The sequence below is a fragment of the Streptomyces sp. NPDC014676 genome (assembly GCF_043084105.1).
Classification (GTDB): domain Bacteria; phylum Actinomycetota; class Actinomycetes; order Streptomycetales; family Streptomycetaceae; genus Streptomyces.
On record NZ_JBIBZI010000006.1, the window covers coordinates 226,868 to 282,506 of the forward strand.

The window sequence follows — 55,639 nt, forward strand, 5'->3', positions numbered from 1 at the left end:
CAGGCCCCGCTGTGGGTGCCGGTCGACTTGCGGGACGGCAACCAGGCGCTGGCCGAGCCGATGGACACCGAGCGCAAGCGCCGGATGTTCGACCTCCTGGTCACCATGGGCTTCAAGGAGATCGAGGTGGGATACCCCTCCGCCAGCCAGACCGACTTCGACTTCGTGCGTCACCTGGCCCACAGCGGCGCTGTCCCCGATGACGTGACCGTCTCCGTGTTCACCGCGGCCCGCCGGGACCTGATCGACCGGACCGTCGCCTCCGTCGAAGGACTCCCCCGCACCCTCGTGCACCTCTACGCCGCGACCGCGCCCACGTGGCGGGACGTGGTCCTGGGCCGCTCCCGCGCCGAAGTCCACGAGCTGATCCGGGACGCCGCCACCTACCTGATGCACCGCGCCGAAGAACGGCCGGGTGCCGACATCCGCTTCGAGTTCTCCCCGGAGGTCTTCAACCTCACGGAGCCGGACTTCGTCCTGGACGTGTGCAACAGCCTGACCGAGCTGTGGGAAGCGAGCCCGGACCGGCCGGTGGTGCACAACCTGCCCGCGACGGTGGAGATCGCCACTCCCAACGTCTACGCGGACCAGATCGAGTACATGAACCGCCACCTGGCGCGCCGCGAGTCCGTGATCCTGTCGGTCCACCCGCACAACGACCGCGGCACCGGCGTCGCCTGTGCTGAACTCGCCGTCCTGGCAGGGGCGCAGCGCGTGGAGGGCTGCCTGTTCGGCAACGGCGAGCGCACCGGGAACGTCGACCTGGTGACCCTGGCCCTGAACCTGTACGCGCAGGGCGTGAACCCGATGATCGACTTCTCGGACATCGACGCGGTGCGCGAGACCGTGGAGTACTGCAACCGGCTGCCGGTCCACCCCCGTCACCCCTACGGGGGCGACCTCGTTCACACGGCCTTCTCCGGCACCCACCAGGACGCCATCGCCAAGGGAATGGCCCACCACGCCAAGCAGGCCGCCGAGAACGGCCGACCCGTCGAGGAAGCCCCGTGGGCCGTGCCGTATCTGCCCATCGACCCGGGCGACATCGGTCGCACGTACGAGGAAGTCATCCGCATCAACTCCCAGTCCGGCAAGGGGGGCATCGCCCACCTCCTCCACACCCACCACGGCCTGGACCTGCCCCGGACCATGCGCCCGGACTTCTCCCGCGCGGTCCAGCGCGTCACCGACGCCACCGGCCAGGAGCTGTCGCACAAGGAGCTGTGGGAACTCTTCCGCACCACCTACATCACTCCGGCGCTGGACGGCCCCGTCACACTGACGTCCTGGAGCGCCACGGAACCAGCTCCCGGCGAGCACCGGTTCACCTGCGCACTGCACATCAGCGGACAGGAGCACGCCTGCCAGGGCACCGGAAACGGGCCGCTGTCCGCCCTCGCCGATGCGCTCCGGAGCGCCGGAATCACGGTCGACATCCTCAGCTACACCGAGCACTCCACCAGCACGGGTCCGGGCAGCCCCGCCGTCGCCTACGCCGAGTGCCGCGTGAACGAGGTCACCTGCTGGGGGGCCGGCTGGGACACCTCGGTTCTGACCGCGTCGGTCCACGCCGTCATGTCCGCCGTCAACCGCTCCGGCCGGGCCTCCTCGTGAGCGCGGCCCCGGTACTCCACGTGGAAGACGTGGATGTCGTCCGCGACGGCAATCCGATTCTGCGCGAGGTGTCACTGACCGTACGAGCCGGTGAACACTGGGCGCTGCTCGGCGCCAACGGGGCGGGCAAGAGCACCCTGCTCAGTCTCCTCGGGGCGCTCGCGCACCCCACTCGCGGCGTCGTGGAGGTGCTGGGCCACCGGCTGGGACGGGTCGACATGAGACAACTGCGCTCCTACGTGGGCCATGTGAACCCGCGGCACGATCTGCGCTCACCCCTCAAGGTCGAGGACGTCGTCCTGACCGGGCTGACCAACACCATCGAGCGCGTTCCCCGCTGGCACCCGACACCTGAGCAAGTCGCCGATGCCGGCCGTCTCATCGGCTTGCTCGGTCTCAGCGATCGCCGCAGCGCACACTGGCCGACCCTGTCCCAGGGGGAGCGGGGCCGTGCGTTGATCGCTCGAGCCCTCATGCCCAGTCCGCGACTGCTGCTGCTCGATGAGCCCGCGACCGGCCTGGACGTCGCCGGCCGCGAACAGCTCATCGAGCGGATCGACACGCTTCAACACACCTACCCGGATCTCGCATCGATCCTGGTCACCCACCACCTGGAGGAGCTGCCTCCCGGGACGACCCATGTGATGCTGCTGCGTGACGGGCGTTGTCTGGCCTCCGGTCCCGCCGACCAGGTCCTGACCAGCGACCAGGTCAGCAAGTGCTTCGATCACCCTGTTCGCCTCACGCGCGTTGACGGACGTTGGAGTGTGAGGGCCGACCGCCCGGCCGGACCACAAGTCGGCTGAGAAGGTCGTCGCGGCGGTGCGCTCCCACCCGGGCAGGCTGCCACGTGCGCTCTCTCAGGACGTCGCAGGTCCGCATCCTGCCGGGGACACGTGCGGAAGGGCCGGCTCAGGAGGTTCTTCCTCCCGGTCGGCCCTTCGCTTGTCCGGCGCCGTGTCACGCGCGTGCCGTTACGTCCGCATGGAGTCCACAGCCGTCGAGCATCGTTTCTGGGGGCTCAGCCGCCCTGGCCGAGCGGCGGGCGGCACGGGCGGTCCTTCGTGCTCTTTCCTGCGGAGCGTCTTGCCCGGGGACCGGCGCACCACGATGACGATGTCGTGGTCGTCCAGGCCGGCGAGCGCCCGGATCGGCGTGTCGTCCCCGCCGAGGAAGCCGCCGCGGTAGCGGCCGCTGCCCGGCGCCGTGTCCACCACCTCTTCCTCGGGCAGTGCGTTCGGTTCGCACCCTGTGCGGACGGAATCCCCTCCAGCGGCGCGGAATGTGCCATGCGGTCCGTGCGGTCCGTGGCCGGAAAAAGGGCCCTTCGGGGATAGTCCTTGTACTGACCGTGCCTCGCGCTTCCCGGAACGTTGTGCTCCTGGTGAATCAATAGCTGTGCCCGCGAGCTGAGGTTTCCACGGGACATGCGGACAGATTCCCTGCTGCGATGAACAGCGTGGGATTCTTCACCGCACACAGGCTGCCGCGGCGTGCTACCTTCGATCTCAGTTGCAGTTGTGGTTCCCGAAACTTCACGTGCTCTCCGGTCGGTTTCCGTACCGCTGGAAGCGCTTGTGTGTCCGGCTTTTTCCGGGTGGGTGATCATCGCGGCGACACGGGTTCCGCACGGTGCGGACCCCGACGCACTGCCCCGAAGGAGAAATGACATGGCTACCGGTACCGTGAAGTGGTTCAACGCGGAAAAGGGCTTCGGCTTCATCGAGCAGGACGGTGGCGGCGCCGACGTGTTCGCCCACTACTCGAACATCGCCGCCCAGGGCTTCCGTGAGCTGCTCGAGGGCCAGAAGGTGTCCTTCGACATCGCGCAGGGCCAGAAGGGCCCGACGGCCGAGAACATCGTTCCCGCCTGACACTGACGCGCACTTTGTAGCTGGGGCCCGCATCCTTCGGGGTGCGGGCCCCAGCTGCTTGCATTTTCCGCAGTGGTTTCCCCTGTGGACGACGACCAGGAAATCCGTAGGCGCACCGCACACGGATCGCCCTCCAGGGGTGCGGACGCATCCCCGCACAACCGCATCGCCGTGGACGCCCGAACACCGCGTCCGCATCGCGCCACTCATTTCGACGCCCGCGCCCGCGCCCGCACGGATTTTCCGTCATCCGGATTCGCTGTCGCGTTCCACCGGCTCATTCTTGCAATTCTCCATGCCGCTCATCGCTGCGGGAATTCCTTGATATGTGCCGCATCGAGGAAGGTTCCGCATGAACCGCACACGCACGAACGACCGCTTCGCCCGCACCCGTAACGGCGGTGCCGACTCCGGAAGGGGTGGCAGCCGATTCGGTTCGTCGGCCCCGCGCCGGTCCGGTGGACCGAGCCGCTCCGGCCGTTACGGCCGCCGGCCCGCCGCGGTCCAGGGAGAGTTCGCCCTCCCCGAGACGATCACCCCCGCGCTTCCCGCCGTGGAGGGCTTCACCGATCTCGACATGCCCCGGGAGCTGCTGGCCGCGCTCGGCTCGCAGGGTGTGACCGTACCGTTCCCGATCCAGGCCGCGACCCTCCCGAACTCCCTCGCCGGCCGGGACGTCCTCGGCCGTGGCCGCACCGGTTCCGGCAAGACCCTCGCCTTCGGGCTGGCGCTGCTGGCCCGTACGGCCGGGCAGCGCGCCGAGGCCGGGCAGCCGCTGGGGCTGATCCTCGTACCGACGCGTGAGCTGGCGCAGCAGGTGACCGACGCACTCGCCCCGTACGCCCGCTCCGTGAAGCTGCGGCTGGCCACTGTGGTGGGCGGGATGTCGATCGGCAGGCAGGTGAGCGCGCTGCGCGGTGGCGCCGAGGTCGTCGTCGCCACACCGGGACGCCTCAAGGACCTCATCGACCGCGGCGCCTGCCGGCTGGACCGGGTCTCCGTCACCGTCCTCGACGAGGCCGACCAGATGGCCGACATGGGCTTCATGCCGCAGGTCACCGCCCTGCTCGACCAGGTCCGCCCCGAGGGTCAGCGCATGCTGTTCTCCGCCACCCTCGACCGCAACGTCGACCTGCTCGTGCGCCGTTACCTCAGCGACCCGGTCGTGCACTCCGTCGACCCCTCGGCCGGCGCGGTCACGACGATGGAGCACCACGTGCTGCACGTCCACGGCGCCGACAAGCACACGACCACCACCCGGATCGCCGCCCGCGACGGCCGCGTGATCATGTTCCTCGACACCAAGCACGCCGTCGACGGCCTCACCGCGCATCTCCTGAACAGCGGGATCCGGGCCGCCGCCCTGCACGGCGGGAAGTCGCAGCCGCAGCGCACCCGCACGCTGGCGCAGTTCAGGACCGGGCACGTCAACGTGCTGGTGGCGACCAACGTCGCGGCGCGCGGCATCCACGTCGACAACCTCGACCTCGTCGTCAACGTCGATCCGCCGACCGACCACAAGGACTACCTCCACCGAGGCGGCCGTACGGCCCGCGCCGGGGAGTCCGGCAGCGTCGTCACCCTGGTCACCCCGAACCAGCGCCGCGGCATGACCCGCCTCATGGCAGCGGCCGGCATCGTCCCGCGGACCACTGAGGTCCGCGTCGGCGAAGAGGCCCTGCACCGCATCACCGGAGCCCAGGACCCCTCCGGCATCCCGGTCGTCATCACCGCACCGGCGGCCGAACGCCCCAAGAAGCGCGGCGGCACGTCACGCGGCCGGCGCCGCCCCGCTCCGGCGGCCCGGCGCGTGCCCGTACCGCGGTCCTCCGCCGGTGCGGCCGCGTAGAACCCTCGTGTTCAGGAAACCGACCCGACTCCGCAGGAGGCACCCTTTGACGCCGGCCCAGACGCAGTCCCGCCCTGCGAGTGCCCGCCCCGCGCACGGTACGGCGGCCGATGCCATGGACGCGGCCGGACCGCAGGTCTGGGAGGACATGACCGTGGAGGTGGCACTGTCCTTGATGACCGCCGCCCGTACGGATCATCTGATCGTCTGCGACGAGGACGGTCTGTACACCGGCCTGGTCACACGGGCCGGGCTCACGGCCGCTCGTGACGGTTCCGGATACACGGACCGGATCCGGCTGCGTGACATCGCCGACGTCATCGGGCCCTTCCCGCGCCGCTGACCACAAGGGCCGAAGCAGAGCGTGCGATGCGCGCTGCCGCGGACCCGGCTTCACCTGTCGCCCCCGTCCCGAGGCCGCACCGGCGCGCCTCGAAGGCCCGTCGCGGCGGGCTTCCGCGATGCCCGGCACCCCCTGTCCGTCCGACCGACGGGACGGGCGCGAGCCGAACAGAGCAATGAGGGCCCTACCGGCGTGTGCCGGTAGGGCCCTCACCGCGTGCCACGCCGCTCCCGGCGTGGCGACGGGTCAGTGGTCGGAGTAACTGAAGTCGCCCACGGTCCAGGCACTGACGTCCTCGATCGCGACGCGGTACATCCCGCCCGTCTCCGGGATCCCCACCGCGCCCTGGAGGATCCGGGCGACATGGAAGTGCAGATGCGTGGGCGGCCCCTCCCGCTTCGCGGGGGTGTCGAAGACGGCGGAGAACTCGCCCAGGCGGGCGGAGTCCGTCAGCACCTCCGACACCCTCCGCCTCCACACGGCTTCGGGGGCCAGGCGACCGGTGATGACAGCACCACCGGTGACCACGGTCAGGGACATCTGGTTGCTCTGCCCGGACTCCACACGGGCGGCGATGTCAACGATCAGCTCGTCAGGCTTCGGCATGAGATCGGATTCTATGCACCTGCCCGCCCGGGCGGCCCGGGTGGTGAAACCGACGGGCGGGACGAGCGCACTCGGCTCCCCCGGGTGCCGCGGTACGGGCCAGGAGCGCGCATGCGGGGCGGCCGCGAGGCGGGGTGGTCGACGGCCGCTCGGTGGTGACCGGGCGAGCCGCCCGCCGATCCGCCCGCCATCCCGCCGATCCCTCCGCCATCCCGCCGATCCGTCCGGGCCGCCGTACTCGCCGGAGGGGCCTCGCGTCACAGTCGAGGCGCCGGGCCGGTCGGCGGCGTCACGGAAAGCCCGGTGGGCGGCTCCCGGCCCCACCCGTACGCCGGACCTGTGCCGCGGGCGGTCCCCAGCACGCGCAGACCGGCCCAAGGGGACACCTCGCCGTCGAGCACAGTAAATCTATGTTCGCCAGAGTAGACATCCACAGATCCTGTGGTTACGATTTCTTTTGTAGCCGAGATCAATCAGGGCCCGGCAGACACGAACTGCCGGGCAGCAGTACAAGCAGTACGCAGTCCCCCTTCGCAAGTGGTTGATCCAGAGGGAAGAACGGAGGAGTCGAGCGCCATCAGGATCGCCCGGGCGGAAGACGCGAGCCCGGGTACCGCAGGACATCGATAGGCAGGTGGTCTCCGGTCACGCATCCGCGATCCCCGCACCCCCGTCGGAGTACCGGACGGCCGTGCGGAAACAGAAGGCCGACGCAGTACTAGGGTCGGCAGATGGTGTTGTAGTTCCTTCGGGGCCCTGGTGCCGTACGGCACCAGGGCCCCTCCACGCGTTCCACAGAGAGGTGAGATGACAGCAGACGAGTCGCTAGGCCGTCTCGACGACGACGACTACCCCGCCTACACGATGGGCCGGGCCGCCGAGTTGCTCGGTACCACTCCCGGCTTTCTCCGCGCCATCGGCGAAGCACGACTGATCACACCACTGCGCTCCGGGGGCGGGCACCGCCGCTACTCCCGCTACCAGCTGCGTATCGCGGCACGCGCGCGTGAACTCGTCGACCAGGGCACCCCGATCGAGGCCGCATGCCGGATCATCATCCTCGAAGACCAGCTCGAGGAAGCCCAGCGCATCAACGCCGAATACCGGCGCGCCGGCGGATCGCCCACTCCACCGGCCGGAACCTGAGGTGAACGGGCCCGCCGGTATCGACGGGCCCCCACCCACACCCATGGCCGGAATGTGACGCGCGGGAGCGGTCCCCGTGTCCGAGTGTCCGAGACCGGTCGGGCCCCCGTCCGTGCAGGCGGGGCCCGCACGAGCCCCGTGCCACGCTCACACCGTGAAGTCCGATGCACCCCCACCGACCCGATCCGCCCCGGAAGCCCGCAAGGGTGGGTGGTGGGCTGCGGCGAGAGCTGTTCCGGGCGGAACCGCCCACCGCGGTCGTGTCACCGGCGGGTCGCCACGTGGAGAAGTCCTGGTCCAGGTCAGGCATGGCCTTCGGGACGAAGAGACTCAGGCGGAAGGCGGCCGGTTGCGTCAGGCGTCCGCAGAGTCCGTCCACTCGCGTCGCCGTCCGGTCGGTCCGTGTGTCCGACGCTCGGGGGCGGCGGATGTGAGCGCGCCGTTCCGACTCGTCCCGGGTTTCGGAAAGCACCTCCCAGCAACCCGCGTCGGGCGCGAGGCGGGCAGCGGTCCGCCGTACCTCGTCCTGTTGCCGACGTCTTCTTCCGCGCTGCCCCGGCATCGGCCCGGTATCTCCGGCCTCCGCCCCCGGCGGCCGCGGTACGGGCCGTCCCGGTGGCGGGGCCGTCGGCATGGGAGTGCCCGGAAGGGGCATTCGGAGCGAGTAAGTCAAGAGTGAGGAAACTACGGCCCGTTCGGTCCGTGCAACCGACAACCGGGAGTATCCAATGACGAGTTACGGCAGCTCATCCGCCGCGTCCTCCGGCTCGCGCACCAATGGCCTGGCGGTGGCGAGCCTGTGCTGCGGCATCGTCGGACTGTTCGTCCTGAACATCGTCCTCGGTCCTTTGGCCATCGTCTTCGGTGCCGTCGCCCGCCGTCAGGCGGGCGTCAGGAACGGTGCCGGGATGGCGAAGGCCGGCATCGTCCTCGGTGTCGTCGACATCGTCCTGTGGCTGGTGCTGCTGGCCTTCGCCGCCAGCAACGGCGGGTTCAGCTGGTACGTGGGCGGCTGACGGCCCCACGGGAACACGAGCGAGGCGTGCGGGTGGGTACCGGGTACCCACCCGCACCGCTTGTGTCAGCCGAGGCGTGGGAAGGCGACGTCGAAGGGGGCCAGGCGGGCGGAATCGCGGGCCAGTTCCCGGAGGAACACCAGGTGGGGGCGGCGGGGCCGCACGAGGCGCAGTACGTGCGCCGCGCTGTTCCCGAGCAGGTCGGCGTGGAGCTCGCCCCCGTCGGCGACGAGGGCGGTCTCCCGGAAGAAGCCGCCGTTCGCGCGGCTGACGCCGTACAGCTCGGGCCGGTCGACGTAGGTGTCCCTGCTGGAATTGTCGACGGTGAAACCCTCGAGGAGGACGACGGCCTCCAGGACGTCCATCAGCGAGCGCAGATCGACGACGGAGGGCGGCGCGGAATCCGCTCCGTGGGCCCTGCGGGCCCCGAAGACCGTGGTGTTGTCCATCAGGACGAATCCGTCGTCCGGCTCCACATCGGCCCCCGTCCCCCGTCGTCCGACGCCCGCCCGTCGACCTACGCAGCCGTGGTCACGGACACCAGCGGGCCGGCCGGTCCGGGCGCGCTCAGCCGTGCAGCGAGCGGTACGCCGAGACCGCGCCGGGGTGCAGGGGGACGCTGCCGGTGCCGATGAGGGTGCGGACGTCGAGGAACTGGGCGCCGACCGCGTGGGCGGGGACGAGGGCGCTCGCGCGCAGGACGAGGAGGCGGGTGACCGCGTCGGCGACGGCGGGGGCCAGACCGGGGCGGCACACCAGCAGGTTGGACACGCCGATGGTGGCGACGCCGCCCGCGCCGCGGTAGGCGCCCTGCGGGAACGGCACCTCCTCCAGGCCCGAGCCGGCCAGTCCGTCGTGGCCGCCGAGCCGGGGCAGCAGTCCGGCCAGCGGCAGGAACCGCAGGCCGGGGTCGGCGTCGAGGCCGGTGAGGGTGGGCAGCGGTACGCCGCCCGCCACGAGCAGGCCCTCGACGGCGCCCGTCCGTACGGCGTCGGCCGCCTCGGCCAGCCGCAGATGGAGCACGGGGACGTCGGTGCCGGGCGACAGTCCCGCGGCGTCGAGGACGCGTTCGCCGAGGAGGGCCGCGCCCGATCCGAGGGCGCCGAGCGACACCTTGTGTCCGGCCAGGTCGGAGACGGTGCGCACGGGTGAGTCGGCGCGGACGGCGAACTGGAGGTAGGTCTCGTAGAGCCTGCCGAGCGCGCGCAGGGGCACCGGGCGCTCGAAGAGGCCGCCGTCCCGGGCGGCGCGCGCGGTGTCGGTGAGGACGAGCGCGAGGTCGGCGCGGCCGTCGCGGAGCAGCTCGATGTTGGCGATGCTGCCCGCCGTGGTGCGGATACGGCAGCTCAGCCGGGGGTGCGCCCGTTCGATCTCGGCGGCGAGGAGCCGGCCGAAGGCCGCGTAGAAGGCCGTGGGCTCACCGGTCGCCAGGCGCAGGACGCCGCCCGGCCCGGGGCCCTGCCGTGAGGCGTCACCGGCGAGCACGCCCCCGAGGGCGACGCCGGCCGCCGATCCGGCGGCCGCGCGCAGCACGGTACGGCGGCCGGGGAACGGGGTCATGACGGCCCCCCTCGGCTCAGGCGCGCGGTACGGCGATCGGGGAACGGGGTCATGGCGTACCGCCCTCGGCGGTGGCGCGCGGGACGAGTGCGCGGGCCCGCAGTCCCCGGGGCCGCGCGGGGCCGAGTTCCAGCCTGCCGCCCCGGCCGGTCAGGAGCTGTTCGGCGATCGCCAGCCCCAGGCCCGTACCGGTCGTCGTGCCGGTCCGGCGGGTCGAGCGCCAGAACCGGGTCGTGGCCTGGGCCAGCTCGTCCGCGTCCAGACCGGGGCCGTCGTCCGTCACCGTGAGGACCGCGAAGGGGCCCTCGACTCCGCAGGTGAGCGTGATCCGGGCGCCGGGGCCGCCCGCGTACTTGATGGCGTTGTCCAGGAGGATGTCCGTGATCTGGGCGAGTTCGTGGTCGGTGCAGGCGGCCGGGACCGGGGTGGCGGGGGCGTCGGTGGTGAGGCCGGTTCCGGCGCGGCGGGCGACCGGCTCCCACCGCCGGTGCTGGCCCAGCGCGACCTCGGCGGCGTCGCACCGGGCGTCCGCGCCGCCGGTCACCGTCAGTTCCCCGGCCCGGTGCTCCGCGGTGGCCAGGGCCAGCATGTCGTCGAGGAGGTTCTCCAGCCGGTCGAGCTCGCCGGTGACGCCGTTGTACGTGCGGTCGGCGGAGGCGGGCAGGTGGGTGCGCAGGGCGTCCACGCGGAGCCGGAGCGCGGCCATGGGGTTGCGCATCTGGTGGGAGGTGTCGGCGACGAGCCGGCGCTGCTGCTCCAGGGCCGCCGTGACGGTGCTCGCCATCCGGTTGAAGCCGGTGGCCAGCTGACGCAGTTCCGGCGGGCCGCCGCCGCTGGTCTGCTCGGGCGGCAGTCCCGCGGCGAGCTGGCCCACGGCACGGTCGAGCCGGCGCAGCGGGCTGACCACCCAGCGGGTGGCGGCCCGCGCGAGGGCCGTGCAGGCGAGGGCGACCAGGGCCGTTCCGGCCAGTACGGCCGCCCAGCGCCGGGTGATGTCCCGCGCGGCGGTCTCCACCGACGCCCGCATGACGACGGCCCCGGTGACCCGGGTGCCGGTGCCGGCCGGTTCGGCGAACGTGCGGTGGCCGCGGGACCACGGGCGCAGGGGGCCCTTGGGGTGGGCGGTCTGGTTGCGCAGGGCCGCGTCGACCAGCGGGGCGACGGCCGGGTCGGCGGCCCGCATGCCGCCGGTCTGGACGACGGGGACCCGGCGGACGTCGGTGACGACGAGCGGTTCGCCGTAGAGCTCGGTGTAGCGCCGGGCCTCGGCGACGACCGCGGAGGTGTCGCCGGTCGCCGCCGCCTGGTCCATCAGGGACGCGAAGCGGTCGAGGGCGGAGCTGCGGGCGAGCACCAGCTGCTGGGTGCGGTCGGAGGCGGTGAACAGCAGCAGGGGCACGGCGAACGCGGCGACCACGAGGATGCCGAACACCAGCAGCACGGCCTGGACCCGGGTACGCACGCGCCGGCCCCTCAGTCCCCGAAGCGGTAGCCGAAGCCGCGGATCGTGGTGAGCAGGCCGGGGCGGCGCAGCTTGGCGCGCAACTGGGTGAGGTGGACGTCGAGGGAGCGGGAGACGGCGTGGTGGGCGTCGCCCCACACCTCGTCCAGGAGCTGCTCCCGGCTGACCGCCGTACCGGCCCGTGCGGCCAGGGCGGCCAGGACGTCGAACTCCTTCGCGGTCAGGTCGATCTCCGTGCCGTCCACCCGGACGCGGCGCGCGTCGAGGTCGACCTCGACGTCACCGGCGCGGACCGTGCGCGCGGCGGGGGCGGCCGGTGCGGCGGGGCGGGACGCGGTGCGCCGGGTGACGGCCTCGATCCGGGCGAGCAGTTCGGTGAGCCGTACCGGCTTGACCAGGTAGTCGTCGGCGCCGAGCCGCAGGCCGCGCACCACGGAGCGCTCGTCGCCGCGCGCCGTGAGGATCAGTACGGAGACGTCGCTGACCGCCCGCAGTCCGCGCAGCACCTCCAGGCCGTCGACGTCGGGCAGACCGAGGTCGAGGAGGAGCAGGTCGGCGCTGCGGTGGTAGGTCAGGACGTCCCTGCCGTTGCGGACCCGCCGGGTGTCGTGGCCGTGGTCGTAGAGGACCTCGACGAGGGCCGCGGCCACCCCGTCGTCGTCCTCGGCCAGCAGGATCTGCATCCCGCCCACCTCCCTCCGGCCGTGTTACGGAGTCTCCGGTTCCGAAGTCGTGGAGTCTCCGGTTCCGAATGTAGACCACGGCCGGGAGTGCGCTCGGGGCGCGGCCGGGCGCCCCGGGCCCGCAATGTTAAGGGGAGGTTAGTTCTGTGCCCGGTCGTCTCCTCCGCCGTGGCGGGCGGGGCCAGGCTGCAGCGGTCGAGGACGACGCACCGGAGCCAGAGGAACCAGCCATGATCATCGACTGCCACGGCCACTACACGACCGCCCCGCCGGCCCTGGCGGCCTGGCGGGACCGGCAGATCGCCGGGCTCGCCGACCCCGCGCTGGCCCCGGCCCGCGCGGACCTGCGGATCAGTGACGACGAGCTGCGCGAGACCATCGAGGCGAACCAGCTGCGGCTGATGGACGAACGCGGCATCGACCTGACGGTCTTCTCGCCGCGCGCCTCCTTCATGGCGCACCACGTCGGGGACTTCCGGACCTCCGCCGAGTGGGCCGCGATCTGCAACGAGCTCTGTCACCGCGTGAGCCGGCTGTACCCGGAGCGCTTCGCGCCCGCCGCGATGCTGCCGCAGTCACCCGGCGTCGACCCCGCCACCTGCCTTCCCGAGCTGGTCCGCTGCGTGGAGGAGTACGGCGCCGTCGCGCTGAACCTGAACCCCGACCCGTCCGGCGGCCACTGGACCGCCCCGCCGCTCACCGACCGCTCCTGGTACCCCGTCTACGAGAAGATGGTCGAGTACGACATCCCGGCGATGATCCACGTCAGCACCAGCGTGAACCCCGCCTTCCACACCACCGGCGCGCACTACCTCAACGCCGACACCACGGCGTTCATGCAGCTCGTCCAGGGTGACCTGTTCGCCGACTTCCCGGACCTGCGCCTGGTCATCCCGCACGGCGGCGGCGCGGTGCCCTACCACTGGGGCCGGTTCCGGGGCCTGGCGATGGCGCTCGGCAAGCCGCCGCTGGAGGAGCACGTCCTGGGGAACGTCTTCTTCGACACCTGCGTGTACCACCAGCCGGGCGCGGACCTGCTGTTCGACGTCGTACCGACCAGGAACATCCTCTTCGCCTCGGAGATGATCGGCGCCGTCCGCGACGTCGACCCGTGCAGCGGTCACCACTTCGACGACACCCGCCGCTACGCCGAGGCGGCCGCGCTGCCCGCCGCCGACCTGGCCGCGATCCAGGAGCACAACGCCCGCGCCGTGTACCCGCGCCTGGACGCGCTGCTCAGGCGCCAGGGCCGCTGACCGGCCCGAAGACCCTCCGTCCCCACCCCGTTCCCCCTTCCCCGAAAGCCCTCCGTCCCCGCCCCCGTTCCCCCTTCCCGAGGAGACCCATGCCCACCGCCGCCCCCAAAACCCCGGGCTGGCTCGACTGGCACCCGAGCCCTTCCGTGCCCGCCTTCAAGCTCCCGCCGGGCACCGTCGACACCCACTGCCACGTCTTCGGCCCGCAGGCCGCGTTCCCCTTCGCGCCGCAGCGCAAGTACACGCCCTGCGACGCCGGCAAGGACCAACTGTTCGCCTTGCGCGACCACTTGGGCGTCGACCGCACCGTCGTCGTGCAGGCCACCTGCCACGGCACCGACAACTCCGCCATGGTGGACGCCGTACGGTCGGCCGGTGACCGGGCGCGCGGTGTCGCGTCCGTCCGCCCGGACGTCACCGAGGACGAGCTGCTCGCACTGCACGCGGCGGGCGTGCGCGGGGTGCGGTTCAACTTCGTACGGCGTCTGGTCGACGCCTCGCCCCAGGACGACCTTCGGGTGATCGCGGACAAGGTCGCCCCGCTGGGCTGGCACGTCGTTCTCTACTTCGAGAGCGCCGACCTGCCGGACCTGGAGGGCTTCTTCGCCTCGCTGCCCACCCCGCTGGTGGTGGACCACATGGGCCGCCCCGACGTGACCCGGCCGGTGGACGGACCGGAGTTCTCCCGGTTCCTGCGCTTCGTCGACGCCGGCGACGTCTGGGTCAAGGTGACGTGCCCCGAACGCCTCAGCGTCACCGGGCCCGCCGCCCTCGACGGCGCACCGCTCCCGTACGCCGACGTCGTGCCCTTCGGCCGCCGCGTCGTGGCGGAGTTCCCCGACCGGGTGCTGTGGGGCACCGACTGGCCCCACCCCAACCTCACCGACCACATGCCCGACGACGGCCTCCTGGTCGACTACGTGCCGCGCGTCGCGGTCACGGCCGAGCAGCGGCGCAAGTTGCTCGTCGACAACCCCATGAACCTGTACTGGCCCGGCGAGGAGAGCTGACCCATGCAGCAGTCACCCGTACCGCACGCCAACGCGCTGAACCGGCTGAACCGGCTGCCGATCGGCCGGTTCCACAAGGTCACGCTGGTGGCCATCTCCTTCGCGTACTTCTTCGAGTTCGCGGACATCAACACGTTCGCGACGACCGCGCCCAAGCTGATCAAGCTGTGGGGCGTGACCATCGACCAGGTCGCCTACGTGACCTCGCTGTCCTTCGTCGGCATGTTCCTCGGATCGATCGTCGCCGGGGCGATGGCCGACCGGTGGGGCCGCAAACGGACCCTGATGCTGACCACCGTGTGGTTCGGCGCCTTCTCGTTCGTCTCGGTGTTCTCCTGGGACATCGTGTCGCTGGGCGCGTTCCGCGTGCTCACCTCGGCGGGCCTGGCGGCGATGACCGTCGTCGCCGTCATCTACGTCAACGAGATGTACCCGGCCGCCGTGCGCGGCAAGTTCCAGGCGTACGCCATCGTCATCGGCATCTGCGGCACCCCGGCCACCAACCTCATCGCCAGCGCGGTCGTGCCCCTCAACGACTGGTCGTGGCGGCTGGTCTACCTCTGGGGCTCGCTGGGCATCCTGCTCGTGTTCTTCACCAAGCGGCTGAAGGAGTCGCCGCGCTGGTACGAGAGCCGGGGCGAGCACGCCAAGGCGGACGAGGTGCTGCGGGAGATCGAGGCGAGCGTCGCCGCGGAGAAGGGCCCGCTGCCCGAGCCGGCGCCCCCGGTGGAGGAGACCCCGTCGACCCGGACCCCGGTGCGCCTGCTGCTGCGGAAGAAGTACCTCTTCCCGACACTGCTGCTCACGGTGTTGTGGGTGACGCAGACCATCGGCTTCTTCGGCTTCTCCAGCTGGGCGCCCACGCTGCTCGCCAAGGAGGGCTTCAGCGTCGAGAAGTCCGTCTTCTACGTGGCGCTCACCACCGTCGGCGCGCCGCTGGGCTCGTATCTCGCGTCCCTGGTCACCGACCGCTTCGAACGCAAGTGGAGCCTGGCCGCCTTCGGCACGGTCATCGCGCTGTGCGGCCTGCTGTACGGGCTGACCTTCAACCCGGTGCTGATCATCGTCTTCGGCTTCCTGGTCAACATGTTCGAGCGCGGCTACACGGCACTCGCCTACGCCTACTCCCCCGAGCTCTTCGACACCCGCGGCCGCTCGCTGGGCACCGGCGTCTCCTACGGGCTCGGCCGGCTGTCGAACGCCGCGGGGCCGCTGATCGTCGCGGCGCTCTACCAGAGCAGCGGCTACCAGAGCGTCTTCTACTTCATCGCCGGGACCTGGCTGGTCGGGGCCGTCGCCCTGGCCGTCTTCGGACCGCGCACCCGGCAGGCCCGCACGGCCGCCCTGCAGAAGGAACCGGAGGCCGTGGCGGCGCGGTGACGTCGAGTCCCTCAACTCCCAGCGTTCGATGGCCGGTTCGCCTAGGTTGAAGGCGACCGGCCATCGACCGTTCCCAGGAGGATCGCCCGTGTCCGAGGACATCGCCCAGGACAGTTCCGGTTTCGCGACCCGTGCCCGGATCGACACGACCACGCCGCACTCGGCGCGGTTCTGGAACTACTTCGTCGGCGGGAAGGACCACTACGAGGTCGACCGGGAGATAGGCGACCAGATCAAGGGGATCTTCCCCGGGCTGGTCGACGTGGCGCACACCAGCCGGCGGTTCCTGGGGCGGGCCGTCCGGTACCTCGCCGGTGAGCAGGGCGTACGGCAGTTCCTGGACGTGGGTACGGGGCTGCCGACCGCCGACAACACGCACGAGGTGGCCCAGCGTGTCGCCCCGGACTCCCGGATCGTGTACGTCGACAACGACCCGATCGTCCTCGCCCACGCGAACGCCCTGCTCACCAGCACACCCGAGGGGAGGACGGCGTACCTCGACGCCGACCTGTACGACCCGGAGGCCGTGCTGCGGGCCGCCGCCGGGACGCTCGACCTGTCCCGGCCGGTCGCCCTGATGATCCTCAACACGCTCGGCCACGTCTCCGACTACGAGCAGGCCCGTGACCTGGTGCGCCGGCTCATGGCGGGGCTCCCCTCGGGCAGCCACCTGGTGATCAGCGACAGTACGGCCACCAGCGAGGGCATGATCGCGGCCTCGAACGCGTACAACTCGAGCGGCGCCGTGCCGTACCACGTGCGGAGCGTCGAGGAGATCGCCGGGTTCTTCGACGGGCTGGACCTGGTGAAGCCGGGCGTCGTACGGGTGCCTCAGTGGCGGCCGGACGAGGACGGCGGTGACGCGGCGGCCGTGGACGCCTACTGCGGTGTGGGCCGCAAGCCCTGACCGCCGACGGCACGACGACCGGGGCGTGCCGCCGAGGAGGCACGCCCCTGATCCGCCCCGCCACGAACCGGGTCCTCACACCCGGACCGGGCGGCTCCTGCCGGGCCCGGGGCTGCACGACGGCATCGGCAGGGTGGTTCCCCCGGCCCGCCGGTCCCGCCCGCCCGTCCGGCCCCGTGCCATGGGGTTAGGCTCGCGCTCATGACGACTGCGAAGAACAACGGCACCTCTCCTCTCGATGTCGAGATCGGCGCGCTGAACGGCGGCTCCGCCTCGCTCGCCCAGTACGCGGGGCGGGCCGTGCTCGTCGTGAACGTGGCCTCCAAGTGCGGGCTGACCCCGCAGTACGCCGGTCTGGAGCGGCTGCACGAGCGGTACGCGGAGCGGGGCTTCACCGTGCTCGGCGTGCCCTGCAACCAGTTCCTCGGGCAGGAGCCGGGGAGCGCGGAGGAGATCGCCGAGTTCTGCTCGGCTACGTACGGCGTGACCTTCCCGATGACCGAGAAGGTCGAGGTCAACGGCGACGGGCGGCACGCCCTGTACGAACGGCTGACCGGGTTCGCCGACGCCGAGGGGCACAGCGGGGACATCCGCTGGAACTTCGAGAAGTTCCTGATCGGGCGGGACGGCGAGGTCGTCGCCCGGTTCTCGCCGCAGACCGAGCCGGAGTCGGCTGAGGTCGTGGCGGCGGTGGAGAAGGCGATCGGCTGACCGTGGGCCTTGCCCCTGGGGCAGGGGTCAGCGTGTCCGCTTTCGAGGCGGTCGAGGAGTGGATGGCGGCGGAGGGGCCGACGCCGCCGGGCTGAGCCGAGAGGGCACGGGCCGAGCCCTCTCGGCTAGGACGGCGAACTGGTCGAGAGGGCCCTGTCGGTGGTGCTCGTGCCGGTCCGGTGTCGCCCGGTGGCCGGTCGCCGGACCGGTCAGCTCTTGACCGAGGCCACGAAGGCGCTCCACGCGTCCGCGGGGAAGGCCAGCTTCGGACCCTCGGGGACCTTGGTGTCCCCGAGTTCCAGCGCCGCCTCGGTGGTCGACCTGACCATCACGCACGCGCCGTTGTTGTTGGTGTAGGAGGACGTCGTCCACGTTTCCGTGGCGCCCAGACGAATTGCCATGTTCGCTCCGTAGCCAGATGCTGAGTCGCTGTCACCCGCCTGTGCGCTCCGACGTGAACCCACAGAACGGATTTCGCCAACCCTCGCTGGTGGTTGGCGTGATCGACGCTACTCGCCAACATCGTCTTTCGGAGCAGTCGTTCACTCGACCGGGTGGCATATACCAGGTGACACTTCCAACCTGACATGTCAGCGGTGTATCATCCCGCCGCCTCCCGGTCGATGCTCAGCGCGCGTACTCCTTCGCGAGGCGCTCGACGCGCTGCCGGGACGCCTCCACGTTCAGCGACTGGGCCCGCAGGTGCTCGTACATCACCGTGTACTTCTGCACGTCGTGCGGCTTCTCCAGGTACAGGTCGCTGGTGACGCCCTCGATGTAGACGACGCTGGAGTCGGCCGCGTCGGCGAACTCCAGGATCGAGTACTGCCCGTTGATACCGGCGTGCGCGCCGACCTCGAACGGCAGCACCTGCACGGTGATGTGCGGGAGCTGGGACAGCTCCATGACGTGCTCGAGCTGTTCCCGCATCACCTGCCGGCTCCCGACGACCCGGTGCAGCGACGCCTCGTCCAGCACCACCCACAGCCGCAGCGGGTCCTTCTCCGCGGTGATCCGGCTCTGCCGGCGCAGCCGCACCTCGACCCGCTTGTCGTTGTCCCGCTCGGACGACTCCGGCGAACCGCCCTGCACGATCGCCTCGGCGTACGCGCGGGTCTGCAGCAGACCGGTGATGATCTGCGGCTCGTAGACCCGGAGCGACTCCGCGTCCGTCTCCAGACCGATGTAGACGCTGTACGGGATGTCGCCGAAGGCGTGCCACCAGCCCTGCTGGCGCGAGTCCTTGGCCATCTGCATCAGCGACTCGACGATCCGCTGGTCCTCCACCTCGTAGACCCCGCACAGATCGCGGACGTCACGCTGGCTGATGCTGCGCCTGCCGTTCTCCAGGCGGCTGATCTTCGACTGCGACACCAGCAGTCGCTCCGCCACCTCCTCGGCGGTCATGCCCTTGACCTCGCGGAGCCGGCGCAGCTCCTGGCCCAGCCGGCGCCGCCTGACGGTGGGATTGACATTGGACGCCACGGGACGTGCACCTCCGGCTGCGTGCCTCGTACTACTTGCCACTTTGCGTGTCTGCTGTTGAGCAGACTGCCACCAAGGCGCTTCCCGCCGCTGGGAAACGGCGGATATACGACGGGTACACGCCACTTCGCGGTGCGATGGCGGGAGTTGGCGTGCGCCGAAGCCGGCCGTGGGTGCGCCGAGCGGGGCGAGGGAGAACCCGTGCGCTCTCCTTCGCCCCGCTCGGACCGCGGCTCCCGTGACCGGGTCTGCCGGCCGTGGATCCGTCGGCCGTTCCGTTGCCTGTCGCCCGTGCCGTCGAGCCCTGGGGACGTACGGGCTCCCTGGGGACGTACGGGCTCAGTGGGCCACGGCGCGTGCCATGGATCCGCGATGCGGTTGCGCCGGAACGCCTCGGGCGGGTTCCGGTGCACTCCGGCCGCCGGCGGGGGCCTGCCGGCCCGCCGGGGCGGAGTTGCGGCGCGGCTGGGCCGCCACGCCGTTCTGGACGTCCATCACGGCGTGCGCGACGAGTCCGCCCATCGGGTCGTGCCGGATCAGATCCCGCAACCGGGAACGCGAGGAGCGTCCCTCGTTCCCCGGGTACAGGTGCTTGCCGAGGCCGACCGCGTGCGCCAGTGCGGCGAGCGCCGCGGTCCGCGGGTCCGGCGGGACGCCGGTGCGGATCGCGGAGTCCAGCCGGGTTCTGATCTCCCGGCTGATCTCGGTGTCCGTCGCCTGGTAGCGAGTCGTCGGCAGCACCCCGCACATCTGTCCGGCCACGGCGTGCACCATGCCGCACCGCTCCAGATGCGAGAGATAGGTCTGGCGCAGCCCGAGACGCGGCCCGCCGATCCAGTGGACCGCCCGTACCGGAGCGCCGCGCCTTCGCAGCAACTCCAACGCGCAGTCCAGTGTTGGGTCTCCAGTCGGCCGTGGCACCACCACGGCGATACGATCCCCGTCTGGGGCTATCCGTCCAGCCAGCGCCAGCTCCACTAGCTGCGCTCCGGCCAGACCGAGGTCGAGCGACTGCGGCTGCGCAGTGGTACCCGTGGTCGGGTCCAATGCCAGCAGCAGAAGCTCCTCCGGAAGTGTTCTGCGGCTCCTGCCCATCCATGCCTCCCCGCGTGGATGAATGACAGGGTGACCCCTCTCACATTGGTCTGTCGAGGGTGCGTGACCGGTTCGTAGTGGAACCAGTAGCTATGTCGTTCTCGTCTACCACGTGGGAGAAGTCCGCACACAGGACACTGGTACATGGTTCGGACAGCGCTGCGGAGTGCTGTCGCGGGCGGGCGGTTCACGGTTCGGTTGGCGCACGCGGGGCGTGCGGCACATGGAGGAGGCATCGGTGGCGGGCGAGTCCCCCGACAGGTCGAAGCAGCGCGAGTCGTCGGAAGAAACGACGTCGGGGAGCGGGGGCCCGGTTCCCGGGAAGCGGGATCCCCGACTGGCGGTGAGCCGCGAGGCCGAGTCCTCGGAGAGCCGCGGGACCGTCGACACGGCCACCCGTGTGCTGTCGGTGCGCGAGGAGACGCCCTCCGGCACGGGCGAGGAGTCCGGCCGCCTGCGCGAGGCGGTGGCCACGTGGGTCCGCTCGGCGGATCCGGACGAGTCCGGGACCGGGGACGGCACCGGGGGCGCCGCTGACGAGGCGTCGGACGCTTCCGAGCGGGAGGACGCCTCCGAGGCCGGTACGACCGCGAGCGCCACCGCCGCCGATGCCGAGGGCACCTCGGACCGGACGGCTGCCGCAGAGGACCGCGAGGACACCTCCGAGGCCGGTACGACCGCGAGCGCCACCGACGGCCAGGGCGAGCGCGAGACCGAGAACGAGCCGGAGCCCGGCCGCACGGACGACGCGAGCGGCAAGGCCGAGGACACCTCCGCACGGGCGGCCGACGCCACGAAGCCGAAGGGTGGGGCCGAGGACGCGGCGGACGGGTCCGAGGCGCCCCGCGCCGAGGACGAGCCCGGGAGCGCCGCCGGGACCGGCACGGACACGGACGCGGAGTCCACGGCCGTCGCCTCCCGCGATCAGGACGAGCCCGGGAGCGCCGGGACGGACGCCGCCGTGCCGAAGTCCGCCGTCTCCGCGCAGGACGCGCCCCGCGCCGGGAAGAAACCCGAGAACGCCGGGGCGGACCTGGACGCGCCCGAGGCCGTCGCCTCCGCGGGTGACGAGGACACCGGGAAGGCCGCGGGTGACGCGCCCCGCGGCCAGGACGGGTCCGAGGACACCGAGCAGGACGTGCCGGGCGCCGGTGCGGCCAAGGCCGCCGCCCTCGCGGGCTCGGGCGAGGGGGACTCCGAGGCGGGTTCGTCCGGGGGTGGTGACGGGAAGCCGGCCGCGAAGGCCCCGGGGGCGGTCGACGACGCCTCCGACGAGGACGGCGAGGACGACCGGCGCGGTGAGGACGGGCCCGGGGACGGGCCGGCGGCGGCTGACACCCCCAAGGCCGGTGCCGCGGGTGAGGACGGGCGGCCGAAGGCCGGGGGGCCCGTCGATCAGCCCACCGCCGTGTTCCGGACCGGGCGGCCCTCCGCGCCCGCCGTCGACCAGCCCACCACCATGCTCAAGCTGGGCGGCGCGGGCCGTGAGGCCGCCGCCGAGGCCGAGCGGACCAGCAAGTTCGTCGCGCTCAAGCGGGACGAGGACCTCGGCGGACGCAAGCCGCCCGCCTCCCCCGCCGCTCCCGCCGGGGCCACCTCCTCCCTCCCGCAGGTCGGCCCCGAGCGGACCACCCAGCAGCCGCTGCCGCCCCGGCCGCCGCTGGACCTGCTGGCCGAGCTGACCAACACCCCGCCGCCCCCGCAGACCCCGCTGCGGACGGCCGTGCGGCGGGTCAAGATCTGGGCGCCGCTGGTCGTACTCCTCGCGATCGTCTTTGCGATCGTGCAGGCCGTACGCCCGCTGCCGACTCCCACCCTGGCGCTCACCGCGGAGGACACCCACACCTTCGACGGCGACCCGGTGAAGCTGCCCTGGCCGGGCGAGGGCCAGGGCTGGATGAGCGGCGACGGCATCGGCACGATGGACCACTTCGGTGAGCAGAAGCCGGTCGCCATCGGCTCGGTCGCCAAGACCATGACGGCGTACATCATCCTGCGCGAGCACCCGCTGAAGCCCGGCGAGGAAGGCCCGAAGATCGAGGTCGACGCGAAGGCGGAGAAGGAGGGCGGCTACGACAAGGCCGGCGAGTCCACGCTCAACACGGTCAAGGCCGGTGACTTCCTCACCGAGAAGCAGGCGCTGTCGGCCGTCATGATCCCCTCCGCGAACAACATCGCGCGTCTGCTGGCGCGTTGGGACGCGGGCTCCGAGGAGGCGTTCGTCAAGAAGATGAACGACACCGCCAAGGAGCTCGGGATGACCGACACGACGTACACCGACCCCTCGGGGCTGAAGGAGACCACCGTCTCCACCGCCGAGGACCAGACGAAGCTCGGCATCGCGGCCATGAGGAACCCGGCCATGGTGGCCATCACCAGCGCGGCCAGCTGGACGGACCCGAGCGGGCAGTACTGGAGCAACTACAACGAGCTGCCCTTCACCATGGGCGCGATCGGCATCAAGACCGGCTCCACCACCAAGGCCGGCGGCAACCTGCTCTTCGCCGCCCGCAAGGAGGTGGGCGGTCGGGCGGTCATCGTCGTCGGCGCGATCCTCGGCCAGCACAAGGGCCCGTCGATCCTGGATACGGTCAACGACGTCAGCAAGCCCGCGCTGCGCGCCGCCCAGGAGGCGCTGACCTCGACGGAGATCCTGAAGAAGGGCACCGTCGTCGGGTACGCGGACGACGGTCTCGGCGGCCGTACTCCCGTCGCCGTCACCGAGGACGTCAAGGCGGTCGGCTGGGCGGGCCTCAAGGTGAAGCTGACGTTCGCCGGGGACGACCTGCCGCACACCGCGAAGGCCGGCACGAAGGTGGGCACGCTCACCGTCGGCGACGGATCGAGCGGTGCCGTCAAGGTGCCGGTCGCCCTGCAGGAAGACCTCGTGGAGCCCGGCTTCATGACCAAGCTGACGCGTCTCTCCTGACCCGGGGACGTACGAGCCGGAGGGCCGTCGCCCACCCGGGCGACGGCCCTCCGGCTGCGTGCTAGCGTCACGAAACGGGCAGGGAACAGGCAAGGAACGGGACACGGGGAGTGCCTTCAGGTGGCCACAGCGGAGCCGACACGCGCCGACGACGCCGATCCGGACCCGGAATCCGGCCCGCGAATACCGCCGACCGGGACACAGCGGACACCCGAGGGCACTGACGGCGCCCCAGGCACCCCCGGCACCTCCGGTACCCCCGGCGCGTTCATGACCGCCGTCCTCGCCGTGCGCGCCCGCATGCTGCGGCACCCGGTGCTCTCCGTCACCGCTCTCGCCGGCCTGCTGCACGTCGTCTGGTTCTTCACGTTCGCCAACAGCGGCGGCGACCTCGCCGCGCAGGACGCGTGGGCCGAGTTCGTCGGCCGGCACCCGGACTCGGCGTACAACCTCGCCTGGTACGGCGGGATGCACCCGGTGTCGTACAGCGTGGTGTCGCCGTATCTGATGTCGGTCCTCGGGGTGCGGACCACGATGATGATCGCGGGCACCGTGTCGGCGGGGCTGCTGACGCTGGTGCTGATGCGCGGCCGGGTCGTGCGCAACCCCCTGTGGGCGGCGCTCGCCGGGGTGTTCGCGCTGCTGTGCAACGCGGCCTCGGGGCGGGTGACGTACGGGCTCGGCACGATGTTCGCGCTCGGCGCGGTCGCCGTCGTCTTCTGCTGGCCGTACCGCTGGCGCTACAAGCGGTGGGCGAAGGCCCTGTGCGCGGCCCCGCTGGCGGCGCTGGCCACCATGGCCTCGCCGGTCGCCGGGCTGTTCGTGGGCCTGGTGGCGGTGGCGCTGTTCCTGCAGAAGCGGCGGCCGGGGGCGTGGGCGCTGGGTCTCGCGCCGAGTGCGGTGGTGGCGGTGTCGGCGTGGCTGTTCCCGTTCTCGGGGACCCAGCCGATGGGCATCGGCTCGGTGATCCTGCCGCTGCTGTACTCGGTCCTGGTGTACGTCCTGGTCCCCGCGGAGTGGAGGACCGTACGGATCACGGCCGCGGTGTACGGGCTGGGGATCGTGCTGGTCTGGCTGGTCAGCTCGCAGATCGGGTCGAACATGACCCGGCTGGCGATGCTGTTCGGCGGGGTGGTGCTGGTGGCGGCGCTGCCGTTCGCGGTGCCGAAGTCCCGCAAGTGGTACGCGATCGTCGTCGCGATCACCGGCTTCACCGGCTGGATCGGTTTCAAGTCGGTCGACGACGTGGTGCACACCACGCCGCGCGCGTCCTGGGCGCGCGAGCTGGCGCCGCTGGTGAACGAGCTCCAGGAGGCCGGTGCCGGACGGGGCCGGGTGGAGGTCGTCCCGGCCCGCTCGCACCGTGAGGCGTCCGCCCTCGCCCCGTACGTCAATCTGGCCCGGGGCTGGAACCGGCAGGCCGACATGAAGCGCAACCCGCTCTTCTACGACGACACCCTCAACTCGGCGAACTACCGCGAGTGGCTGAAGCGCTGGGGCGTGCACTTCGTGGTGCTGTCGAAGGACGAGCCGGACGGTGACGGCGGTCAGCGGGAGCGGGAGCTGGTGCAGCGCGGGCTGCCGTACCTGAAGCAGATCTGGGGCGACGCGAACTGGCAGCTCTTCACGGTGGACGAGCCGACGCCGCTGGCGGAGCCGAACACGGTCGTGGAGCGGGCCGAGCAGGGTGAGTGGACGCTGCGGGTGGAGAGGGCGGGCCGGATCCTGATCCGGGTCCCGTACTCGCCGTGGCTGGGCCTCGTCGACGCCGAGGGCGAGGCGCTGGACCCTCCGCGGGAGACGGAGGAGTCCGAGGACCGCCCGGAGGGCGAGCCGAAGACGTACGAGAACGTCCACGGCTGCCTGATGGAGACGGAGGAGGACGAGAACGGCGACACGTGGACGACGCTGCTCGCGCCTCGGCCGGGGACGTACCACCTGGCGGCTCCGTACAAGTGGGGGGAGCGGGGTACGCCCTGCCCGGACGAGCTGCGCTGACACCGGAGTCCCCGCCCCTCCGACCCCGTTCATGACTGTGAACAAAGGTCAGCTAGCCGAACATTTTTACTCGCTCTTGACCCGACGGTTTCTTGTCGTGCTCTCGCCATGCCGCCCACGATGAGCGGGCACTTCGCGACCTTCCTCGTCCCTACCCCGCTCAGGCGAAGTGCCGATCAGCTGAGTGGAGTTCACAAGGCGGACCCTGGAAGGGGGGACATGAACAGTCTCGACTGGGCGGTGCTCATCGGCTACTTCGCCGTGATGGTCGGCATCGGCGTCTGGTCCCACAAGCGCGTGGACAACGTCAGCGACTTCTTCACGGCCGGCGGCAAGATGCCCTGGTGGCTCTCCGGCATCTCCCACCACATGTCGGGGTACAGCGCGGTGATGTTCACCGGCTACGCCGGCATCGCCTACACCTACGGCGTCACGTCCTTCGTCACCTGGTCGTTCCCCATCGCCTTCGGCATCGCCATCGGGTCGAAGCTGTTCGCCCCGCGGATCAACCGGCTGCGCTCCCGGCTCCACGTGGCCTCCCCGCTGGAGTACCTGAAGAACCGCTACGACCTGAAGACGCAGCAGGCGCTGGCCTGGTCCGGCATGCTGCTGAAGATCGTGGACGTGGGCGCGAAGTGGGCGGCCATCGCCACCCTGCTGTCGGTGTTCACCGGCGTCTCGCTCAACCAGGGCATCCTCATCACCGGCGTCGTCACGGCGGTCTACTGCACCATCGGCGGCCTGTGGGCGGACGCGCTGACCGAACTCGGCCAGTTCATCATCCAGCTCCTCGCCGGCATCGCGATGTTCGTCGCGGTGGTGGCCGAACTCGGCGACCACGGCGGCTTCTTCGGGGCGTGGGACGAGCCCGAGCTCCAGGGACACGGGGAGCCGCTGGTCGGACCGTACGGCACGATCTTCCTGCTGGCGTTCCTGTTCATCAAGCTGTTCGAGTACAACGGCGGCATGCTCAACCAGGCCCAGCGCTACATGGCCACCCCCAACGCCCGCGAGGCGGAGCGCTCGGCGCGGCTGTCGGCGGTGCTGTGGCTGGTCTGGCCGGTGATCCTGTTCTTCCCGATGTGGATGTCACCGCTGCTGGTGGAGTCCCGGAAGCCGGACGGCTCCGACTCCTACGCCCTGATGACCGAACAGCTGCTGCCGCACGGTCTGCTGGGCCTGGTCATCGTCGGCTTCTTCTCCCACACGATGGCCATGTGCTCCTCCGACGCCAACGCCATCGCGGCCGTCTTCACCCGTGACGTGGCGCCGGTGCTGTCGGAGAAGGCCCGGCTGTGGGGCGACCGGTCGGGGCTGATCGCGGCCCGGGTCACCACGGTGGTCTTCCTCGGCCTGTCCATGGCGGTCGCGACGCAGGTCAACTCGCCGGCCTTCAAGGACATCATCACAGTCGTCATCAAGTGGGTGGCCGGGCTGATGGGCCCGATCGCCATCCCGATGATGCTGGGCCTGCTGCGGCCGTTCCGCCGCTCCGGTCCGACGGCGGCGCTCACCAGCTGGGCGCTGGGCCTGCTGGCGTTCTGGCTGGTGAACTACCCGATCCACTGGGCCGTCGACGGCGGGGTGCCGCTGGAGTACCAGGTGTCGATTCCGCTGGCGGTCTCGCTGGTCCTGTACGTCCTGATCGGCTACGTGAAGCCGGAGGACACTCCGGAGCGGCTGGCGATCATCGAGCGTGTCAACACGGACGACGACTCGGCGGCGGCCGCGGTGCCGTCTCCCGCGCCGGTGCGGGATCAGGCGTAGTTTCCCGCCCCCGCCGCCCCTTCCCGTCCCGAACCTGGGGCTCCGCCCCAGACCCCGCTCCTCAAACGCCGGAGAGGCTGAAATTTAGCCTCTCCGGCGTTTGAGGAGCGGGGGTTCGGGGGCAGCGCCCCCGGGATGGGACGGGTAAGGGCGGCGGGAGCGGGAAAGCCCGGGCTCACGCCCCCCGCGGGTACCGTGCCAGCCACGCCGCCGACGAGCCCGCCGGCCCGTGCAGCGCGGCGCCCTGCGTCATCTCCATCGCGAAGTCGTCGGCGAGTTCCAGGATCGTGGGACGGCCCTCCAGCTCGGCCAGCCAGGCCGGCGGGAGGGCCGTCTCGCCGTGCAGCGCCCCGAGCAGCCCGCCGGTCAGCGCCCCGGCGGCGGCACTGGGCCCGTCGTGGTTCACGGCCAGGCACAGCCCCTGCCGTACGTCCTCCCCCACCAGCGCGCAGTACACCGCGGCGGCCAGCAGCCCCTCGGCGGTGGCGTTCCCGACCAGCTCCGTGACCCGCTGCGAGGTGGGTATCCCCTGCCGGACCGCACCCAGCGCGTGCTGGAGCGCGTCCGACACCGGCTGGTGCCCCGGCCGCGCGGCCAGCAGCGCGAGCGCCCGCTGCACCGCCGTGTCCAGGCTCTCGCCCCGGGCCAGCGCGTGCACGATCACGGCGTACGCGCCCGCCGCGAGGCAGGCGACCGGGTGGCCGTGGGTCTGCGCCGCGCACTCCACGGCGAGCTGGGCGACGAGCTGCGGCTCCCAGCCGACGAGCAGCCCGAACGGCGCCGACCGGGCCGCCGCCTCGGGCCCCGCCTCACCGGGGTTCTTGGGCGCCGCCGGCGTCCCCATGGTCTCGTCGCCGAGCCCGAGCAGCAGCGTGCGGACGGGCTCCCGGCGGGCGTACAGCCACTCCTCGCGCGCCAGCCAGCCGTCGTCCTCGCGCCGCTCGTCCGGGCCCCAGTCCCGCTGGGTGGTGGCCCAGCGCAGATACGCCCGGTGCAGATCGGTCGGCGGGTGCCAGACGCCGGTGTCGCGCCGCACCTGGGCGCGGATCAGGCCGTCCACGGAGAAGAGGGTGAGCTGGGTGTGGTGGGTGACGGCACCGCGCCGGCCGTGGGCGGGGGCGAGCTCGGTGAGACCCTTCGCGCCGTGCGCCTGCCGTATCCCGTCGGCCGTCATCCCGTCCACGGGCGCGCCCAGCGCGTCCCCGAGGGCGACCCCGAGCAGCGTCCCGCGCACCCGGCTGCGGAAGTCCTGCTGCTCGCGCCGCCCCCACACGGGCCCGGCAGTACCGCCCACCAAGTCCTCCCGGGGCACCGTCCGTACGTACGACGCCCAGCACTGTAATCGAACGGGGACGGCCGGTTCAGGGGGCGGATCGGTACGCGGGGTGTGAGGCGTGTGAAGCGAGTGACCGGAAGGGGGCGAACAGGACCCGGCGGCACGCCCGCCGGTACAGAACGCGTTCCCTCGCCCGTGTCCCGGCCGGCCCCATTCCGACCCGGCTTCCCCGGGTACGGGCTGCCGTACGGGGAAAGAAACCGCCATGCCCACCACAACCTCACGCGGCGCGTTACAGCTCACCGCCACCCTCCTCACCGCCTCCGTCGCCCTCTACATGGCGCTGGTCGCCTTCGGGAACATCACGGACTTCGGGACGAACCAGGACTTCGTACGGCATGTCCTCGCGATGGACACCACGTTCAAGGACGAGGACCTGATGTGGCGCGCGATCACGAACGAGGGCGTGCAGGACGCCGCGTACGTCGCGATCATCGTCTGGGAGACGGCCGCCGCGCTGGTCCTGGTGTACGGCACCTGGCTCTGGACCCGCCCCGACCACGCGCACGCCCGCCGCGTCTCCACCTACGGCCTGCTGATGGTCATGCTCCTGTTCGGCGCCGGTTTCATGGCGATCGGCGGCGAGTGGTTCGCGATGTGGCAGTCGGAGGACTGGAACGGCCTGGACGCGGCGCTGCGGGTGTTCGTCCTCAGCGGGGTGGTGCTGCTGGTCAACCACCTGCCGGTGACGCACACCGAAAGGCACGACGCCCGCTGAGGGGCCGCAGTACCTTCACCCCGTGCCCCTTCCCATGAGCGCCTTCTCCGCGGAGGCGGCTCGCGCGGCCCTCCTGCGCGTGATCCCCTCGGCCTTCCCGTGGGTCCGTCATCTGTCGGCAGCCGAGCGGGAGGAGTTCGCGGCCGAACTCCTCGGAGCCATGGACGATGCGCCCGGCCGGGATCCCCACGCCGATATCCATCGAGTCGTCGTCGAGTGGCGCGCGACAGCGCGCGTCCTCGCCGAGTTCGAGAAATGACCGACCACCACACTTATGGCATTTGCGATGCCATAATGGGGCCATGGCTGACGACGACACCGAATTCCCTCCCGGCGACGGCCCCAGCAGCGGCATCTCCATCACCCTCGCCGCCGGCACCCTGCAGGCGATCCGTGAGCGGGTCGGCAAGCGGGGCGTCTCGGCGTACCTGGAGAGGGCGGCTCAGCGGCAGATCGAGCGGGATCGGCTGGACGAGTTGATCGCCTCCTTCGAGGAGGTCCACGGGCCCGCGGACCCGGGCGCCGTGGCGGCCAAGCGTGCCCGGCTCACCGGGGAGGGCTCCGGCGCGGGGGCCGCCGCGTGAGCGGCGCCCTCGTCCTGGACAGTGAAGGGCTGGCCAAGGCCGTACAGCGGGACCGTGAGGTGCACGAGTGGCTGACGGCCGCCCGGGAGGCGGATCTGCCGGTGATCACCTCGGCGTCGGTCCTGGTCGAGGTGATCCATCCGAGGATCAACGATGCCGCGCTGCGATGGACGCTCTCGCGGCTGCGCGTGGAGCCGGTCACCCAGGCACTCGCGCAGTCCGCTGCCGCCCTGCTGCGTGCCGCCGGACTGCACGGCCACAAGTACGCCATCGACGCCATGCTCTGCGCGACCGCCCTGCACCACCCGGGCAGGGTGACCGTCCTGACGTCCGACGTGGAGGACATCGGCCTGCTCACCGCCGCGCATCCGCGCGTGGTGGCCGAGAAGGTCTGAGTCCGCCCCGGCTACTCGACGACCCGGACCGTCGTGCCCGCCGCGCCGAAGGTCCACAGGGCCTTGCCGTCGGGCTTGGCGATGCGGATGCCGCCCGTCTGCGCGCCCGGTTCGGCGGGTGGGGGCGAGGAGCCGTCGACCGCGTTGGAGAAGGCGATGAAGACACCGGACTTCTGGGCGAAGTACATGATGTGCTCGACCGGGACACCGTCGCTGCCGGTGGTGGCCGGGGTGCGCTCGCCGATCGTGTACGTGCCGGGGTCCGGGGCGACCGTGCCCGGCCAGACCGCGAAGGAGCGGCGGGGGGTGTCGCTGGCGTCGACCAGCCAGACCCGCTTCTGGTCGAGGGAGTAGACGATCCGGCGGCCGGTGCCCGAACCGTCCGGTACCGCCACCGGCTTCTTCTCCTCCGGCTCGGCGGACGGTTTCGCGTCCGCCGTCGCCGACGCGCTGGGCCGGGTCGTGGCGGCGACGGGCTTCGTGCCCTGGTCCGCCTGGATGGCCAGGACCACCACCGCGGCGATCGCCCCCGTGGTCAGCCCGGTCACCCAGGCCCACGAGGGAAGTCGGGCAGGCACCGGTACGCATCTCCTCAGCTACGGGTCCCGATCGAAGGCCACCGGCTCCGGTCCGGAGGCCGCGGGTCCCGATCGAACGCGGGTCGGATCATCCTACTGCCAGGATCCGCGCTTCCCCGGCCCGTCTCAGTCCAGTACCGGCAGCGGCTCCGGTCAGTCCAGTACCGGCAGCAGCTCCGGAAGGTGTCCGTCGGAGGCCTCCGCCGCACGACGGCGCTCCTCGGGCACCTCGCCGTACAGGGTCGTCCGGGGCTTCGCCGGACGGCCGGCGGCCTCCGCGACCGCGATCAGGTCCTTGACCGACTTGTAGGAGCCGTAGGAGGAGCCCGCCATCCGGGAGATGGTCTCTTCCATCAGGGTTCCGCCGAGGTCGTTCGCACCGGAGCGCAGCATCTCCGCCGCCCCCTCCGTGCCCAGTTTCACCCAGCTCGTCTGGATGTTGGGGATGTGCGGGTGGAGCAGGAGACGGGCCATCGCCGTGACCGCGCGGTTGTCGCGGACCGTCGGTCCGGGGCGGGCGATTCCCGCCAGGTAGACGGGGGCGTTGGTGTGCACGAAGGGAAGGGTCACGAACTCCGTGAAACCGCCGGTCCGTTGCTGGATGCCGGCCAGGGTGCGCAGGTGGCCCAGCCAGTGGCGGGGCTGGTCGACATGGCCGTACATCATCGTCGAGGAGGAACGGATGCCCAGCTCGTGGGCGGTGGTGACCACCTCGGTCCAGGTGGCCGCCGGGAGTTTGCCCTTGGTCAGGATCCAGCGGACCTCGTCGTCGAGGATCTCGGCCGCCGTGCCGGGGATGGTGTCCAGGCCGGCTTCCTTCGCCGCCGTGAGCCACTCGCGGATCGACATGCCGGTGCGGGTCGCGCCGTTGACGACCTCCATCGGGGAGAAGGCGTGCACGTGCATGCCGGGGACGCGCTCCTTCACCGTCTTCGCGATGTCGAAGTACGCCGTGCCGGGCAGGTCGGGGTGGATGCCGCCCTGCATGCAGACCTCCACCGCGCCCACGTCCCACGCCTGCTGGGCACGGTCGGCGACCTGGTCCAGCGAGAGCGTGTAGGCGTCCGCGTCGGTACGGCGCTGCGCGAAGGCGCAGAAACGGCAGCCGGTGTAACAGACGTTGGTGAAGTTGATGTTGCGGGTGACGATGTACGTCACGTCGTCGCCGACCGCCGACCTACGGACGTCGTCCGCGACCCGGCACAGCGCGTCCAGCGCGGGCCCGTCGGCGTGCAGCAGCGCCAGCGCCTCCGCGTCGGTCAGCTTCGTCGGGTCGTCGGCGGCCGTGCGCAGGGCCTCGCGGACGTCGGTGTCGATGCGCTCGGGGACCATGCCGGGGGCGGCGGCCTCGCGCAGGGCGTCCCAGTCGCCGTACACCTCGTCGAAGTCGTCGCGGCGGTCGCCGGTACGGCCCTCGGTGTCGATGGTGCGGTGCAGGTCGGTGCGGCCGGACGCGGTGAACGCCTCGTCCGGCTCCTGCCACGGCAGCCCCCGGGGCAGCGCGTCCGGACGGGCGAGTCCCGTCTCCGGGTCGGCGAGCGCGGCCACGTGCGGACGCAGCCGCGGGTCCAGCCACGGCTCACCGCGCCGCACGAACTCCGGGTACACGCAGAGGCGTTCGCGCAGCTCGAAGCCGGCCGCCCGGGAGTGCTCGGCCAGTTCCTCGATCTGCGGCCAGGGGCGCTCGGGGTTGACGTGGTCGATGGTCAGCGGGGAGACCCCGCCCCAGTCGTCGATCCCGGCCGCGATCAGCCGCCCGTACTCGGCGTCGACCAGGTTCGGCGGCGCCTGGAGGCAGGCGGACGGGCCGAGGACCAGCCGGGCGACGGCGACCGTGGCGACCAGTTCGTCGAGTTCCGCGTCCGGCATGGAGCGCATCGCGGTGTCCGGCTTGGCGCGGAAGTTCTGGATGATCAGTTCCTGGATGCCGTGGTGGGCACGGGAGATCTTCCGCAGCGCGAACAGGGACTCCGCGCGCTCCTCGTACGTCTCGCCGATGCCGATGAGGATCCCGGAGGTGAAGGGGACCGAGGAGCGGCCCGCGTCCTCGAGGACCCGCAGCCGCACGGCCGGCTCCTTGTCCGGGGAGCCGTGGTGCGGGCCGCCGGGCTCGGACCACAGGCGGGTCGCCGTCGTCTCCAGCATCATGCCCATCGACGGCGCGACCGGCTTGAGGCGCTGGAAGTCGGTCCAGGTCATGACGCCCGGGTTGAGGTGCGGGAGGAGTCCCGTCTCCTCCAGGATCCGGATGGAGATCGCGCGCACGTACGCGATCGTGTCGTCGTAGCCGTGCGCGTCGAGCCACTCGCGCGCCTCGGGCCAGCGGTCCTCGGGCTTGTCGCCCAGGGTGATGAGGGCTTCCTTGCAGCCGAGCGCGGCGCCCTTGCGGGCGATGTCCAGCACCTCGTCCGGCGACATGAACATCCCGTGCCCGGCCCGGCGCAGCTTGCCGGGCACGGTGACGAACGTGCAGTAGTGGCACTTGTCCCGGCACAGCCGGGTCAGCGGTACGAAGACGCTCTTCGAGTACGTGATGACACCGGGCCGCCCCGCCGCCTGAAGCCCCGCGTCCCGCACCCGGGCGGCCGACGCGGACAGGTCCCGAAGGTGCTCTCCGCGCGCCTGGAGCAGGACCGCCGCCTCGGAGACGTCCAGGGAGACACCGTCCCGGGCGCGTCTGAGGGCGCGCCGCAGGGAGTTCTCGGTGGGGCCGCCGGTTCCGGTGGTCACGGAAGTCGTCATGCTGTGAGCATACGTTCGGCGTGATCAGGACCCCTGCCCGTCCGCGTCAGCGCCCTCCTCCTTCTCCGTCCACGAACGGCTGGAACGCGTCCAGCGCCCGCAGCACCCCCGCCTCCCCCTCCGGCGGGAGCTGCACCACGACCTCCTCGATGCCCAGCCCCGCGAAGTGCGCCAGCTTGCCCGCGCTGGGCAGGACGGCGTACGGCACGACCTGGAGGGCGCCGGGATCGCGGCCCGCGTCGGCCCAGGCGGTACGGAGCGCGGGCAGCGCCTCCGTCAGGCCCCGTCCGCCGATCGGCAGCCAGCCGTCGGCGTACTCGCAGATGTGCGCGAACAGCTTCGGCCCCGCCGCCCCGCCGACCAGCGTGCGCGGCCCGACCACCGGACCGCGCGGCTTCCGCACCGGCTTGGGGTGCGCGAAACTGGCCCGCACGCTCCCGAACTCCCCGTCGTACGCCGTCGGTTCCTCCGCCCACAACGCCCGCATCAGTCCCATCCGGTCCCGCACCAGCTCGCGCCGGGTCCGCCACTCCACCCCGTGGTCGGCGGCCTCCTCCACGTTCCAGCCGAAGCCGAGCCCGAGCGTGAACCGGCCCCCGGAGAGGTGGTCGAGGGTCGCGACCTGCTTGGCCAGGTCGATCGGGTCGTGCTGCGCGGCGAGCGTGATGCCGGTGCCGAGCCCCAGCCGCTCGGTGACGGCGGCGGCCTGACCGAGCGCGACGAAGGGGTCGAGGGTGCGTCCGTACTCGCGGGGCAGTTCCCCGCCCGCCGGGTACGGGCTGGTCCGCTCGACGGGGATGTGCGTGTGCTCCGGCAGATACAGCCCGGCGAACCCGCGCTGCTCCAGCTCCCGGGCGAGCCGGACCGGGGTGATCGTCTCGTCGGTGAGGAAGATCGTGACGGCGATGCGCATGAGCGGCCTTTCGTACGCGGACGACGCCCCCATCAATACCCGTGCACGCCCCGCCTGTCCATACCGACCGGTCGGAACCTCCTTGCGGCTCCCCTCCCCTCCGCTCAGTGGAAGGCCAGCCGGCCGATCCCCGCGACCGCCGTGACACCGCCGACGGCCAGGCCGGCCGGCCGGTGGCGGCGCAGCGCGAGACCGAGCAGCACGGCGGTGAGCAGCACGGCGGCCGTTCCGATCGCGCCTTTCAGAAGGCCGTGACCGAAGCCGAACTCGTTGATGTGCCGGATGATCCAGACGAACCAGGCGAACCTCATGGCCTGCTGTCGATTCCCTTCTCTTACACGGCAGTTCACCGATCACTACAAAGGTTGCACCGCACCGACCCCTGCACCACCCAAGCCCTGTCATCGGACGACACCGGGGAGCAGCAGCATGTGCGAGGAGCATCAGAGCGGGATCGGGCGGCGCGCCGTGTTCATGACGGGTGCCGCCGCCGCGCTTACGTGGGGAAGCGTGAGCTTCGCTTCCGCGGCGGACCGGGACGGCCGGGAGACGAGGACGGTGCGCGGCACCCTCCCGCCGGGCGCCCCCGACTTCGTGTACGTCCCCGTCGAGGTGCCCGAGGGCGTCCGCGAGATCAAGGTCGCCTACACCTACGACCGGCCCGCCGTGCCGGCCGGCACCACCGGCAACGCCCTCGACATCGGCATCTTCGACGAGCGCGGCACCGGCCTCGGCGGCCGGGGCTTCCGGGGCTGGTCGGGCGGGGCCCGCACGGAGTTCTTCCTCCGCGCCGACGACGCCACCCCCGGCTACCTCCCCGGCCCGGTGCGCGCGGGCACCTGGCACATCGCGCTGGGCCCCTACACCGTCGCCCCCCAGGGACTGTCGTACGAGATCACCGTGACGCTGACCTACGGGGAGCCCGGCGAGACCGTGCGGCCGGTGTACCCGCCGGAGCGGGCCGGAGGGCGGGGACGGGCCTGGTACCGGGGCGACTGCCACCTGCACTCCTGGTACTCCGACGGCCGCCGCACCCCCGACGAGATCGCCGCTCTGGCCCGCGCGGCCGGCCTTGACTTCATCAACAGCAGCGAGCACAACACGCACGCGGCGCACGCCCACTGGGCCGAGGCCGCGGGTGACGACCTGCTGGTGCTGCTGGGCGAGGAGGTCACCACGCGGAACGGCCACGTGGTGGCGATCGGCACGGACCCCGGCACGTTCGTCGACTGGCGCTACCGCGCCCGCGACAACCGCTTCGGCCGGTTCGCCCGGCGGATCCGCCGCGCCGGCGGCCTGGTCGTCCCCGCCCATCCGCACGCCACCTGCATCGGCTGCAACTGGAAGTTCGGCTTCGGCGAGGCGGACGCCGTGGAGGTGTGGAACGGCCCGTACACCCCCGACGACGAGGTGGCGCTGGCCGACTGGGACGGCATGCTGGTGGCGTCCGTGCGGGACGGGCGGGACGGGCGCGACTGGATCCCGGCGATGGGCAGCAGCGACGCCCACCGCGACCCGGACGTCGTCGGCACCCCGCAGACCGTGGTCCTCGCCGACGACCTGACCCGGGAGGCCGTCCTGGACGGCCTCCGCGCGGGGCGCTCGTACGTCGCCGAGTCCGGCAAGGTGTCCCTCGGCTTCACCGCCTCCGGCGGGCGCGGCGGACACGCGGGCATCGGCGAGCGTCTGCGGGTGGACGGGGACACCCCGGTCACCGTCCGCCTGGAGGTCACCGGCGCCCCGCGCTGCACCGTCCGGTTCGTGACCGACCAGGGCGTGCTGCACACCGCGGGCCCGCTGCCGGTGTCCGGGGCGGGCGTGGTGGAGTGGCGGACCACACCGTCGTACGCCGCCTACGTACGCGCCGAACTGCGGCACGAGACGGCCGCCGGACCGCTGCCCGGCGCCCTGGCCGGATTCACCAACCCGATCTTCCTCGGCCCCCGGTAGGCTCACCGCACGATGACTCCCGGGACCTCACACGCCGAACGCAAGTACCGGAGCGCCACCGCCTTCCAGCGCCGGATCAATCCCGTCCTGCGCCGGCTGCCGCTCCAGACCCTCCTGGAGACCACGGGCCGCGTCTCCGGCCTGCCCCGCCGGACCCCGGTGGGCGGGCGCCGGACGGGCGGCTCGTTCTGGCTGGTGTCGGAGTTCGGCGAACGGTCGCAGTACGTCCGCAACATCCAGGCGGATCCCCGGGTACGGGTGCGTATCCGGGGCCGCTGGCACACCGGCACCGCCCATCTCCTGCCCGACGACGACCCCGTGGCCCGGCTGCGCACCCTGCCCCGCCTCAACAGCGCCGCCGTGCGGGCCTTCGGGGCGGGGCTGCTGACGGTGCGGGTGGATCTGGACGACTGAGGACGGAGTGTGCGGGCCTTGTGACGGCCCGCCGCTCCGCGTGTGATCGCCGTCTCGCACGGCTGACGCATCTGCCATGAACGAGGCAAACTGGCGTAGTTGTTCAGGACGCATAGGGGGACTGCATGGACAGTGTGCCGCGAGGACCGGAGCAGCGGCGTTCCGGCTCCTCGACGGAGCCCGGTTCGCTGCGCTTCGGCGTGCTCGGCCCGGTACGCGCCTGGCGCGACGGCGAGCCCGTCGCCACCGGCAGCCCCCAGCAACGTGCCCTGCTCGCCGCCCTGTTGCTGCGCGAGGGCCGTACGGCCACGGCGGCCGAGCTCATCGACGCCCTGTGGGGCGAGGAACCCCCGTCCCAGGCGCTGGCGGCGGTGCGCACCTACGCCTCCCGGCTGCGGAAGGTGCTGGACCCCGGGGTGCTGGTCAGCGAGTCCGGCGGCTACGCGGTGCGCGGGCTCGACGAGGGCGCGCTGGACCTCGCGGCGGCACAGGAACTGGCGGCGGAGGCGGAGAAGGCACGGAACACCGGGGACCTGTGCCACGCGCGGGACGTACTGAACCGGGCCCTGTCCCTGTGGGACGGCGAGACGCTGGCCGGGGTGCCGGGCCCGTACGCCGAGGCCCAGCGGGTCCGCCTGGAGGAATGGCGGCTCCAACTCCTCGAATCCCGCCTGGACATGGACCTGGAACAGGGCTGCCACGCGGAGGCCGTCTCGGAGCTGACGGCCCTGACGGCGGCACACCCGCTGCGGGAGCGGCTGCGCGAGCTGCTGATGCTGGCGCTCTACCGCAGCGGCCGCCAGGCGGAGGCCCTCGCGGTGTACGCGGACACCCGCCGCCTCCTCGCCGACGAGCTGGGCGTGGACCCGCGCCCGGATCTGCAGGACCTCCAGCAGCGCATCCTCCAGGCCGACCCGGGCCTCGCGGAACCCTCCGCCCCCATGACGGAACCGGTGGCGGTCCCCGTCCGCCCGGCCCAGCTCCCGGCGACGGTGCCGGACTTCACGGGACGCGCGTCCTTCGTGCGGGAGCTGAGCGAGGTCCTCGCGGCGGCGTCCGGCGACGAGGGCCGGGTGATGGCCGTGTCGGCGCTGGCCGGCATCGGCGGTGTCGGCAAGACGACGCTGGCGGTGCACGTGGCGCACGAGGCGCGGCCGGCCTTTCCCGACGGTCAGCTCTACGTCGACCTCCAGGGCGCCGGCGCCCGGTCGGCGGAACCGGAGACGGTCCTGGGCGCCTTCCTGCGCGCCCTCGGCACGGCGGACTCGGCGATCCCGGACTCGCTGGAGGAGCGGGCGGCGCTGTACCGCTCGGTCCTGGACGGCCGCAAGGTCCTGGTGCTGCTGGACAACGCGCGGGACGCGGCACAGGTCAGACCCCTGCTCCCCGGCACGGCGGGCTGCGCGGCGCTGGTGACGTCGCGGGTGCGGATGGTGGACCTGGCCGGGGCGCACCTGGTCGACCTGGACGTGATGTCCCCGGAGGAGGCACTGGCGCTCTTCACGAAGATCGTGGGCGAGGAGCGGGTGGGGTCGGAGCGCGAGGCGGCCCTGGACGTGGTGGCGGCGTGCGGCTTCCTGCCGCTGGCGATCAGGATCGCGGCGTCGCGGCTGGCGGCGAGGAGGACGTGGACGGTCTCGGTCCTGGCGGCGAAGCTCGCCGACGAACGCCGCCGCCTCGACGAACTCCAGGCGGGCGACCTGGCGGTCAAGGCGACCTTCGAGCTGGGGTACGGCCAGTTGGAGCCCGCCCAGGCGCGGGCATTCCGGCTGCTGGGCCTGGCGGACGGCCCCGACATCTCGCTGGCGGCGGCAGCGGCGGTCCTGGACCTGCCGGCGGAGGACACGGAGGACCTGCTGGAGTCCCTCGTGGACACGTCCCTGCTGGAGTCGGCGGCGCCGGGGCGGTACCGGTTCCACGATCTGGTGCGGCTCTACGCGCGTGCTTGTGCGGAGAGGGACGAGCAGCCGCCTAGCGAACGGGGGGCGGCGTTGTCCCGCCTTCTGGACTTTTACCTGGCCACGGCAGTGGGGGTGTACGCCATCGAACGACCAGGAGACCGGTTGGTGGACGGACTGGAGCCAACGGAGCATCCTGGTCTGGTCTTCACCGACGGCTCGGCAGCACTGGACTGGCTGTACACCGAGGCCTCCCCGCTGTTGGCCACCGTCCGGCAGGCCGCCGGGACGGACCGACTGCGTCGGGGAGTGGACCTGTTGTGGGCGGCGAAGGACTTGACCGAGTCCGGAGCCAACTCCCACCAGTACGAGATGACGGCCCGTGCCATGTGCGATGCCACTCATGCCGCGGGCGACGCGCGCGCCGCAGGAAGGGCGCGGACGGTTCTCACCGATGTACTTCTGGTGTCCGGCCGCATTCAACAGGCGGAGGAAGAAGCTCGGATGGCCATGGAACTGGCTGACTCCGTGCAGGATGCCGCCGCTTCCAGTTGGGTGGCCAACAACCGGGGACTCATCTGCCTGCACCAGCACCGGTACTCAGCCGGGAAAGCCCTCTTCGACCAGGCCATCGAGGGGTTCCGGGCAACTGGCAACCGTGCGGGTGAGGCCTCCGCGTTGTCGAACCTGTCCCGTGCCCAGCTGGGGATGGGCAACATCACCGAGGCTGTCGAGATCGCCCGGCACGGCTTGGCCGTGTACCTGGAGATGGGGCGGACAATGCGACTCGCCAACGGTCATTTCGCAGTGGGCGTCGCTCTGGCCAAGGCCGGACGTCATAACGAAGCGCTCGACCAGTTCTCCGAAGCCGTGAGCATCTTCGCCGACCACAGACAGCGCCTTTGGGAAGGAGCGACGAACTTCCGCATCGCCGAGGTGCATCTGGCCGCTGAACGGCCATCACACGCTGCGCAGCATGCCGAGCAGGCACTTGCCCTGGGATGCATTGGCGGCGACCGGATGCGCGGCAACGTCCTGACTCTCCTCGGGCGAGCGCTGTCGGCCTTGGGACAGGCTGACCGGGCCAACGCCTGTTGGCGTGAAGCCGTGTCCCTTCTCGAGCAGAACAGTGCTCCCGAGGTCAGCGAGGTTCGCGCCCTCCTTACGCCAGTGACGTGACTATCCCGCATACACAGTGCCGTTCGGGCGTTCAGCGTTCGTTTATCTCCGTCCGGCATTCTCTTCCGTGTCACACCGTCGCGTCGGGGGGCAGGCGGCTGACCAGGGGCCGACCGGTTAATGTGCGGTCCCGAACACCCGCCCGATGGCCCACGGGGGAGCTGTCGGGCGGGTGTTCCATACGTGGCACCACAACAGAGGAGCAAGCCTCATGAGCGACAAGACGAAGGACACGGAAGCAACTCCGCTGGACAACCACATGCCTGCTCCGCCGGCGGGGGAGGAAACCGTCACAACGCTCGACAACCACATGCCGAGCGAGCCGGTCGACATCACGACGCTGGACAACCACATGCCGGCCCCGCCCGCCCTGGACCTCGACGGCGGCAAGTAGCCGTCCTTCCCGCACGGGGAATCGGCCGCGGCGGCGCGGAGGGGGAGCCGTCGCGGCCGATGTGTGTCCGCGCGGGTTTCTGGTCAGCCTTTGACGCGAACCGTTCGAATCACTCGAACAACTGGCTGCGCCCGCCGTACTTTCACTTCCCGTACGGATCTGCTCTCCCGCCACAGGAGTCACAGCGACCCGCACCAAGAAGGTTCTCGCCACCATCGCCCCGGTCCTCGGCATCACCGGCGCCGTCACCAGCCCGACGCGGGCCGACCAGCACTCACCGGTGAGCCCGCCCGGCGTGCAGGCGAGGCGCGGACGCGTCCGCGAACCCCGCCCCACCTCCCAGCCGACGGCAGGTCGCCGACATGCCCGGCCCCCGCTTCTCTTCCGGCCGCTCGCTCGCTTCTCCCCCGTGCTGGAGCGGGCCGGGTCAAGGGTGGGCCGCAGGCCCATCGCCGAAGGCGACGCGACCGCAGGGAGCGCCCTTGACGCGGCCCGCGGAAGCACGACACTGACAAAGAAGCGAGTGGCCCGACGGCCACCTGTCGGTGGGCGTCCCCTGCGGTACGCCCCCGCTCCCGCTCTCGTGAGGGGTCCGCGTGAGTGTCGGGGGCGAGTGGCCCCACGGCCACCGGTGAACCCCGTCGGGTCAGGCGGCCGCCGGGGCGTACGTCTCCGGCTCGCACTCGGCCACTTGGGTCACGTCCGCATCGGTGCCCACGTTCACCCTGGCCGGCACCGTCTCGCCTCCCGGTACGGCGACGTCCTGGGAGCGGGTGACGACCTCCGCGCCGGTCGCGTCCTCGAACCTCACGGTGACGGTGAAGACGCCGTCCACGGCGTTCCGGTTGGTGACCTCGACCGTGGCGTACGGGGTCTCCTCCGAGGCGCAGTCCACCAGGTCCACGTCGGCGTCCTGCCCGGACGACGAGGCGCTCTCCTCGCTGCCCCCCGCGCCGCCGCCGGAACCGTAGTCGTCGTCATCGTCGTAGTCGCGGTGCGAACCGCCCCCCGAGCTCGACGACGAGTCGTGGTCCTGGCCGGAGCTGCTGCAGCCGCCCCCGCCCCCGTCGCCGCTGCCGCCGCCGTGGCCGCGGCCGGTCGAGAAACCGGTGAGGGTGAGGACGACGAGTGCCGAGACGGCTGTGAGCTTGAGTGTGTTCCCCCGGGAATTCATGGCCCTCAGGCTATCGATCTTCGTGTCACGAGCATGTCACCGTCCGGCGACCGTCGCGCACCCGGCGTGGCGACCGGTGCGGGAGCCGCGTGGGGGAGGTGGGAGGCGGCGGTCGTCCGCCGCCTCCCCACAGTCACCGCCTCACGTCGTCCGCGCCGTCCCCGTCCCCTTCTCCGCGTCCAGCGCGTACACGCAGCGGTCCTTGCTGCACGCGTACACCACGCCGTCCCGGACCACCGGGGAGCCGGTGATCTCGCCGCCGGTCGCCAGCTTCCATCTCAGGCGGCCGTCGTCGGCCTTGAGCGTGTACAGCAGGTGGTCGCTGGAGCCGAAGTGGATGCGGCCCTCGGCGACCGCGGGCGCGCCCACGATCTCGCCGCCGGACTGGAAGCGCCACTTGGGCGTGCCGGTGACCGCGTCCAGCGTGTACAGGCCCTTGCCGCTGCCCACGTGGACGTGGCCGGCGGCGACCAGGACCGGGTCGACCGAGGAGCGCGCCTCGGTCGCGATGCGCCAGCGGTCGCGGCCGTCGGTGGCGTCGAGGGCGTAGACCGTGCCGAGGTAGTCGGCGAGGTAGAGGCCGCCGCCGGTGACCGCCGGGCCGGGGACGAAGGCGGGCGGGGCGAGGAAGACCGCCGGGGCCTCGAAGTGCCAGCGGACGTGGCCGGTGGTGACCTCCAGGGCGAGGACGCGGGTGCCGGCGCAGACGTAGGCGTAGCCGTCGGGGGCGTGCGTCACGCGGACCGGCACGCCGCCGCAGGAGGCCGCGTCGCCGATGGGGTACGACCAGCGCTCGTCGCCGGTGCGGGCGTCGAGGGCGCGCAGGCGGGCGTCCTGCCAGACGTAGACCGTGCCCTCGTGGAGGGCGGGGCCGGCCTCGGGGGACTCGAAGTCGGTCTGGCAGCCGGTGATCTCCCACAGCTTCTGGCCGGTGGACGCCTCCCACGCCTGGACGCCGCCGCCGCGCGTACCGGTGACGACGGTGCCGCGGTCGGCCTTGAGGGAGTACACCCAGGCGTCCGTGGACAGCCGCCACAGGTCGCCGCCCTCGCGGGCGTCGAGGGCGAACAGGGTGGGTCCGTCGGAGGCGTGGATGCGGCCGTCGGCGACCGCCATCGACCAGGCGACGTCGCGGGTCTTGAAGCGGCGCCGGCCGGTGGCGACGTCGAGGGCGTGCACCTCGAAGGAGGTGACGTAGACGAGGTCGCCGTCGACGGCGGGGGTGCCCCAGACGTCGTTGGACATGCGGAAGCGCCACGGGCGCCAGCCGCCGGGCTGGTCCGGCGGCGCGGCGGGCGCCGCGGGTGCCGGTACGGCCGGGTCGGCGCCGTTGACGCCGGGGCGGGGCTTGGACCAGGTGGCGGCCAGGGCGGCGGCCGGCGGGGGTGCCTTGACGGCGGCCGCGCGCATGTCGGCGACGCGCGGGCCGGGTCCGATGGGCACCATCGCGCCCGCCAGCCGTACGGGGCCGGTGTCGGGGGCGCCCGTCGGCGCTCCCACCGGCGCGGGCATCGACGGGGGCGGCGGGACGACCGGGTCGTGCCGGGGCGGCGGAGGGACGTGGGGGCGGGCCCCGCCACCGGCGCTGCGGCCGGTTCCGGGCGCGGGCCGGACCGCCGTCCGGCCGCCCCGCCGCGTCTCGATCAGGGTCACCGCCCGCTCGGGCAGCCACGCCGACGCCGTACCGCTGTCGTCGGAGCCGGAGCCGAACAGGTGCGGGGCGAGCTGGGCCTGGAGGTCGGCCGGGTTGGGCCGGGCCGCCGCCTCCATCTGCATGCAGGCTTCGATGAGCGGGCGCAGCTCGTCCGGGAGTCCGTCGAGGTCCGGGCCCTCGCGCAGCAGCATGAAGACGGTCTCGACGGGGTTGGCGCCGTGGAACGGCGGATGTCCCGTGGCGGCGAAGACCAGCATCGAGCCGAGCGAGAACACGTCGCTCGCGCCGGTGACGCTGCGGGAGTCCTTGGCCTGCTCCGGGGACATGTAGGCGGGGGTACCGACGGCGACGTTCGTCATCGTCAGGCGGGTGTTGGAGACGCCGGAGGCGATGCCGAAGTCGATCACCCGGGGGCCGTCCTCGACGACGAGGACGTTGGAGGGTTTCAGGTCGCGGTGGACCAGTCCGGCGCCGTGGATCGACTGGAGCGCCTCCGCGACGCCCGCCGCGAGCCAGCGCACCGCCTGCGCCGGGAGCGGCCCGCACTCGTTCACTATCTCCTCGAGGGAGGGCGCGGGCACGTACGCGGTGGCCAGCCACGGCACGGCGGCGCGCGGGTCGGCGTCCACGACGGCCGCCGTGTAGAAACCGGAGACCGCGCGGGCCGCCTCGACCTCGCGCGTGAAGCGGACCCGGAAGAGCTGGTCCTCGGCCAGTTCGGTCCTGACCGTCTTGATCGCCACCCGGCGCCCGGACGCCGAGCGCGCGAGATAGACCAGCCCCATGCCGCCGGCTCCCAGCCGTCCCAGCACCTCGAACGGCCCGATACGCCGCGGATCGTGCTGTGTCAGCTGATCCACCACTTGCCTGCCACCTCCCCGTACGAGTCGCGCCACCACCTGTGCCCGCGACCGTAGTGCAGCGTCTCACCACCGCACCGCCGTGGCGGCACGCACCCCGATTCTTCCTGTCCGCGCCCCCGGTTGCGAACCGGCCGACAAATAGGGTGTCCAGGTTTTCATACGACACAGAGGGTGGAAACGGCTCAGCGGTTCATCGGTTCGGTGACTCAGCGGCGCAGCAGCGCGAAGGACGCCCCCTGATTGTCGGTGACCACGGCCGCCGTGCCGTAGGACGTCTCGAAGGGCGGAACCTGGACCCGGCCACCGAGCCGGACCACCTCCTCCATGGCGCCCCCGGGGTCCTCGACGGCGAAGTGGACGAGGAAGTGCGGCGGCATCTCGGCGGGGAAGACGTCGGAGACCGGCGCGCGGCCGAAGTCGGGATCGGCGTCCGGGCCGAACAGGGCGTCGTGGAAGAGACCGCCGTAGAAGGTGTTGGCCGCCTGGGTGTCCCGCGTGTACAGCTGCACCCAGGCGAAGGTGCCCGGCTCGTGGCGGCGCCCGAAGCCGGGGGTGCCGGTGCCCTGCCAGAGGGAGAACACCGCCCCCTCGGAGTCGGTGACGAGCGCGGTGACGCCCAGGTCGCCGAAGGGCCCCGGTGGGGAGACGACCTGCCCGCCGGCCGCGCGGATCCGCCGGCACAGCGCCCCGGCGTCCGGGGTGGCGAAGGACACCGTCCACACGGTGGGCAGCCGGCCGTCCGTCTTGTGCGCGAGGGAGGCGACGGGGGCGCCGTCCTTCAACGCCCGCACGGTTCCCTGGGGCTGGTCCTCGAAGGTCCAGCCGAAGAGCCCGCCGTAGAACCGCTTGCCCGCCTCCACGTCGGGCAGCTGCGCGTCCACCCAGCAGGGGGTGCCCTCCGGGTACTCCGACGCCCTGTGCCCCGATGCCCTGTTTTCGGCCATGCCGCCAAAGTAACCGCGTCGCCCGCAGGCCGCAGACCAGGCACACCATCCTCCGAGGGCCCGCACACCCCATTTGCAGTCGGCCGAATCGCGCTCGGATCACCCGTCGGTAAGCTGACGGCATGACAGGACAAGTGCGTACCGTCGACGGCCGCGTGGCCGGCCGGCGTGGGCAGGCGACCCGGCAGAAACTGCTCGACTGCCTCAGCGAGATGCTCAGCTCCTCCCCCTACCGGGACGTCAAGGTCATCGATGTCGCACGGAAGGCGGGCACCTCGCCCGCGACCTTCTACCAGTACTTCCCGGACGTCGAGGGCGCCGTCCTGGAGATCGCCGAGCGCATGGCCGCCGAGAGCGCCGGGCTGAGCGAGCTGCTGGAGGGCCGCTCCTGGGCAGGGAAGGCCGGCTGGCAGACGGCGCAGGAACTCGTCGACGGTTTCCTGGAGTTCTGGCGGGACAACGAGGCGATCCTGCGGGTCGTGGACCTCGGCGCGGCCGAGGGGGATAAACGTTTCTACAAGATCCGCATGAAGATCCTGAACTCCGTGAACAACTCGCTGGCGGACTCCGTCGCCGAGCTGCAGGCCAAGGGGCGGATCGACAAGGACGTGAACCCCGCGGCGGTCGCCGGCTCGCTGGTGGCCATGCTCGCGGCCGTCGCCTCCCACCAGAAAGGTTTCTCCTCCTGGGGCGTGAAGCAGGCGGAACTCAAGCCGAACCTGGCCCTGTTGGTGTACCTGGGGGTCACCGGCAAGAAGCCGCCGAAGTAGGCGAAACAGGCGCCCGGCGGTCCCCACCGACCGGCGCGCGGATTCGCGAGTCCTGTCAGACGGGCGGTGGTTCACTCCGGTGGGCCGCCGCCCGTCGCTTTCCGCGCGGTACGGGAACGAGGAACACGGCACCGCCCGAACGGTGTTGAGCTCCAGCGGGCCGTCCGCGAGCGGCCCCGAGTGACCGAGTGAACGTCCGACGCACACGCCGCAGGAGGAACCCGCGATGGCCCTGACCCGCGAAGAGCGCGAACAGTTCCTGGCCGAGCCGCACATCGCGGCGCTGGCGGTCGACGCGGGGGAAGGCCGCGCCCCGCTCACCGTGCCGATCTGGTACCAGTACGCGCCCGGCGGCGACGTGTGGATCATGACCGGCCCGGACTCGCGCAAGAACCGGCTGATCGGCGCGGTGGGACGGTTCTCGCTCATGGTCGACCGCGTCGAACCCACCATCCGTTACGTCTCGGTCGAGGGGCCGGTGCTCGACACCACCCCGGCCACGGTCGAGCAATTGCGGGAGATCTCCGCGCGCTACCTGCCGGCCGACAAGGTCGAGGAGTACGTCGACTTCGCCTGGAAGAACCACGGCGAGCAGGTCGTCGTGCGGATGCGGCCCGAGCGGTGGGTGTCCTCGGACCTCGGGTCGGTGTGAGCCCGCCGGACGCCCGACAATCGGTGCATGGAACCCGATCTCCACGAGCTGCTGAGGTCGCTGCGGGTGTGGGACCCGCGGATCACCGACCTGCCGGCGTTCGACCCGGCCGCCGCGCCCGCCGAGCCGCTGCCGCTGTTCACGCGGTGGTTCGCCGAGGCCGTGGCGGCCGGCCAGACCGAGCCGCACACCATGTCCCTGGCCACGGCGGACGCGCGCGGGCTGCCGGACGTACGGATCGTGATGCTGCACGGCGCGGACGACGACGGCTGGTCCTTCGCCACCCACGCGCACAGCCGCAAGGGCGGCCACCTCACCGCGCGCCCGTACGCCGCGCTGGCCTTCTACTGGCCGGTGCTGGGCCGCCAGGTGCGGGTGCGCGGGCCCGTCGAGGCGGCCCCCGCCGAGGAGGCGCAGGCAGACCTGCACGCCCGCTCCACCGGGGCGCTGGCGGCCGCGCTGACCGGCAGGCAGAGCGAGGTCCTCGGGTCGCCGGAGGAACTGGCACGGGCCTCGGAGACGGCATGGGAGCAAGCACGGCACGCACCGGACACCCCGGCCCCGTCCTGGACCCTGTACCGGCTGCGGGCGGACGAGGTGGAGTTCTTCCAGGGCGAGCCCCGACGACGGCACGTACGGCTCCGCTACCGGCGCGGAACGGAGGGCTGGGTCAGGGAGTCCCTGTGGCCGTGAGGCCCGGGGAGGGGCCGGGCGGGCCCGGATGAGGAGGACATGCGGACATTCGAACCCGCGATCCCCGCATGCGTGATCAATCCGCAACCAATTCCGGTCTTGACCGATACCCATCAACCAGGGGCGTGATTACGCTCGCGCTCATGGCCGACTCCTCCGACTCCTCCACGTCCGCGCAGCCCACCGCGCCGAACCGGGCGGACCGCCCCGTCTACGTCATCGGCGGCGGCCCGGGCGGACTCGCCGTCGCGTACGCCCTGCGCGCCCGGGGGGTGCGGGCCGTCGTCCTGGAGCGCTCCGACCGCGTGGGGGACTCCTGGCGGCGCCACTACGACCGGCTGCGCCTGCACACCACCCGGCGCCTGTCCGCGCTGCCCGGGCTGCCGATGCCGCGCCGGTTCGGACGGTGGCCGGCCCGGGACGACGTGGTCCGCTACCTGGAGAAGTACGCCGAGCACCACCGCCTGGAGATCGTCACCGGTGTCGAGGTCTCCCGGGTCGAGCGCACCCCCGACGGCACCGGCTGGCTGCTCCACGCCACCGGGGGCCGCGAACTGACCGGCGCGGCGGTCGTCGTCGCCACGGGCTTCAACCACACGCCCCGCGTCCCCGACTGGCCCGGCCGGGACACGTACACCGGCGAGTTCCTGCACGCGTCCGAGTACCGCGACGCCAAGCCCTTCGCCGGCCGGGACGTGCTGGTCGTGGGCGTCGGCAACACCGGTGCCGAGATCGCCGTGGACCTGGTGGAGGGGGGCGCCTCCCGGGTGCGCCTCGCGGTGCGCACCCCTCCGCACATCGTGCGCCGCTCGACCGCGGGCTGGCCCGCGCAGTACTCGGGGATCCTGGTACGCCGGCTGCCGGCCGGCCTCGTCGACCGGCTGTGCCGGGTCCAGGCGAGGGTGGCGCTGCCGGACCTGTCGGACCGGGGGCTTCCGCGTCCCGGCTCCGGGCTCTACACCCGGGTGCGGGAGGGGGCCATTCCCGTGCAGGACGTCGGTCTGATCGACGCCGTGCGCAAGGGGAAGGTGGAGGTCGTGGCCGCCGTGGAGGGGTTCGAGGAGGGCAAGGTCGTCCTGGCGGACGGGGATCGCGTCGGTCCGGACGCGGTCGTGGCGGCCACGGGGTACGCGCGCGGTCTGGAAGGGCTGGTCGGCGGGCTCGGTGTCCTCGACGACCGGGGCAGACCGGTCGTCCACGGCGGACGCGCCCCGGCCGGCGCGCCCGGCCTCTACTTCACCGGGTTCACCAATCCGATCAGCGGCAACCTCCGTGAACTGGCGTTGGACGCGCAGCGGATCGCGAAGGCGGTGGTCCGCGCGGGGGGAGTCTCCCGACTCCCCGACTGACTGCGGGCAAGTCGTGCCTCCCCCAGTGCCTTGAAGGCCCCCAGGGCGATGGGGGCACCTCCCGCTCGAGCGGAGCCGAGAGTGGGGGAGGCACCCCGCGAACGCCGGGCCGCGCAACACCCCCGTCCCACCCCGGCCCCGGACCCTCAGGCGACCGCCGTCGCGAGCGGAGCCCCCGCCCGCCGCCGGATCACCAGCGCCATCAGCGCCGCCGCCGCGCACAGCGCCCCCGACGCGATCCAGACCACGTCGTACGACCCGAACCTGTCCCGCGCGGCACCCCCGAGGAAGGCGACGACCGCCGCGCCCACCTGGTGCGAGGCCAGCACCCACCCGAACACGATCGGACTGTCCTCGCCGTAGTGCTCACGGCACAGCGCGAGCGTCGGCGGCACGGTGGCGACCCAGTCCAGCCCGTAGAAGACGATGAAGAACAGCATCGGCGGATGCACACTCGGCGCCAGCAGGATCGGCAGGAACAGCAGCGAGATCCCCCGCAGCGCGTAGTACACCGCGAGCAGCCGGCGCGCGTCGAAGCGGTCCGTGAACCACCCGGACGCCACCGTCCCGACGACGTCGAAGACGCCGATGACGGCCAGCAGGGACGCCGCGGTCGTGACCGGCATGCCGTGGTCGTGGGACGCGGGCACGAAGTGGGTCTGGATCAGCCCGTTGGTCGAGGCGCCGCAGATCGCGAAGCTCCCGGCGAGCAGCCAGAACGGCCCCGTCCGCACCGCCGAGAACAGCACGGTCAGCGCACGCCGGGCAGCCCCCGGAACGGGTTCCGGCTTCGGCACGAACTCCTTTGCCCCGTACGGCTTCACACCCACGTCGGCCGGATGGTCGTGCAGCAGCAGCCAGACGAACGGGACGACGGCCAGCGCGGCGAGCGCCACGGTGACGGCCGCCGGCCGCCATTCGTACCGCGAGACGATCCAGGACAGCAGCGGCAGGAAGATCAGCTGCCCGGAGGCGGACGCCGCGGTGAGGATGCCGGTGACCAGCCCCCGGCGCTCGGTGAACCAGCGGTTGGTGACGGTCGCGGCGAAGGCCAGCGCCATGGAACCGGAGCCGAGCCCCACCAGCAGACCCCAGCACAGCAGCAGTTGCCAGGGCGCCGTCATCCACACCGTCAGGCCCGAGCCGAGCGCGATCACGCTGAGGGCGACCGCGACGACCTTCCGGATGCCGTAGCGGTCCATCAGCGCCGCCGCGAACGGCGCGGTGAGGCCGTACAGCGCGAGGTTCACGGAGACCGCCGCGGCGATGGTCCCGCGCGACCAGCCGAACTCTTGGTAAAATTTTGGGGCACTCAGCACGGTGAGCAGGAACAAGGGGGGCACGACAGGTGGACGTCACCATCTACGTACGACTCAGCCTCGATCAGCACGGCGACGAGTTGGGCGTTCAGCGGCAGGAGGCCGAGTGCCGGGCCTACGCCGAAGCCCGTGGCTGGACCGTACGCGAGGTGATCGCGGACAACGACATCAGCGCCACCTCGGGCAAGGTGCGACCCGGGTTCGAGCGGCTGTTGGCGTCCAAGCCGGACGCGATCCTCTGTTGGCACACTGACCGGCTTGTACGCAAGACGGAAGACCTGTTGCGAGTGATCGCACTCGGGGTCAACGTTCACGCCATCCACGCTGGACACCTTGACCTGTCGACTCCGGCCGGTCGGGCCACGGCCAAGACGGTCACGGCGTGGGCGGAGTACGAGGGTGAGCAGAAGGCGCTGCGACAGAAGGCGTCGAACCTTCAGGCGGCAAGGAACGGCACGCCACACAAGACAGGCCTGCGACCGTTCGGATACGCCGACGACTACGTGACCGTGGTCGAGGCCGAGGCGGAAGCGATCCGCAAGGGCGCCGAGATGGTTCTTCAGGGCGAGACCCTGGCGGCTGTCGCTCGCTTCTGGACCGACCTCGGTCTACTCGCTCCCCGCTCGTCGTCCGGCACGGCGAAGGGCGAGGCGAAGGGGTGGGGTGTGGGCGGGGTGAAGAAGGTGCTCGTCTCCCCTCGGTACATCGCACAGGCCACCTACCACGGCGAAGTGGTGGGCGCGGGCCAGTGGCCCGCGATCCTGGACGAGGTGACTCACTACGCCCTCGTGTCGGCACTGACGAACCCCAAGCGCTTCACGGGTGGTGCGCGTACCGGTTCGGCCCCTCAGACCCTGCTCGCCGGACTGGCTACCTGTGAGCGCTGCGGGGAGACCGTGCGAGGCGGCATGTACCGAGGGACGCCGGTCTACCGCTGCGGACAGAAGCACGTACGCGTGCCCCGAGAGATGGCCGACAAGCGAGCCGGTAACGCCGTCCTGGCGCGGCTCGTCTTCCCCGACTTCCTGCCCTGGGTTCTCGCCGCTCGGCAGGAGCAGGGGGATGACTCGGCCCACCTTCACCAGGAAGCTCAGACCCTGCGGGAACGGCTCGACGGGTTGGCCGTGTCCTACGCCTCCGGGGCCATCACCCTGTCGCAGATGACAGCCGGTACCGAGGCAATCCGGGCCAGGCTCGACGAAATCGACGAGAAGTTGTCCGGTGTCACCGGTCTGCCCCCGATCGACCCCGTGTCGGGCATTGCTGGCCTGATTCAGGACTGGCCGAACACGCCGCTCCCCGTCCGTCGAGCGTGGGTCAAGTTCGTCACCACGATCACGATGCACCCCAACGGCTTCAAGAAGGCGGCGAAGATGACCGTGGACGACTACATGACCGTGGAGTGGAACCACACCGCCGACGAGACCGACGCGTAGCCTGCCTCGCTCGACTGCCCCGCTCTCATCCCGAGGGCGGGGCTTCGTCATGCAGGATCAGAAGGGCGGCGGCTCTTGCCCTGCTTCTTGGAGCCGGTCGGCCAAGCTGTCGTAGTCGAAGTCCACCGGCAAGGGAGACGCGTACGCGTCTCCGAACCAGCGTCGACGCTGTTCCTCTTGCCTGACCTTGCCAAGGTCTACGAAGGACAAGGTGGGGGCCGAAGGCCCCCCAAGGGAGCCAGCCCCTTCGTCTTCCTGCTGGGGCCCGCTCACGCGGCCCACCTTCGCCGGCTGCTTGCGCTCTTCGTCTTCACCCTGTCGGCCCCCTGCCGGGGGCCGCTCTTCGCCTACCGGCTTGCTCTTCGCCGCTGGCTCCTCACTCCTACCGCCGTCGCTCTTGAGGGTATGTAGGTTGTATGGCTTCTCAGCCATACCCCCCTGCTTCGGCAACGTGAGCCGGTAGATCACCGGACCGTCCGGCACCTTGCCTGTCTTCGTGAGCCAGCCAACTTTACGCAGCCTGCCGACGATCTTGTTGACCGTCTGCTCTGGAGCCTTCCCGCCGTAGCCGAGTTCCCTGGCGATGGTCCCGTTGGACGGGCACACGTTCTCGCCCGTCTCGTAGTCCGCGTACAACGCCATGGCGACGCCGACCAACTTCTCTGCGTGCTTCATGTTCGAGCGCACCAGCGCACGACGCCATACGTGTTCCTGTATCTCGGGTCTCCCTTCCTCGGCGACAGCATCCGTCCCGCCATCATCGCGGGGGACCCGAAATGTACAGGGCATGGAAGGAAAAGCGCAGGTCACTGCATGTGAGGCACCTCTCAAAATGAGGCCGTGCAGGGACTCACCCTCGCTACGCTGGTGCGATGGTCAACGATCACGCCGGCGACATCGGTCTCCGCTTCGCTCTCCAGGTCACCGGCTTCGAGCTGGCTACCGAACCGCCAGCCCCGGACACACCACTGGCGCGCATCCTGAACTACGCCGACGAGCACGGATACGAGGATCTGACTGACGAACACTTCGACATGGCCAAGCTGGGCCTGCTCTGAGCATCCCTACATTTCGCCGGTGACGATGATGTAGCTTTCTTCAATCCCCCAGGCTGTGAATCACCACGATGTCCTTGTCGCACCCCGCACAGACCCGCTTGCTGTAGTTCGGGGGAAGTTCGCCCCGTGGGTGGAATTCCTGATGGCAATGCGGGCAGGCCAGTACCAGCTTGCGGCACTTCTTGCACCGAGCAACTGCCCCGTGTTGAGTTTCATGCAGTGTCGCGAGCATTCGCCCAAAGAACACAGCCATCCTCACCACGCCGCGTGTGGTCACCATGGCCTGTAGCTTGTGATCCCAGCTGTTTGGGGCAACAAAGTCGGTTGACTGGCACGAGGGGCACAGGGTCGGCCACTCGGTAACCTCACCCTCGTACATGATCGATTTTTCAGTCCTCGTCATCGTCGCCTCCGTAGCCACACTCCCCCTCTTCCGACCCCGGACACTTCGCTCACGCGCATCCTGGCCTACGCCGCCAAGCACGGGTACGAGTACCTGACCGACGAGCACTTCCAGGCAGCCATTGAAGGACACCTCTGATCCCGCTTGCACTGCCGTCGCCGTGGAATCAAGGCGAAATGTTTTTCCATCACCACCACTTCGGCCCTGGTGGGTCGTAGTTCGACACCAGTATGGGCTGGTCACACTTCATGCAGACTCGACTGGTGTATACCGGGGGCAGTTCACCAGTCGGATGGAATTCCTGATGGCAGTGCGGGCAAGCAAGGACCGGCTTACGGCATTTCTCACACCGGGCAAGCGCTCCGTAGAAATTATTGGGCCCCGCTGTTGCCATCCATCGTCCGACACTCGCCGCGAACTTGATCCAGCCGCGTGTGGTTACCGCAGCTAGGAGCTTTGATTCTCCGGTACTCGGAGCGACAAAGCTGGTTGACTTGCACGACGGACACACGGTCGGGTTTTCGATTGTGCCGTCAATGGTCTTCTCTCTTTCAGTCATCCTCGTCTCCGTAGTCGTATTCCTCCTCTCCCAGCCCGGACACCGCTCGCGCGCATGCTGACCTTCGCCGCCAAGCGCGGGACCGACGCGCTGACAGAGGAACACTTCCGGGCGGCACTGGAAGGCACCGACTCTGATCACCCCTGCCAGGGCCACTCATGACGCACCACAATGGTCTGATCACACTTCATGCAGATCCGCTTGCCGCCGTCTGGGGGGAGCTCACCGGGTGGGTGGAATTCCTGGTGACAGTGAGGGCACGCAAGCACTGGCTTGCGGCATTTCTTGCATCGGAGAAGCCCGCCACGGAGCTCTTCCCCCATCGCTGAAGACATCCGCACGAACGCTGCCACCATCTTGTTGAAGCCGCGCGGCGTCACGAGAGCCTGGAGTTTCGACTCCAGACTGTTTGGAGAGACGAAGCTGGTCGACTTACACGACGGACATACCGTCGGGACCTCGGTGGCCTGATTGCTGCCCGTCGATGTCTTACTCATCGTCGTCCCCGTCGTCGTATTCCTCCTCGTATTCCTCCTCCGACTCCTGCTCCGCCTCGGCGACTGGAGCATGAGGGTTCTCGCCCTTCACGTAATCTGACGTGCTGGTGTACCCCTGGCCGGCAGCATCCACAGTCACTTCGGATTCAGATCGCGTCGTGTCGTAGTTGGATGCGGGCTTTCCTTGGGAGTCAGCCGACGTGTATTCGGTCCCCATCATGTCCACCCCTCTCGCATTTGACGCTTCAACGGATGGAGGCGGGCCAATACAGTCACAGTAACTCCGCACTCGGGCGGGCGCCTCTGGCCGGCTGACCTCAAACGACCCTGAAACCGTGGCGAAATCTTGGCCACCAAGACACGGCGGTCGAGCACGGCCCTTCAGGGGTCATACCCCACCCCCTTCCGTCATCGCCCTGTATGGCGGCTGTGCGAGCCGTCGCCCACCGTGGACATGGAACAACGTTGCAGCACCTTGACCTGGACTGTAAGTTTTTCCACGGAAATACTTACATGATCATGGAGGGGGAGCCATGAAGCTCGTTGCCTACATCCGCGTATCCGGGGCCGGACAGGTCTCGGACGGCTACGGCCTGGACGTACAGGAGAAGGCCGTCAAGGCGTGGGCCAAGGCCCACGGTCACCGCATCGTTCATATGTCGCGTGATGAGGGCGTGTCTGGTGCGACCGAAGCGCTCGACCGTCAGGGCCTGTCGGAAGCTCTGCTGCTCATCAGGGAGGGCAAGGCAGAGGGGTTGCTGATACCTCGACTCGACCGGTTGGCCCGTGCGCTCACGGTGCAGGAAGCCACGCTTGCCGTGGTCTGGCGTGACGGGGCGAAGGTCTTCACCGCCGACGGTGGAGAGGTCCACCAAGACGACCCTGACGACCCGATGCGCACGGCCATGCGGCAGGTCATCGGCGTATTCGCCGAACTCGATCGGCGCATGGTGGTCAAGCGTCTCCGGGACGGGCGTGCGGCCAAGGCAGCCTCCGGCCGGAAAGCTGTCGGTGCGTACGCCTACGGCTTCCACGGGGACGGAGAGGGGCGAGAGCGCGACGCTGCACCCAACCCCACGGAGCAGACCGCACAGGCCCGCATACTCGAACTGAGGGCGGAGGGAATGAGCTACCGGGCCATCGGCGTGCAGCTCGACGCTGAGGGCCTGCCCCCGCGCAGAGCCGCGAAGTGGAGCGCCATGACGGTTCGCTCCGTCTGCCAAAAAGCCGGGGTGTCCTGAGACAGGCGCACAGCCGCGCGGTCAGGTCGCCAAGGCACGGACAAGCATCGTGCCCACAGCCTTGCCCTCTGGCGGGTCGATCAGAGACACGCGCACGTCAGAGAAGCCGTGCCCCGTCAGGATGCGACTCCACTCATCCGGAGTGCGGTCGTGCCGCAGTCCGGCTTTGGCATGCATGGGCCCCTGGCTTCCTGGGGGCAAATGTGAGAAGGCCAGGATGCCGCCCGGGGCCATGCGCGAGCGGATCAGCGGAAGCAGGGTGTCCGGATCGACGAACCACACGGCACCAAAGATCGAGAGCACGACATCGAATGCCTCGTCCGTCTCGTTCAGGAACGCCGTCGCCTCCGCCGTACGGAACTCAAGGCCCGGTAGGTGGCCCCAGCGCTCCCGGGCGACCGTCTCGCGGGCGGGGGCGATGTCTACCCCTTGACCGGTCGCGCCGAGCGTCACGAGGTGCGCAAGGTTACTGCCGCTCCCGGAGCCGAGTTCCAGCACCCGGCGTCCGGCCACGGAGCCCAGAAGGCTCTCGTTAGGCCCGTGCTCAGCGTACTGGGTCCAGTTCAGCCAGGTCGTGTCACCCTTGGCGTTCACCGTCCTGCGTGGCTTGCTCCCGACCGCGTACCTGTCCCAGGACTCAGCCAATGACATGCGGTGATCCTTTCCGGCGTGAGGGGCCCGCCCCCAACGTACGGGGACGGGCCCTAACTCACATGCCGCTCACTACTACTTGGGTGAGTCGTGGCACCCGGCGTGGCATTGGTTGCAGTCGGCAGCGTCCTCCATGCCCCAGAGGGCGGGGTCGATCTCGAACCCGGCTGCCTTGATGGCCTTGATCGTCTGTTCCAGCACGAGCGGGCCGCCGGTCTTGGGGTCGTGCCCGTCCCGCGTCACCTCCTCGTCGGTGACGCACAGGACTCCGACCGCCGTCCCCGGAAGCTCCGGAACGTGGTGGATGTACCGGCCGAAGTGCCGGCTGGTGAAGTGGTGGTACGGGATCGAGTCGAGCATGAACGAGTGCCACGCCTCGTCCACCTGCTTGGACGGGCCCATGAGAAGGTCCGGGTTCTCGCCGCATGTGACCAGGTAGGCGATGGCCTGTCCGAACTTGGCCTCTGCCAGTTCGCGTGTGTTCTCCGGGTTGCGGAGGAGGAGAGCTACCTCCCGCTCCCACACGTCCGGGGTGACGTACGCCTTCGGGTCGCGGATCACTACTGCCGTGCTCATGCTGGCTT

The 55,639-nt window shown here is 71.1% G+C and carries 52 protein-coding genes and 1 pseudogene (1 of these 53 only partly in view); 30 read left to right on the forward strand and 23 right to left on the reverse strand.

Annotated features, from left to right (window positions below; translation table 11 throughout):
* Both leuA and ACF1DX_RS19105 read left to right on the forward strand, forming a co-directional pair.
* Positions 1-1,614: the 3' portion of a 2-isopropylmalate synthase gene (leuA, locus tag ACF1DX_RS19100; protein WP_391792336.1), read on the forward strand. The gene continues 186 nt to the left of window position 1, outside the view; 1,614 of the gene's 1,800 nt are visible here — the last part of the coding sequence; its start codon lies off the left edge, out of view; its stop codon occupies positions 1,612-1,614.
* Positions 1,615-1,634: 20 nt separating this feature from the next.
* On the forward strand, positions 1,635-2,420 hold the full coding sequence (locus tag ACF1DX_RS19105; protein ID WP_391792337.1) for an ABC transporter ATP-binding protein: 786 nt from the start codon (positions 1,635-1,637) through the stop codon (positions 2,418-2,420).
* A gap of 168 nt (positions 2,421-2,588) precedes the next feature.
* Here ACF1DX_RS19105 and ACF1DX_RS19110 read toward each other — a convergent pair whose 3' ends face one another.
* Positions 2,589-2,828, reverse strand: coding sequence for a hypothetical protein (locus tag ACF1DX_RS19110; RefSeq protein ID WP_391792338.1), 240 nt, complete (start codon positions 2,826-2,828; stop codon positions 2,589-2,591).
* Between the two features lie 456 nt (positions 2,829-3,284).
* Between ACF1DX_RS19110 and ACF1DX_RS19115 the strand changes: the two genes are divergently transcribed.
* The 3 genes and pseudogenes from ACF1DX_RS19115 (at position 3,285) to ACF1DX_RS19125 (ending at position 5,859) form a co-directional block, all read left to right on the forward strand.
* The gene (locus ACF1DX_RS19115; RefSeq protein ID WP_004986771.1) at positions 3,285-3,488 is read left to right on the forward strand and encodes a cold-shock protein; all 204 of its coding nucleotides are present in this window, start codon (positions 3,285-3,287) and stop codon (positions 3,486-3,488) included.
* Between the two features lie 352 nt (positions 3,489-3,840).
* Positions 3,841-5,337, forward strand: coding sequence for a DEAD/DEAH box helicase (locus tag ACF1DX_RS19120; protein ID WP_391792339.1), 1,497 nt, complete (start codon positions 3,841-3,843; stop codon positions 5,335-5,337).
* Between the two features lie 46 nt (positions 5,338-5,383).
* Positions 5,384-5,859, forward strand: a pseudogene (locus tag ACF1DX_RS19125) (CBS domain-containing protein).
* A 67-nt stretch (positions 5,860-5,926) separates the two neighbouring features.
* Here the strand turns inward: ACF1DX_RS19125 and ACF1DX_RS19130 are convergent.
* Complete coding sequence (locus tag ACF1DX_RS19130) at positions 5,927-6,286, reverse strand: hypothetical protein (protein WP_383356117.1); 360 nt, start codon at positions 6,284-6,286, stop codon at positions 5,927-5,929.
* An 807-nt stretch (positions 6,287-7,093) separates the two neighbouring features.
* Between ACF1DX_RS19130 and ACF1DX_RS19135 the strand changes: the two genes are divergently transcribed.
* Both ACF1DX_RS19135 and ACF1DX_RS19140 read left to right on the forward strand, forming a co-directional pair.
* Complete coding sequence (locus ACF1DX_RS19135) at positions 7,094-7,432, forward strand: MerR family transcriptional regulator (protein WP_030869236.1); 339 nt, start codon at positions 7,094-7,096, stop codon at positions 7,430-7,432.
* Positions 7,433-8,160: 728 nt separating this feature from the next.
* On the forward strand, positions 8,161-8,448 hold the full coding sequence (locus ACF1DX_RS19140; RefSeq protein WP_391792340.1) for a DUF4190 domain-containing protein: 288 nt from the start codon (positions 8,161-8,163) through the stop codon (positions 8,446-8,448).
* Positions 8,449-8,513: 65 nt separating this feature from the next.
* On the opposite strand, the gene ACF1DX_RS19145 is transcribed toward ACF1DX_RS19140, so the two are convergent.
* The 4 genes from ACF1DX_RS19145 to ACF1DX_RS19160 form a co-directional block, all read right to left on the reverse strand.
* The gene (locus tag ACF1DX_RS19145) at positions 8,514-8,897 is read right to left on the reverse strand and encodes a hypothetical protein (RefSeq protein ID WP_391792341.1); all 384 of its coding nucleotides are present in this window, start codon (positions 8,895-8,897) and stop codon (positions 8,514-8,516) included.
* 118 nt (positions 8,898-9,015) lie between these two features.
* Entirely contained in the window at positions 9,016-10,008 is a 993-nt protein-coding gene (locus ACF1DX_RS19150; RefSeq protein ID WP_391792342.1) for a TAXI family TRAP transporter solute-binding subunit, read from the reverse strand.
* A 49-nt stretch (positions 10,009-10,057) separates the two neighbouring features.
* Positions 10,058-11,470, reverse strand: a complete 1,413-nt coding sequence (locus tag ACF1DX_RS19155; RefSeq protein ID WP_391792343.1) for a sensor histidine kinase — start codon at positions 11,468-11,470, stop codon at positions 10,058-10,060.
* 11 nt (positions 11,471-11,481) lie between these two features.
* Entirely contained in the window at positions 11,482-12,153 is a 672-nt protein-coding gene (locus tag ACF1DX_RS19160; RefSeq protein WP_391792344.1) for a response regulator transcription factor, read from the reverse strand.
* 230 nt (positions 12,154-12,383) lie between these two features.
* Between ACF1DX_RS19160 and ACF1DX_RS19165 the strand changes: the two genes are divergently transcribed.
* From ACF1DX_RS19165 to ACF1DX_RS19185, 5 genes are all read left to right on the forward strand, one after another.
* Positions 12,384-13,409, forward strand: coding sequence for an amidohydrolase family protein (locus ACF1DX_RS19165; RefSeq protein WP_391792345.1), 1,026 nt, complete (start codon positions 12,384-12,386; stop codon positions 13,407-13,409).
* An 89-nt stretch (positions 13,410-13,498) separates the two neighbouring features.
* Positions 13,499-14,419, forward strand: coding sequence for an amidohydrolase family protein (locus ACF1DX_RS19170; RefSeq protein WP_391792346.1), 921 nt, complete (start codon positions 13,499-13,501; stop codon positions 14,417-14,419).
* Positions 14,420-14,422: 3 nt separating this feature from the next.
* Positions 14,423-15,799, forward strand: a complete 1,377-nt coding sequence (locus ACF1DX_RS19175) for an MFS transporter (RefSeq protein WP_391792347.1) — start codon at positions 14,423-14,425, stop codon at positions 15,797-15,799.
* Positions 15,800-15,887: 88 nt separating this feature from the next.
* The gene (locus ACF1DX_RS19180; protein WP_391792348.1) at positions 15,888-16,706 is read left to right on the forward strand and encodes an SAM-dependent methyltransferase; all 819 of its coding nucleotides are present in this window, start codon (positions 15,888-15,890) and stop codon (positions 16,704-16,706) included.
* 201 nt (positions 16,707-16,907) lie between these two features.
* A complete protein-coding gene (locus tag ACF1DX_RS19185) occupies positions 16,908-17,417 on the forward strand; it encodes a glutathione peroxidase (RefSeq protein ID WP_391792349.1) in 510 nt (169 codons plus the stop codon).
* 209 nt (positions 17,418-17,626) lie between these two features.
* Here the strand turns inward: ACF1DX_RS19185 and ACF1DX_RS19190 are convergent, their stop codons facing one another.
* The 3 genes from ACF1DX_RS19190 to ACF1DX_RS19200 form a co-directional block, all read right to left on the reverse strand.
* Complete coding sequence (locus ACF1DX_RS19190; protein ID WP_030869188.1) at positions 17,627-17,818, reverse strand: DUF397 domain-containing protein; 192 nt, start codon at positions 17,816-17,818, stop codon at positions 17,627-17,629.
* 226 nt (positions 17,819-18,044) lie between these two features.
* Positions 18,045-18,902 (reverse strand): helix-turn-helix domain-containing protein, encoded by an 858-nt coding sequence (locus ACF1DX_RS19195; RefSeq protein ID WP_391792350.1) that lies wholly within the window; start codon positions 18,900-18,902, stop codon positions 18,045-18,047.
* A 339-nt stretch (positions 18,903-19,241) separates the two neighbouring features.
* Positions 19,242-19,997 (reverse strand): GPP34 family phosphoprotein, encoded by a 756-nt coding sequence (locus ACF1DX_RS19200; protein WP_391792351.1) that lies wholly within the window; start codon positions 19,995-19,997, stop codon positions 19,242-19,244.
* A gap of 223 nt (positions 19,998-20,220) precedes the next feature.
* Here ACF1DX_RS19200 and ACF1DX_RS19205 point away from each other — a divergent pair, with 223 nt between their 5' ends.
* The 3 genes from ACF1DX_RS19205 (at position 20,221) to ACF1DX_RS19215 (ending at position 26,691) form a co-directional block, all read left to right on the forward strand.
* Positions 20,221-22,926, forward strand: a complete 2,706-nt coding sequence (locus ACF1DX_RS19205; RefSeq protein ID WP_391792352.1) for a D-alanyl-D-alanine carboxypeptidase — start codon at positions 20,221-20,223, stop codon at positions 22,924-22,926.
* Between the two features lie 120 nt (positions 22,927-23,046).
* Positions 23,047-24,924, forward strand: a complete 1,878-nt coding sequence (locus tag ACF1DX_RS19210; RefSeq protein ID WP_391792353.1) for an MFS transporter — start codon at positions 23,047-23,049, stop codon at positions 24,922-24,924.
* A 219-nt stretch (positions 24,925-25,143) separates the two neighbouring features.
* Positions 25,144-26,691, forward strand: coding sequence for a sodium:solute symporter family protein (locus ACF1DX_RS19215; RefSeq protein ID WP_391792354.1), 1,548 nt, complete (start codon positions 25,144-25,146; stop codon positions 26,689-26,691).
* Positions 26,692-26,866: 175 nt separating this feature from the next.
* On the opposite strand, the gene ACF1DX_RS19220 is transcribed toward ACF1DX_RS19215, so the two are convergent.
* Positions 26,867-27,985 (reverse strand): ADP-ribosylglycohydrolase family protein, encoded by a 1,119-nt coding sequence (locus ACF1DX_RS19220; RefSeq protein WP_391792355.1) that lies wholly within the window; start codon positions 27,983-27,985, stop codon positions 26,867-26,869.
* Positions 27,986-28,232: 247 nt separating this feature from the next.
* On the opposite strand from ACF1DX_RS19220, the gene ACF1DX_RS19225 reads away from it, so the two are divergent.
* From ACF1DX_RS19225 to ACF1DX_RS19240, 4 genes are read left to right on the forward strand one after another with little or no spacing between them, the layout of a single operon-like run.
* The gene (locus tag ACF1DX_RS19225) at positions 28,233-28,745 is read left to right on the forward strand and encodes a DUF2165 domain-containing protein (RefSeq protein WP_391792356.1); all 513 of its coding nucleotides are present in this window, start codon (positions 28,233-28,235) and stop codon (positions 28,743-28,745) included.
* A 22-nt stretch (positions 28,746-28,767) separates the two neighbouring features.
* On the forward strand, positions 28,768-29,004 hold the full coding sequence (locus tag ACF1DX_RS19230; protein ID WP_391792357.1) for a hypothetical protein: 237 nt from the start codon (positions 28,768-28,770) through the stop codon (positions 29,002-29,004).
* Between the two features lie 43 nt (positions 29,005-29,047).
* A complete protein-coding gene (locus ACF1DX_RS19235; RefSeq protein ID WP_391792358.1) occupies positions 29,048-29,329 on the forward strand; it encodes a hypothetical protein in 282 nt (93 codons plus the stop codon).
* Entirely contained in the window at positions 29,326-29,724 is a 399-nt protein-coding gene (locus ACF1DX_RS19240; RefSeq protein ID WP_391792359.1) for a PIN domain-containing protein, read from the forward strand. The genes ACF1DX_RS19235 and ACF1DX_RS19240 overlap by 4 nt, the downstream gene beginning before the upstream one ends.
* Before the next feature lie 11 nt (positions 29,725-29,735).
* Here the strand turns inward: ACF1DX_RS19240 and ACF1DX_RS19245 are convergent, their stop codons facing one another.
* The 4 genes from ACF1DX_RS19245 to ACF1DX_RS19260 form a co-directional block, all read right to left on the reverse strand.
* Positions 29,736-30,302: a hypothetical protein gene (locus ACF1DX_RS19245; RefSeq protein WP_391792360.1), complete on the reverse strand. Its 567-nt coding sequence runs from the start codon at positions 30,300-30,302 to the stop codon at positions 29,736-29,738.
* Positions 30,303-30,455: 153 nt separating this feature from the next.
* Positions 30,456-33,044 (reverse strand): bifunctional FO biosynthesis protein CofGH, encoded by a 2,589-nt coding sequence (locus tag ACF1DX_RS19250; protein WP_391792361.1) that lies wholly within the window; start codon positions 33,042-33,044, stop codon positions 30,456-30,458.
* Positions 33,045-33,090: 46 nt separating this feature from the next.
* Positions 33,091-33,957: an LLM class F420-dependent oxidoreductase gene (locus tag ACF1DX_RS19255; RefSeq protein WP_391792362.1), complete on the reverse strand. Its 867-nt coding sequence runs from the start codon at positions 33,955-33,957 to the stop codon at positions 33,091-33,093.
* 104 nt (positions 33,958-34,061) lie between these two features.
* Entirely contained in the window at positions 34,062-34,268 is a 207-nt protein-coding gene (locus tag ACF1DX_RS19260; RefSeq protein WP_391792363.1) for a hypothetical protein, read from the reverse strand.
* A gap of 118 nt (positions 34,269-34,386) precedes the next feature.
* Between ACF1DX_RS19260 and ACF1DX_RS19265 the strand changes: the two genes are divergently transcribed.
* From ACF1DX_RS19265 to ACF1DX_RS19280, 4 genes are all read left to right on the forward strand, one after another.
* Positions 34,387-35,907: a CehA/McbA family metallohydrolase gene (locus ACF1DX_RS19265; protein ID WP_391792364.1), complete on the forward strand. Its 1,521-nt coding sequence runs from the start codon at positions 34,387-34,389 to the stop codon at positions 35,905-35,907.
* 12 nt (positions 35,908-35,919) lie between these two features.
* Positions 35,920-36,321, forward strand: a complete 402-nt coding sequence (locus tag ACF1DX_RS19270; RefSeq protein ID WP_391792365.1) for a nitroreductase/quinone reductase family protein — start codon at positions 35,920-35,922, stop codon at positions 36,319-36,321.
* A 125-nt stretch (positions 36,322-36,446) separates the two neighbouring features.
* Positions 36,447-39,398 (forward strand): BTAD domain-containing putative transcriptional regulator, encoded by a 2,952-nt coding sequence (locus ACF1DX_RS19275; RefSeq protein WP_391792366.1) that lies wholly within the window; start codon positions 36,447-36,449, stop codon positions 39,396-39,398.
* Positions 39,399-39,609: 211 nt separating this feature from the next.
* Complete coding sequence (locus ACF1DX_RS19280; protein ID WP_391792367.1) at positions 39,610-39,792, forward strand: hypothetical protein; 183 nt, start codon at positions 39,610-39,612, stop codon at positions 39,790-39,792.
* A gap of 646 nt (positions 39,793-40,438) precedes the next feature.
* On the opposite strand, the gene ACF1DX_RS19285 is transcribed toward ACF1DX_RS19280, so the two are convergent.
* The 3 genes from ACF1DX_RS19285 to ACF1DX_RS19295 form a co-directional block, all read right to left on the reverse strand.
* Entirely contained in the window at positions 40,439-40,966 is a 528-nt protein-coding gene (locus ACF1DX_RS19285; RefSeq protein ID WP_391792368.1) for a hypothetical protein, read from the reverse strand.
* Between the two features lie 141 nt (positions 40,967-41,107).
* Complete coding sequence (locus tag ACF1DX_RS19290; protein ID WP_391792369.1) at positions 41,108-43,483, reverse strand: PQQ-binding-like beta-propeller repeat protein; 2,376 nt, start codon at positions 43,481-43,483, stop codon at positions 41,108-41,110.
* 206 nt (positions 43,484-43,689) lie between these two features.
* The gene (locus tag ACF1DX_RS19295; protein WP_391792370.1) at positions 43,690-44,427 is read right to left on the reverse strand and encodes a VOC family protein; all 738 of its coding nucleotides are present in this window, start codon (positions 44,425-44,427) and stop codon (positions 43,690-43,692) included.
* Positions 44,428-44,561: 134 nt separating this feature from the next.
* Between ACF1DX_RS19295 and ACF1DX_RS19300 the strand changes: the two genes are divergently transcribed.
* The 4 genes from ACF1DX_RS19300 to ACF1DX_RS19315 all read left to right on the forward strand — a co-directional run bounded on the left by ACF1DX_RS19300 (position 44,562) and on the right by ACF1DX_RS19315 (position 47,891).
* Complete coding sequence (locus ACF1DX_RS19300) at positions 44,562-45,197, forward strand: TetR family transcriptional regulator (protein WP_391792587.1); 636 nt, start codon at positions 44,562-44,564, stop codon at positions 45,195-45,197.
* Between the two features lie 226 nt (positions 45,198-45,423).
* Positions 45,424-45,849, forward strand: a complete 426-nt coding sequence (locus ACF1DX_RS19305) for a pyridoxamine 5'-phosphate oxidase family protein (protein WP_391792371.1) — start codon at positions 45,424-45,426, stop codon at positions 45,847-45,849.
* A 27-nt stretch (positions 45,850-45,876) separates the two neighbouring features.
* Complete coding sequence (locus tag ACF1DX_RS19310) at positions 45,877-46,542, forward strand: pyridoxal 5'-phosphate synthase (RefSeq protein WP_391792372.1); 666 nt, start codon at positions 45,877-45,879, stop codon at positions 46,540-46,542.
* Between the two features lie 143 nt (positions 46,543-46,685).
* Complete coding sequence (locus ACF1DX_RS19315) at positions 46,686-47,891, forward strand: flavin-containing monooxygenase (protein ID WP_391792373.1); 1,206 nt, start codon at positions 46,686-46,688, stop codon at positions 47,889-47,891.
* Positions 47,892-48,037: 146 nt separating this feature from the next.
* Here the strand turns inward: ACF1DX_RS19315 and ACF1DX_RS19320 are convergent, their stop codons facing one another.
* Positions 48,038-49,234, reverse strand: a complete 1,197-nt coding sequence (locus ACF1DX_RS19320; protein ID WP_391792374.1) for an MFS transporter — start codon at positions 49,232-49,234, stop codon at positions 48,038-48,040.
* A gap of 5 nt (positions 49,235-49,239) precedes the next feature.
* On the opposite strand from ACF1DX_RS19320, the gene ACF1DX_RS19325 reads away from it, so the two are divergent.
* The gene (locus tag ACF1DX_RS19325) at positions 49,240-50,646 is read left to right on the forward strand and encodes a recombinase family protein (protein WP_391792375.1); all 1,407 of its coding nucleotides are present in this window, start codon (positions 49,240-49,242) and stop codon (positions 50,644-50,646) included.
* A 57-nt stretch (positions 50,647-50,703) separates the two neighbouring features.
* Here the strand turns inward: ACF1DX_RS19325 and ACF1DX_RS19330 are convergent, their stop codons facing one another.
* The gene (locus ACF1DX_RS19330; protein WP_391792376.1) at positions 50,704-51,321 is read right to left on the reverse strand and encodes a hypothetical protein; all 618 of its coding nucleotides are present in this window, start codon (positions 51,319-51,321) and stop codon (positions 50,704-50,706) included.
* Positions 51,322-51,518: 197 nt separating this feature from the next.
* On the opposite strand from ACF1DX_RS19330, the gene ACF1DX_RS19335 reads away from it, so the two are divergent.
* Positions 51,519-51,704 (forward strand): hypothetical protein, encoded by a 186-nt coding sequence (locus tag ACF1DX_RS19335; RefSeq protein ID WP_391792377.1) that lies wholly within the window; start codon positions 51,519-51,521, stop codon positions 51,702-51,704.
* Between the two features lie 40 nt (positions 51,705-51,744).
* Here the strand turns inward: ACF1DX_RS19335 and ACF1DX_RS19340 are convergent, their stop codons facing one another.
* Together ACF1DX_RS19340 and ACF1DX_RS19345 are read right to left on the reverse strand one after the other, a co-directional pair.
* The gene (locus ACF1DX_RS19340) at positions 51,745-52,107 is read right to left on the reverse strand and encodes a hypothetical protein (RefSeq protein ID WP_391792378.1); all 363 of its coding nucleotides are present in this window, start codon (positions 52,105-52,107) and stop codon (positions 51,745-51,747) included.
* Positions 52,108-53,155: 1,048 nt separating this feature from the next.
* Positions 53,156-53,383, reverse strand: coding sequence for a hypothetical protein (locus ACF1DX_RS19345; protein WP_391792379.1), 228 nt, complete (start codon positions 53,381-53,383; stop codon positions 53,156-53,158).
* A 313-nt stretch (positions 53,384-53,696) separates the two neighbouring features.
* Between ACF1DX_RS19345 and ACF1DX_RS19350 the strand changes: the two genes are divergently transcribed.
* Positions 53,697-54,404: a recombinase family protein gene (locus tag ACF1DX_RS19350; RefSeq protein ID WP_391792380.1), complete on the forward strand. Its 708-nt coding sequence runs from the start codon at positions 53,697-53,699 to the stop codon at positions 54,402-54,404.
* 21 nt (positions 54,405-54,425) lie between these two features.
* Here ACF1DX_RS19350 and ACF1DX_RS19355 read toward each other — a convergent pair whose 3' ends face one another.
* Positions 54,426-55,055, reverse strand: coding sequence for a class I SAM-dependent methyltransferase (locus tag ACF1DX_RS19355; protein WP_391792381.1), 630 nt, complete (start codon positions 55,053-55,055; stop codon positions 54,426-54,428).
* A gap of 75 nt (positions 55,056-55,130) precedes the next feature.
* The gene (locus ACF1DX_RS19360; protein WP_391792382.1) at positions 55,131-55,631 is read right to left on the reverse strand and encodes a glycine-rich domain-containing protein; all 501 of its coding nucleotides are present in this window, start codon (positions 55,629-55,631) and stop codon (positions 55,131-55,133) included.
* Positions 55,632-55,639: the final 8 nt, after the last annotated feature.

What these genes read in the sequence shown, in the direction of transcription:
- ACF1DX_RS19115 (WP_004986771.1), top strand. Translation starts at nt 3,285, where the DNA reads ATGGCTACCGGTACCGTGAAGTGGTTCAACGCGGAAAAGGGCTTCGGC.
- ACF1DX_RS19120 (WP_391792339.1), top strand. Translation starts at nt 3,841, where the DNA reads ATGAACCGCACACGCACGAACGACCGCTTCGCCCGCACCCGTAACGGC.
- ACF1DX_RS19130 (WP_383356117.1), bottom strand. Translation starts at nt 6,286, where the DNA reads ATGCCGAAGCCTGACGAGCTGATCGTTGACATCGCCGCCCGTGTGGAG.
- ACF1DX_RS19135 (WP_030869236.1), top strand. Translation starts at nt 7,094, where the DNA reads ATGACAGCAGACGAGTCGCTAGGCCGTCTCGACGACGACGACTACCCC.
- ACF1DX_RS19140 (WP_391792340.1), top strand. Translation starts at nt 8,161, where the DNA reads ATGACGAGTTACGGCAGCTCATCCGCCGCGTCCTCCGGCTCGCGCACC.
- ACF1DX_RS19145 (WP_391792341.1), bottom strand. Translation starts at nt 8,897, where the DNA reads ATGGACAACACCACGGTCTTCGGGGCCCGCAGGGCCCACGGAGCGGAT.
- ACF1DX_RS19150 (WP_391792342.1), bottom strand. Translation starts at nt 10,008, where the DNA reads ATGACCCCGTTCCCCGGCCGCCGTACCGTGCTGCGCGCGGCCGCCGGA.
- ACF1DX_RS19160 (WP_391792344.1), bottom strand. Translation starts at nt 12,153, where the DNA reads ATGCAGATCCTGCTGGCCGAGGACGACGACGGGGTGGCCGCGGCCCTC.
- ACF1DX_RS19165 (WP_391792345.1), top strand. Translation starts at nt 12,384, where the DNA reads ATGATCATCGACTGCCACGGCCACTACACGACCGCCCCGCCGGCCCTG.
- ACF1DX_RS19170 (WP_391792346.1), top strand. Translation starts at nt 13,499, where the DNA reads ATGCCCACCGCCGCCCCCAAAACCCCGGGCTGGCTCGACTGGCACCCG.
- ACF1DX_RS19175 (WP_391792347.1), top strand. Translation starts at nt 14,423, where the DNA reads ATGCAGCAGTCACCCGTACCGCACGCCAACGCGCTGAACCGGCTGAAC.
- ACF1DX_RS19185 (WP_391792349.1), top strand. Translation starts at nt 16,908, where the DNA reads ATGACGACTGCGAAGAACAACGGCACCTCTCCTCTCGATGTCGAGATC.
- ACF1DX_RS19190 (WP_030869188.1), bottom strand. Translation starts at nt 17,818, where the DNA reads ATGGCAATTCGTCTGGGCGCCACGGAAACGTGGACGACGTCCTCCTAC.
- ACF1DX_RS19200 (WP_391792351.1), bottom strand. Translation starts at nt 19,997, where the DNA reads ATGGGCAGGAGCCGCAGAACACTTCCGGAGGAGCTTCTGCTGCTGGCA.
- ACF1DX_RS19205 (WP_391792352.1), top strand. Translation starts at nt 20,221, where the DNA reads ATGGAGGAGGCATCGGTGGCGGGCGAGTCCCCCGACAGGTCGAAGCAG.
- ACF1DX_RS19215 (WP_391792354.1), top strand. Translation starts at nt 25,144, where the DNA reads ATGAACAGTCTCGACTGGGCGGTGCTCATCGGCTACTTCGCCGTGATG.
- ACF1DX_RS19225 (WP_391792356.1), top strand. Translation starts at nt 28,233, where the DNA reads ATGCCCACCACAACCTCACGCGGCGCGTTACAGCTCACCGCCACCCTC.
- ACF1DX_RS19235 (WP_391792358.1), top strand. Translation starts at nt 29,048, where the DNA reads ATGGCTGACGACGACACCGAATTCCCTCCCGGCGACGGCCCCAGCAGC.
- ACF1DX_RS19250 (WP_391792361.1), bottom strand. Translation starts at nt 33,044, where the DNA reads ATGACGACTTCCGTGACCACCGGAACCGGCGGCCCCACCGAGAACTCC.
- ACF1DX_RS19255 (WP_391792362.1), bottom strand. Translation starts at nt 33,957, where the DNA reads ATGCGCATCGCCGTCACGATCTTCCTCACCGACGAGACGATCACCCCG.
- ACF1DX_RS19260 (WP_391792363.1), bottom strand. Translation starts at nt 34,268, where the DNA reads ATGAGGTTCGCCTGGTTCGTCTGGATCATCCGGCACATCAACGAGTTC.
- ACF1DX_RS19265 (WP_391792364.1), top strand. Translation starts at nt 34,387, where the DNA reads ATGTGCGAGGAGCATCAGAGCGGGATCGGGCGGCGCGCCGTGTTCATG.
- ACF1DX_RS19270 (WP_391792365.1), top strand. Translation starts at nt 35,920, where the DNA reads ATGACTCCCGGGACCTCACACGCCGAACGCAAGTACCGGAGCGCCACC.
- ACF1DX_RS19275 (WP_391792366.1), top strand. Translation starts at nt 36,447, where the DNA reads ATGGACAGTGTGCCGCGAGGACCGGAGCAGCGGCGTTCCGGCTCCTCG.
- ACF1DX_RS19280 (WP_391792367.1), top strand. Translation starts at nt 39,610, where the DNA reads ATGAGCGACAAGACGAAGGACACGGAAGCAACTCCGCTGGACAACCAC.
- ACF1DX_RS19285 (WP_391792368.1), bottom strand. Translation starts at nt 40,966, where the DNA reads ATGAATTCCCGGGGGAACACACTCAAGCTCACAGCCGTCTCGGCACTC.
- ACF1DX_RS19295 (WP_391792370.1), bottom strand. Translation starts at nt 44,427, where the DNA reads ATGGCCGAAAACAGGGCATCGGGGCACAGGGCGTCGGAGTACCCGGAG.
- ACF1DX_RS19305 (WP_391792371.1), top strand. Translation starts at nt 45,424, where the DNA reads ATGGCCCTGACCCGCGAAGAGCGCGAACAGTTCCTGGCCGAGCCGCAC.
- ACF1DX_RS19310 (WP_391792372.1), top strand. Translation starts at nt 45,877, where the DNA reads ATGGAACCCGATCTCCACGAGCTGCTGAGGTCGCTGCGGGTGTGGGAC.
- ACF1DX_RS19315 (WP_391792373.1), top strand. Translation starts at nt 46,686, where the DNA reads ATGGCCGACTCCTCCGACTCCTCCACGTCCGCGCAGCCCACCGCGCCG.
- ACF1DX_RS19330 (WP_391792376.1), bottom strand. Translation starts at nt 51,321, where the DNA reads ATGAAGCACGCAGAGAAGTTGGTCGGCGTCGCCATGGCGTTGTACGCG.
- ACF1DX_RS19335 (WP_391792377.1), top strand. Translation starts at nt 51,519, where the DNA reads ATGGTCAACGATCACGCCGGCGACATCGGTCTCCGCTTCGCTCTCCAG.
- ACF1DX_RS19340 (WP_391792378.1), bottom strand. Translation starts at nt 52,107, where the DNA reads ATGACGAGGACTGAAAAATCGATCATGTACGAGGGTGAGGTTACCGAG.
- ACF1DX_RS19345 (WP_391792379.1), bottom strand. Translation starts at nt 53,383, where the DNA reads ATGATGGGGACCGAATACACGTCGGCTGACTCCCAAGGAAAGCCCGCA.
- ACF1DX_RS19350 (WP_391792380.1), top strand. Translation starts at nt 53,697, where the DNA reads ATGAAGCTCGTTGCCTACATCCGCGTATCCGGGGCCGGACAGGTCTCG.
- ACF1DX_RS19355 (WP_391792381.1), bottom strand. Translation starts at nt 55,055, where the DNA reads ATGTCATTGGCTGAGTCCTGGGACAGGTACGCGGTCGGGAGCAAGCCA.
- ACF1DX_RS19360 (WP_391792382.1), bottom strand. Translation starts at nt 55,631, where the DNA reads ATGAGCACGGCAGTAGTGATCCGCGACCCGAAGGCGTACGTCACCCCG.